This is a genomic window from Pseudoalteromonas sp. SS15 (assembly GCF_049257195.1).
GTDB lineage: Bacteria > Pseudomonadota > Gammaproteobacteria > Enterobacterales > Alteromonadaceae > Pseudoalteromonas.
In genome coordinates this window covers 115344-173014 of the sequence record NZ_JBMMUD010000004.1, presented here as the reverse complement: position 1 = coordinate 173014, position 57671 = coordinate 115344, and the positions used below count along the sequence as shown (strand labels likewise).

General features: G+C 41.1%; 48 protein-coding genes (2 of these 48 cut by a window edge). 26 read left to right on the top strand and 22 right to left on the bottom strand.

The window, feature by feature from the left end:
* A protein-coding gene (locus AAEU28_RS10090; RefSeq protein WP_421963997.1) for a response regulator crosses the window boundary here: on the top strand, window positions 1–598 show its 3' portion. Its footprint begins 92 nt before the window's first position; the window shows 598 of its 690 coding nt (coding positions 93–690); its start codon lies off the left edge, out of view; its stop codon occupies window positions 596–598.
* 6 nt (window positions 599–604) lie between these two features.
* A complete protein-coding gene (locus tag AAEU28_RS10085) occupies window positions 605–1825 on the top strand; it encodes an ATP-binding protein (RefSeq protein ID WP_421963996.1) in 1221 nt (406 codons plus the stop codon).
* Window positions 1826–1918: 93 nt separating this feature from the next.
* Here AAEU28_RS10085 and AAEU28_RS10080 read toward each other — a convergent pair whose 3' ends face one another.
* The 3 genes from AAEU28_RS10080 to AAEU28_RS10070 all read right to left on the bottom strand — a co-directional run bounded on the left by AAEU28_RS10080 (window position 1919) and on the right by AAEU28_RS10070 (window position 3648).
* Window positions 1919–2458, bottom strand: coding sequence for a hypothetical protein (locus tag AAEU28_RS10080; RefSeq protein ID WP_421963995.1), 540 nt, complete (start codon window positions 2456–2458; stop codon window positions 1919–1921).
* Between the two features lie 335 nt (window positions 2459–2793).
* Window positions 2794–3207: an alternative ribosome rescue aminoacyl-tRNA hydrolase ArfB gene (arfB, locus tag AAEU28_RS10075; protein ID WP_138479322.1), complete on the bottom strand. Its 414-nt coding sequence runs from the start codon at window positions 3205–3207 to the stop codon at window positions 2794–2796.
* 138 nt (window positions 3208–3345) lie between these two features.
* On the bottom strand, window positions 3346–3648 hold the full coding sequence (locus tag AAEU28_RS10070; RefSeq protein WP_421963994.1) for a hypothetical protein: 303 nt from the start codon (window positions 3646–3648) through the stop codon (window positions 3346–3348).
* Between the two features lie 123 nt (window positions 3649–3771).
* Between AAEU28_RS10070 and nhaR the strand changes: the two genes are divergently transcribed.
* The 4 genes from nhaR to AAEU28_RS10050 all read left to right on the top strand — a co-directional run bounded on the left by nhaR (window position 3772) and on the right by AAEU28_RS10050 (window position 7277).
* Complete coding sequence (gene nhaR, locus AAEU28_RS10065) at window positions 3772–4665, top strand: transcriptional activator NhaR (protein WP_421963993.1); 894 nt, start codon at window positions 3772–3774, stop codon at window positions 4663–4665.
* A gap of 83 nt (window positions 4666–4748) precedes the next feature.
* The gene (locus AAEU28_RS10060; protein WP_421963992.1) at window positions 4749–5693 is read left to right on the top strand and encodes a class I SAM-dependent methyltransferase; all 945 of its coding nucleotides are present in this window, start codon (window positions 4749–4751) and stop codon (window positions 5691–5693) included.
* A gap of 462 nt (window positions 5694–6155) precedes the next feature.
* Window positions 6156–6620: a GNAT family N-acetyltransferase gene (locus tag AAEU28_RS10055; protein WP_390443411.1), complete on the top strand. Its 465-nt coding sequence runs from the start codon at window positions 6156–6158 to the stop codon at window positions 6618–6620.
* 288 nt (window positions 6621–6908) lie between these two features.
* Window positions 6909–7277 carry a response regulator gene (locus AAEU28_RS10050; protein ID WP_421963991.1) on the top strand — a complete coding sequence of 123 codons (369 nt, stop codon included), beginning with the start codon at window positions 6909–6911 and terminating at the stop codon, window positions 7275–7277.
* A 68-nt stretch (window positions 7278–7345) separates the two neighbouring features.
* On the opposite strand, the gene AAEU28_RS10045 is transcribed toward AAEU28_RS10050, so the two are convergent.
* The 12 genes from AAEU28_RS10045 to AAEU28_RS09990 all read right to left on the bottom strand — a co-directional run bounded on the left by AAEU28_RS10045 (window position 7346) and on the right by AAEU28_RS09990 (window position 25733).
* On the bottom strand, window positions 7346–9493 hold the full coding sequence (locus tag AAEU28_RS10045; protein ID WP_421963990.1) for a prolyl oligopeptidase family serine peptidase: 2148 nt from the start codon (window positions 9491–9493) through the stop codon (window positions 7346–7348).
* A gap of 414 nt (window positions 9494–9907) precedes the next feature.
* The gene (locus tag AAEU28_RS10040) at window positions 9908–12184 is read right to left on the bottom strand and encodes an aminotransferase class V-fold PLP-dependent enzyme (RefSeq protein WP_421963989.1); all 2277 of its coding nucleotides are present in this window, start codon (window positions 12182–12184) and stop codon (window positions 9908–9910) included.
* A 279-nt stretch (window positions 12185–12463) separates the two neighbouring features.
* Window positions 12464–13231: a transporter substrate-binding domain-containing protein gene (locus tag AAEU28_RS10035; protein WP_421963988.1), complete on the bottom strand. Its 768-nt coding sequence runs from the start codon at window positions 13229–13231 to the stop codon at window positions 12464–12466.
* Between the two features lie 122 nt (window positions 13232–13353).
* Window positions 13354–15642, bottom strand: coding sequence for a catalase/peroxidase HPI (gene katG, locus AAEU28_RS10030; RefSeq protein ID WP_421963987.1), 2289 nt, complete (start codon window positions 15640–15642; stop codon window positions 13354–13356).
* Window positions 15643–15920: 278 nt separating this feature from the next.
* Window positions 15921–17828 carry a putative bifunctional diguanylate cyclase/phosphodiesterase gene (locus AAEU28_RS10025; RefSeq protein WP_421963986.1) on the bottom strand — a complete coding sequence of 636 codons (1908 nt, stop codon included), beginning with the start codon at window positions 17826–17828 and terminating at the stop codon, window positions 15921–15923.
* Window positions 17821–19416: a diguanylate cyclase domain-containing protein gene (locus AAEU28_RS10020; protein WP_421963985.1), complete on the bottom strand. Its 1596-nt coding sequence runs from the start codon at window positions 19414–19416 to the stop codon at window positions 17821–17823. The genes AAEU28_RS10025 and AAEU28_RS10020 overlap by 8 nt, the downstream gene beginning before the upstream one ends.
* Window positions 19409–19804 (bottom strand): hypothetical protein, encoded by a 396-nt coding sequence (locus AAEU28_RS10015; RefSeq protein ID WP_421963984.1) that lies wholly within the window; start codon window positions 19802–19804, stop codon window positions 19409–19411. The genes AAEU28_RS10020 and AAEU28_RS10015 overlap by 8 nt, the downstream gene beginning before the upstream one ends.
* A 50-nt stretch (window positions 19805–19854) precedes the next feature.
* Window positions 19855–21090 (bottom strand): hypothetical protein, encoded by a 1236-nt coding sequence (locus tag AAEU28_RS10010; RefSeq protein ID WP_421963983.1) that lies wholly within the window; start codon window positions 21088–21090, stop codon window positions 19855–19857.
* A 153-nt stretch (window positions 21091–21243) separates the two neighbouring features.
* Entirely contained in the window at window positions 21244–21969 is a 726-nt protein-coding gene (locus tag AAEU28_RS10005) for a YebC/PmpR family DNA-binding transcriptional regulator (protein ID WP_421963982.1), read from the bottom strand.
* Window positions 21970–22076: 107 nt separating this feature from the next.
* On the bottom strand, window positions 22077–22673 hold the full coding sequence (locus AAEU28_RS10000) for an HAD family hydrolase (protein WP_421963981.1): 597 nt from the start codon (window positions 22671–22673) through the stop codon (window positions 22077–22079).
* Window positions 22674–22802: 129 nt separating this feature from the next.
* Complete coding sequence (locus tag AAEU28_RS09995; RefSeq protein ID WP_421963980.1) at window positions 22803–23297, bottom strand: DUF6702 family protein; 495 nt, start codon at window positions 23295–23297, stop codon at window positions 22803–22805.
* 3 nt (window positions 23298–23300) lie between these two features.
* Entirely contained in the window at window positions 23301–25733 is a 2433-nt protein-coding gene (locus tag AAEU28_RS09990; RefSeq protein ID WP_421963979.1) for a M1 family metallopeptidase, read from the bottom strand.
* Window positions 25734–26183: 450 nt separating this feature from the next.
* On the opposite strand from AAEU28_RS09990, the gene AAEU28_RS09985 reads away from it, so the two are divergent.
* The 4 genes from AAEU28_RS09985 to AAEU28_RS09970 are packed head-to-tail and all read left to right on the top strand — an operon-like array spanning window position 26184 to window position 32015.
* On the top strand, window positions 26184–26423 hold the full coding sequence (locus tag AAEU28_RS09985) for a hypothetical protein (protein WP_138479289.1): 240 nt from the start codon (window positions 26184–26186) through the stop codon (window positions 26421–26423).
* Between the two features lie 54 nt (window positions 26424–26477).
* A complete protein-coding gene (gene sbcD / locus AAEU28_RS09980) occupies window positions 26478–27692 on the top strand; it encodes an exonuclease subunit SbcD (protein WP_421963978.1) in 1215 nt (404 codons plus the stop codon).
* Complete coding sequence (locus AAEU28_RS09975) at window positions 27689–31345, top strand: SbcC/MukB-like Walker B domain-containing protein (RefSeq protein ID WP_421963977.1); 3657 nt, start codon at window positions 27689–27691, stop codon at window positions 31343–31345. The genes sbcD and AAEU28_RS09975 overlap by 4 nt, the downstream gene beginning before the upstream one ends.
* 1 nt (window position 31346) lies before the next feature.
* Complete coding sequence (locus tag AAEU28_RS09970) at window positions 31347–32015, top strand: class I SAM-dependent methyltransferase (protein WP_421963976.1); 669 nt, start codon at window positions 31347–31349, stop codon at window positions 32013–32015.
* Between the two features lies 1 nt (window position 32016).
* On the opposite strand, the gene AAEU28_RS09965 is transcribed toward AAEU28_RS09970, so the two are convergent.
* Together AAEU28_RS09965 and AAEU28_RS09960 are read right to left on the bottom strand one after the other, a co-directional pair.
* Window positions 32017–32556, bottom strand: a complete 540-nt coding sequence (locus AAEU28_RS09965) for a DUF6942 family protein (RefSeq protein WP_421963975.1) — start codon at window positions 32554–32556, stop codon at window positions 32017–32019.
* Window positions 32553–33005, bottom strand: coding sequence for a YaiI/YqxD family protein (locus AAEU28_RS09960; RefSeq protein ID WP_390443362.1), 453 nt, complete (start codon window positions 33003–33005; stop codon window positions 32553–32555). Before AAEU28_RS09960 ends, AAEU28_RS09965 begins: the two co-directional genes overlap by 4 nt.
* A 768-nt stretch (window positions 33006–33773) precedes the next feature.
* On the opposite strand from AAEU28_RS09960, the gene AAEU28_RS09955 reads away from it, so the two are divergent.
* The 3 genes from AAEU28_RS09955 (at window position 33774) to yeiP (ending at window position 35515) form a co-directional block, all read left to right on the top strand.
* Complete coding sequence (locus AAEU28_RS09955; RefSeq protein ID WP_421963974.1) at window positions 33774–34340, top strand: uracil-DNA glycosylase family protein; 567 nt, start codon at window positions 33774–33776, stop codon at window positions 34338–34340.
* 106 nt (window positions 34341–34446) lie between these two features.
* The gene (locus AAEU28_RS09950; RefSeq protein ID WP_421963973.1) at window positions 34447–34800 is read left to right on the top strand and encodes a hypothetical protein; all 354 of its coding nucleotides are present in this window, start codon (window positions 34447–34449) and stop codon (window positions 34798–34800) included.
* A 142-nt stretch (window positions 34801–34942) separates the two neighbouring features.
* A complete protein-coding gene (gene yeiP, locus AAEU28_RS09945) occupies window positions 34943–35515 on the top strand; it encodes an elongation factor P-like protein YeiP (RefSeq protein ID WP_058031736.1) in 573 nt (190 codons plus the stop codon).
* Window positions 35516–35793: 278 nt separating this feature from the next.
* Here yeiP and AAEU28_RS09940 read toward each other — a convergent pair whose 3' ends face one another.
* Together AAEU28_RS09940 and AAEU28_RS09935 are read right to left on the bottom strand one after the other, a co-directional pair.
* Entirely contained in the window at window positions 35794–36534 is a 741-nt protein-coding gene (locus AAEU28_RS09940) for a 5-oxoprolinase subunit PxpA (protein WP_421963972.1), read from the bottom strand.
* 11 nt (window positions 36535–36545) lie between these two features.
* Window positions 36546–38342, bottom strand: coding sequence for a glycoside hydrolase family 3 protein (locus tag AAEU28_RS09935; RefSeq protein ID WP_421964194.1), 1797 nt, complete (start codon window positions 38340–38342; stop codon window positions 36546–36548).
* 227 nt (window positions 38343–38569) lie between these two features.
* On the opposite strand from AAEU28_RS09935, the gene AAEU28_RS09930 reads away from it, so the two are divergent.
* From AAEU28_RS09930 to AAEU28_RS09910, 5 genes are all read left to right on the top strand, one after another.
* Complete coding sequence (locus AAEU28_RS09930) at window positions 38570–38701, top strand: hypothetical protein (protein ID WP_421963971.1); 132 nt, start codon at window positions 38570–38572, stop codon at window positions 38699–38701.
* Window positions 38694–39644 carry an ABC transporter ATP-binding protein gene (locus AAEU28_RS09925; RefSeq protein WP_421963970.1) on the top strand — a complete coding sequence of 317 codons (951 nt, stop codon included), beginning with the start codon at window positions 38694–38696 and terminating at the stop codon, window positions 39642–39644. Before AAEU28_RS09930 ends, AAEU28_RS09925 begins: the two co-directional genes overlap by 8 nt.
* A complete protein-coding gene (locus AAEU28_RS09920) occupies window positions 39641–40378 on the top strand; it encodes an ABC transporter permease (protein ID WP_421963969.1) in 738 nt (245 codons plus the stop codon). Before AAEU28_RS09925 ends, AAEU28_RS09920 begins: the two co-directional genes overlap by 4 nt.
* 189 nt (window positions 40379–40567) lie before the next feature.
* Window positions 40568–41026 carry a winged helix-turn-helix domain-containing protein gene (locus tag AAEU28_RS09915; protein ID WP_421963968.1) on the top strand — a complete coding sequence of 153 codons (459 nt, stop codon included), beginning with the start codon at window positions 40568–40570 and terminating at the stop codon, window positions 41024–41026.
* Between the two features lie 313 nt (window positions 41027–41339).
* The gene (locus AAEU28_RS09910; RefSeq protein ID WP_421963967.1) at window positions 41340–42005 is read left to right on the top strand and encodes a DUF2987 domain-containing protein; all 666 of its coding nucleotides are present in this window, start codon (window positions 41340–41342) and stop codon (window positions 42003–42005) included.
* Between the two features lie 62 nt (window positions 42006–42067).
* Here AAEU28_RS09910 and AAEU28_RS09905 read toward each other — a convergent pair whose 3' ends face one another.
* On the bottom strand, window positions 42068–44635 hold the full coding sequence (locus AAEU28_RS09905) for a serine hydrolase (protein WP_421963966.1): 2568 nt from the start codon (window positions 44633–44635) through the stop codon (window positions 42068–42070).
* 168 nt (window positions 44636–44803) lie between these two features.
* Window positions 44804–45541 carry a helix-turn-helix transcriptional regulator gene (locus AAEU28_RS09900; protein ID WP_421963965.1) on the bottom strand — a complete coding sequence of 246 codons (738 nt, stop codon included), beginning with the start codon at window positions 45539–45541 and terminating at the stop codon, window positions 44804–44806.
* Window positions 45542–45550: 9 nt separating this feature from the next.
* Here AAEU28_RS09900 and AAEU28_RS09895 point away from each other — a divergent pair, with 9 nt between their 5' ends.
* On the top strand, window positions 45551–46168 hold the full coding sequence (locus AAEU28_RS09895) for a DUF1579 domain-containing protein (protein ID WP_421963964.1): 618 nt from the start codon (window positions 45551–45553) through the stop codon (window positions 46166–46168).
* A 98-nt stretch (window positions 46169–46266) separates the two neighbouring features.
* Here AAEU28_RS09895 and AAEU28_RS09890 read toward each other — a convergent pair whose 3' ends face one another.
* Window positions 46267–48351 (bottom strand): TonB-dependent receptor, encoded by a 2085-nt coding sequence (locus tag AAEU28_RS09890; RefSeq protein WP_421963963.1) that lies wholly within the window; start codon window positions 48349–48351, stop codon window positions 46267–46269.
* Window positions 48352–48601: 250 nt separating this feature from the next.
* Here AAEU28_RS09890 and AAEU28_RS09885 point away from each other — a divergent pair, with 250 nt between their 5' ends.
* The 7 genes from AAEU28_RS09885 to AAEU28_RS09855 all read left to right on the top strand — a co-directional run.
* Window positions 48602–50023, top strand: a complete 1422-nt coding sequence (locus AAEU28_RS09885) for a PQQ-dependent sugar dehydrogenase (protein ID WP_421963962.1) — start codon at window positions 48602–48604, stop codon at window positions 50021–50023.
* 336 nt (window positions 50024–50359) lie between these two features.
* On the top strand, window positions 50360–51223 hold the full coding sequence (locus tag AAEU28_RS09880; RefSeq protein WP_421963961.1) for an AraC family transcriptional regulator: 864 nt from the start codon (window positions 50360–50362) through the stop codon (window positions 51221–51223).
* 257 nt (window positions 51224–51480) lie between these two features.
* The gene (locus tag AAEU28_RS09875) at window positions 51481–54243 is read left to right on the top strand and encodes a tetratricopeptide repeat protein (RefSeq protein WP_421963960.1); all 2763 of its coding nucleotides are present in this window, start codon (window positions 51481–51483) and stop codon (window positions 54241–54243) included.
* Between the two features lie 131 nt (window positions 54244–54374).
* Window positions 54375–55277: a prenyltransferase gene (locus AAEU28_RS09870; protein WP_421963959.1), complete on the top strand. Its 903-nt coding sequence runs from the start codon at window positions 54375–54377 to the stop codon at window positions 55275–55277.
* Between the two features lie 28 nt (window positions 55278–55305).
* Window positions 55306–56025, top strand: a complete 720-nt coding sequence (locus AAEU28_RS09865; protein WP_421963958.1) for a substrate-binding periplasmic protein — start codon at window positions 55306–55308, stop codon at window positions 56023–56025.
* Window positions 56026–56102: 77 nt separating this feature from the next.
* Window positions 56103–57521 (top strand): mannose-1-phosphate guanylyltransferase/mannose-6-phosphate isomerase, encoded by a 1419-nt coding sequence (locus tag AAEU28_RS09860; protein ID WP_421963957.1) that lies wholly within the window; start codon window positions 56103–56105, stop codon window positions 57519–57521.
* A 45-nt stretch (window positions 57522–57566) separates the two neighbouring features.
* Window positions 57567–57671 carry the start of a phosphomannomutase gene (locus AAEU28_RS09855; RefSeq protein ID WP_421963956.1) on the top strand. 1344 nt of this gene lie beyond the right edge of the window, so 105 of the gene's 1449 nt are visible here — the first part of the coding sequence; it begins with the start codon at window positions 57567–57569; its stop codon lies off the right edge, out of view.

Genomic DNA, 57671 nt, shown 5'->3' with positions numbered 1-57671 from the left:
CCATGATGGGGCTGACGCCGCTAAGCAGATCATTGCTATGCAACCTGATATCGTAATTTTAGATATTATGCTACCGAATCAAGATGGGTTCAGTATTTGCCGTGCCATTAAAGACGAATATTCTGGGCCTGTATTGTTTTTAAGTGCCAAAGACAGCGACTTTGATCAAGTAAAAGGGCTCGAGATTGGGGCTGACGATTATGTTATTAAGCCTGTTGAACCCTTTGTCTTATTGGCGCGTTTGAATGCCCTACTCCGTCGTTGTCAGAATAAGCCTGTAAATCAAGATTCTCTAACTCTAGGTGCATTACAAATAGATAAAGCCGATCGTCGAGTGTACCTTGATAGCGAAGAGGTTGAGCTAACCAGTTATGAGTTTGATTTATTGTGGACACTAGCAAGCAATGCCGGCGAAACTCAAAGCAGAGAGTTTATCTATAAACATGTTGTAGGCAGAGAATATGATGGACTTGATCGCAGTGTCGATGTGCGTATTTCACGTCTTCGCAAGAAGCTAGGAGATAACTTAGAGCAACCATTTAGACTCATTACAGTGTGGGGAAAAGGCTACTTATGCTCTAAGTCGGCTTGGGAATAAGCAAGCGTGGTTCGTCTTCTAATTAGTCTTTATTTGGTGGTCATCACCAGTATTATTGTTATTAATCAAGCCAGTGATTATGTTTGGCAAAATTGGGTGACACACGCGCCAGATGAACTTCGTCATGCCAAACAAGTAGCGCATGTGATGCAAGCACACATTACAGCGCCTGAACAGCTTCAGGTGAGTTATCAAGGACTAGATATTGATAGCATTGCATGGTTAGAGGAGCAACGCACTCAATTATTAAATGGCGAAGTGCTGACAACCTATAATGCACAGGGTCAGGCATTATTGAGTTTTTTATTAATCGACAACTTCACTTTAGTACAGCTCGGTCCTTTCTTACCCTCAGAACCAGCGTCGAATAAGCTATATCTTTTCAAGTTCATCTCTTTTTTGGTATTAGGGTTATTGTTGATTGTTTGGTTAAGACCTTTATGGCTAGACCTGATGCAATTTAAGCGAGTTACAGAACAATTAGCGCAAGGCAACTTAAATGTAGAACGTAAGACTTCTCGCTTTTCTGCCATTTCTGATCTCACCGAGCAATTTCATATTATGGCGCAAAAAGTTGCTAACTTGATGACTGATCAAAAGCAGCTCGTCAATGCGGTTTCTCATGAACTTCGTACTCCGCTTGCGAGATTAAAATTTGCGTTGGCTATGCTACAAAGTGCACAGCCTGAGCAAGTTTCTGGTATGCAACAAGATGTTCAAGAGATGGAGTCATTAATCGATGAAATGCTCAGTTACGCACGCTTAGAAATCGCGGGTGAGCAGTTAAGTCGTGAAGAGTTTGACCTATCAGAGTTAATGCAGGCGCAACTTGATAAGTTGCGAGGACTCGGTAGTAAAGAAATTACCACGTTTATTGCATCGGGTATTACAGTCAATGCCAATGCGCACTATCTTGCCCGCGTAATACAAAACTTACTGCAAAATGCCGATAAATATGGTGCTAGCCAAATTGATGTGTCTCTAACTGAGGTTGAACAGCAGGTGATTATTGTGGTTGAAGATGATGGCGAAGGGATAGCTGAAGACCAATACGAGAGCGTGTTTATGCCGTTTGTTCGATTAGAAAAGAGCCGCAACAAGCACCTTGGCGGTTATGGACTAGGTTTGGCCATAGTGAAAAAAATTGTAAGCTGGCATAAAGGACAATGTGTGGTCGCAAAAAGTAAACTTGGCGGTGCGAGTTTTGTGATCACGCTGCCAAAATGAGTTTTATTAGGATAGAAAAAATTTAAGTCTAAAGATTTAGAAACTGTTCAAAATAACAAAGGCCTTAATTAAGGCCTTTGTTATTAGTAAAACTTATTCAAACTCTAAGGTGATGTAATTTGAGACGAACGGGTCAATGGTAATCGTACCTGTTGCATAGGATTTTCTATCAACACCTCTGGTTTGCGCTTTAATGTAATACTTACCAGCTGGCAGTGTAATATTCTCATTAAAGGTAGTATCAAGTTTGGTTCTTGTATTTATTAACCAGCCTTCTGGTGAGTACTCATATAAGTAAGCTTCGAATGCGACATTACCGATACGAGGGTGAAAAGAGCGCTCTATTTTAAGGATTGTTTTATCGTTTGGATTACGCTCGGCTTTAGTTATGGTTGTTTGCCCATAATCTCGCGACGTTTTTTCAGCTGTGATAATGGAAATATTTTCACTGCGAACCGAATAATTACCTGATTGATTGGGTGTGTTTGTTACAGGAGATGATGGGCTTGTAGAACCAAGGATACCGTTTATTGCACCGTTGACGCCGTCTTTAACTGTACGTTCAACGGTCGTTGTTGAACAGCCTGATAGTACTGTCATTGCGGTGAATAATAACACGAGTTGAGTTTTCATATTTCTTCCTAGTCGTTTTGGCTTACCTTAAAGTTCAAAAGTACACACTTTTGAATGCGTTATTATTAAACAATTTACCCATTATCTGCAATAAATAATATCTAAAATAGGGGCAAGGAGTGTTTTTATACCAATCCACTTAATTAAGTGAGCTATTTTGAGGGTAGGAAAGTTTGTCGATAACAAGGCAAAAATTTTGCTATTTAGTTTTTCTCGGCAATTGCTCCTGCATTGCTCTACCTTCTGCATCCATGCAGTCGTAAATAAGAAATTTTTAACGCCGTTAGCGGCAACTTTAGTCCCTAAAAATGATTAAGTATTATTGAGGATTGGTATTAGTAATCAACGCGCTTGCGAAGTTGTTTTGTTTGGCCTTTTTTGACTTTGCTATCGACGCGTTTACGTTGTGAGCTACGTGTCGGTTTTGTGTCTCTGCGTGCCTTTTGAACTTTGATCGCATCTAAAATAAGGGCTTTTAAGCGCTCTAATGATTCTTCTTTATTCATTTCTTGACTACGGTGAGACTGCGCTTTTATGACGATGACGCCCTCTTTGGTGATCCTAGAATCTTTTAGCGCAAGTAGCCTTTCTTTGTAAAATTGTGGCAGCGATGAACGCTTTATATCGAACTTTAAATGAATGGCGGTTGATACTTTATTGACGTTTTGCCCGCCAGCGCCTTGGGCACGGATCGCACTGAATTCTAATTGCCAAGCTGGAATTTCAACATTGTTGGATAAAACTAACATGTCACATCTCTTGGTTTTTGCTTAATAGTGAGAGTTTAACATGTTGGCGGTAGATGTTTGCAGTTTTGAAGATATGTCGTGTCCAAGCAACTGTTCAAGAAAAATCACGGCATCCTTGCCATGGCAAGTGCTTGGGAATTAGTGGCCTAGTTGGTACTTATGTGCTAATCGTTGCTGTGAATACTGAAGTGCGCGTTTTGTTGCTTGTAATAAGTCTTTACCCTTGGCTTTTATCTGCATACTAGGCAAGCCTGGCAATAATAATTCAATGTTGCATTGCTTCATGCTGGTGGCTTGATCTTGAGATATATCTTTTACATTGATAGTAATTTTACGAATGTTTTTACTGTACTTAGACAGTTGGCTATTCACCAGTCGTGAAATTTGCATTTTTGTCGCGGCATTTTGTAATTTGTCTTGTAGCGTCAAAATCAGTTTCATCGTGTAAATTCCAATCAGTTTATAAAGTTTTATCGCGATATATTGCAGCGATGGAATTAATCTACTAATGTAATAGAAAAGAAAAAAGCTGATTAAATCTTACTTAGGGTTCGGTGAAATCGAATGATTACCAACATAAATTACAACCACCTCTACTACTTTTGGCAAGTAAGCCGCCATGGCAGCATCGCGGCAGCCAGTAAAGTGTTACATCTGACACCACAAACGGTCAGTGCGCAAATTACCAGTCTTGAACATCGACTCGGTAAACCGTTATTTTTACGTGAGGGGCGAGGTTTACGACTCACTGAGTTTGGCCAAGTGACCAAACAGTATGCCGATGATATGTTTGCCATTGCCGAAGAATGGCTGGAGACGACTCAGGGTGATATGAGCAATGTCTCTAAAACGCTTAGGGTGGGTATTTCCGACTCTTTGCCAAAGTCTTTGGTGTCTAAATGGTTAGCACCTTTGATTGAAAATGAACGCATTTCGAATCTACATTGTATTGATGGCCAACAAGCTGAGCTACTGGCGCAAATGGCTACGCACAAGCTTGATCTGGTTTTGGCTGATAAGCCATTAGATAGCAGTTTACCGTTTAAGGCTTTTTGCCATGAGATAGGTAAGAGCCAACTGGGCTTTTTTGGTAAAGCCAGCTTACAAAGCAGTGTGCAAACCCAATTCCCTAACTTACTGAGTGAGCTACCTGTCATTTTACCAGCTAAAACCAGTCCGGTGACAAGCGCGATTAAGTTTTGGTTAGAAGATCTAGAGTTAGAGGTATCTGTAGCGGGTCACGTTGATGACAGTGCATTAATGAAAGCATTAGGCGAGCAAGGGTTTGGTATTTTCCCTGCGCCATTGTCAATTAAGCAGGAAATTGAAAAAGCGCTCGATGTGACTTATTTGGGTTCAATTGAAAATGTTTATCAGCATTATTATGCATTTACACCTGATAGACTCATTAAAGATTCAATTTATTCAGAGTTTGTGAAAAACGCACAAAGTTGCTGATCAAATAAGCTTAGGTTAAAGAAATTAGGGGCTTTGTGCTTTTGTGAGTACAATACGTCCCTATTTACTTTTTTGAGCCCGTTATGCAGTCCTCAGCAATCTCATTCCTTGATTCTCATCTTGCTAATCTTTCTCCTTTGCCTAATGAAGTAAGGCGTTTATTTCACGGTCGAGGCAAAGCGTTTGAAGGGCTCGAACAATTAACAATTGACTGGCTTGATGGACAGATTTTGATTTCAATTTTCAAAGAAGTCGATGAAGACTTTCTGTCTGTGTTAAAGCAGCATATTACTACATGGTTGCAGATGGATGCATGGCAGGCGGAAGTCAAAAATGTATTGTTGCAGTATCGATTTAAAATGAACTCACCGATAGAAGTGGTTTTTGGTGAATTAACAGAACAGCAAAATGTCATTGAAAACGGATTGAAGTTTCAGCTCGATTTGGGTCAAAAGCAAAATAACGGCTTGTTTTTAGATATGCGCTATGGTCGTAAGTGGGTATTAGAAAACAGTAAAAATAAGCGTGTTTTAAACCTTTTTGCGTACACCTGTGGCTTTTCAGTTGCAGCCATTGCAGGTGATGCTCAAAGTGTTGTGAACCTTGATATGGCCAAAGCGGCATTGTCAAAAGGCAGGGTGAACCACCAATTAAATGGGCATGATTTGAGACAAGTCCGATTCCTAGGGTATGACTTATTTAAATCTTGGGGGAAAGTCAAAAAGTTCGGCCCTTACGATTTAATTATTATTGACCCGCCTAGTTTCCAAAAAGGCAGTTTTGCACTGACCAAAGATTATAAAAAGATTTTACGCCGTTTACATGAGTTACTCAGCGAAAGCGGACAAGTACTAGCTTGCGTGAATGACCCTGATCTGACTTCTCAATTTTTAATTGACGAAATGGCAGAGCATGCACCTTCAATGCGTTATCAGCACCGTTTAGAAAACCCGCCTGAGTTCATTGATAGTGACCCAGAAGCCAGTTTAAAAAGCTTATTATTTGTTTTAGATGGCAAATCAGAGTGAAGTTTAATGTAGGTGTAAAGCCCCTTTACACTTTAAATTTGATGATTAGATCAAGATTATTCTAACTCAGGTTATGGATATTAAATGGGTCGATTTTTCAGTCTTATTTGAAGTTATTCAATGTGATTTCTAGGTACTGACTCTCAATTTTTTCTGAGAAAAGAAAATTCACAATATTTTTTTAGAATTAAATTGAATTTATTTAAACAATCGAGGGTCAAACCTCAGCTATAAACCGAAATTTTACTAACTTTAACGACCTTATTTTATTAATAGATCAAATTTTTACTAACTGTAGCGTCGTTTTGAGATACAGTTAACTGGCTTAAGCGTCTTGCTTTCTGATCTACATTAACTTTTAAGTTAAATAGTTGTTTATATCGGTTAAATTAACTTGTTCATTTTAATCAAGCAGGTATAGTTTATGGCTGCTTTTAGATATCAAATAGGATTTGACGTAATATGCAATTAGTCGATTTAAACCCAGAAGATCCCAATGTCATTGAGTTATTTGCGGAGATCGATCGGCTGATGAATACGCTCTATCCTATAGCCAGTGATCAGTCTCTTGCGCTTTCTGAATTACGCCAACCCAATGTGCGTGCTATCGGTTTATTAAATGAAGATGGCATTGTTGCTTGTGGTGCGATTGTGAAGCAATTTGATAAAACATTATATGGTGAACTGAAGCGTTTATATGTAAAACCCGCTTATCGAGGTAAGGGGTTATCTAAACGCATTATGCAAACCCTGCTTCATTATGCCGGAGAAGCGCAAATCCCTCTTATGCGCCTTGAAACAGGTAGTAAGCAGGCTGAAGCAATCAGCTTATACGAAAGTTTAGGTTTTAAGCGATGCGAGCGTTTTGGTCTTTATCGAGATAATCCGCTGAGTGTATTTATGGAGCTACCACTCAGTAAAGCTTAAGTTGTACAGTGCCATTACCTGTAAGCAACTGTAATGGCTTTATCGCACTTTTTGCAGTAATTTCCTTCCTTGTGTTTTATATTTATACCAATGCGCAATAACACTTAATCATTTTAAGAGATTAAACCTGATGATAGCTGCGTTAAAGATTTCTCATTTAGAACAACTAAATAACGAAATCTTTGCCTTGCTACCAACCTGGTTTTCTTGCCTCAAAATAGACTACTTAGTTAAGCGGATTGGTATTATTTTTTGATTGTTTGACTCTAAGTAGGGAGACTTTTGGCGATGAAAGTACTCGTTGTTGATGACATGGCCGCGATGCGACATGTAATGATGAATATGTTGAGACATGTCGGTTTCGAACATTTAGATGAAGCTGTCGATGGTTTCCAAGCGCTAGGGATGTTAAAAAATGCCTCTTACGATCTTGTGATCACCGATCTTAATATGCCCAAAATGGATGGTCAGCAATTACTTAAATCGATCCGCAATGATCAAAAATTAAAGGACATGCCAGTGATCATGGTGACTTGTGAAAGCGATAAGCAAAAAGTACAGCAAGCATTACTAGAAAAAGTCAGCGGTTTTATTTTGAAGCCTTTCAACTTACAGACTCTTGAAAAGCAGCTATCAAGATTAAGAGCTGCTGTTTAATTCCATATTTGAGAAAATAAAAAAGAGCACCATCTGGTGCTCTCAATTTCTTTGTGTTTAAGCAAGCATTAAAGCTTAGTTACACCCATATTATGTAATGTGAATCCAAAGATATCGGCGTATTGGTCGATGATCTTGCTCGTCGGTGTACCTGCACCGTGACCTGCGTTCGTTTCAATACGAATAAGCGTTGGATTTGAACCCGTTTGCTTGTCTTGCAGTTCTGCTACAAACTTGTAAGAGTGAGCAGGTACAACACGGTCATCATGATCGCCTGTCGTTACAAGTGTCGCAGGGTACTGCACACCCGCTTTTACATTATGAACTGGCGAGTAGTTTTTAAGGTACTTGAACATTTCTTTGCTTTGATCTGCTGTACCGTAGTCATATGCCCAACCTGCACCTGCTGTGAAAGTGTGATATCTCAACATATCAAGTACACCAACTGCTGGCAGTGCAACTTTAAATAGCTCTGGACGCTGCGTCATTACAGCACCGACTAATAGGCCACCATTTGAACCGCCATTCAGAGCAAGCTTCTTACTTGACGTATAATCTTTGTCGATTAGGTATTCAGCTGCAGCAATAAAGTCATCAAATACATTTTGCTTCTGAAGCTGTGTACCTGCTTTGTGCCAGTTTTTACCATATTCACCACCACCACGAATATTTGCTACCGCGTAAACACCACCCATTTTCAACCATGCAGCACGAGAAGAGCTGAATGAAGGCGTAAGACTGACGTTAAAACCACCGTAACCATACAGAATCGTTGGGTTTGAACCATCAAGTTCTAAGCCCTTCTTGTAGGTGATGATCATAGGTACTTTAGTGCCATCTTTTGAGGTGTAGAATACTTGTTTTGACTCGTAGTTGTCAGGGTTAAAGTTAATCTCAGGCTTTTGATAAACTTCAGACTTACCAGATTTGATATCAAACTTATAAGACGTGGTTGGTGTTTTATAGTTACTGAAAGCATAATATAAAACTTCGTCATCTTTTTCACCACCAAAGCCGTAAGCTGTGCCCACACCAGGTAGTTCAATCGTACGAACTAAATTACCCTTCTTATCAAACTGCTTTACTTTAGATACGGCATCAACCATGTATCTTGCAAAGATATAGCCACCACCCATACTCGGGCTTAGCACATTTTCAGTTTCTGGAATAAGGTCTTGCCAGTTAGCTGGTGCAGGATTGCTCGCATCAACAGTAACAATGCGCTTATTCGGTGCGTTAAGGTTAGTTACTAAGGTTAGTTTACTGCCTTCGCTATCCATCACATACGTATCTGAATTGGTGTGATCAAGGATAGTAACGAGTTTGCTATTAGGCTTAGTTAAATCTTTGATAAATAGCTTGTTGCCAGAAGTCGAAACACTGGCAGAAATAATAAGGTAATGTTTATCTTTGGTAACGCTCGCGCCAACATAACGATGTTTTTCGCTTGCTGTTGCACCATAAATTACTTTATCTGCTGACTGAGGCGTGTTTAGTTGGTGGTAATATACTTTGTGCTGATCAGTTTTTGCTGATAACTCACTGCCTTTTGGTTTGTCGTAGCTTGAGTAATAAAAACCTTCATTACCGTACCAAGAAATGCCACTGAACTTCACATCAACTAAAGTTTCACCAATTTGTTTTTTGGTTTCAGTGTCTAATACAATGACCTTACGCCAGTCACTACCACCTTCAGAAATTTGGTAAGCAACCAGTGATCCGTCCTCTGTAAAGCTAATGCCCGCTAAAGACGTTGTACCATCTTCACTGAAAGTATTTGGATCTAAAAATACTTCAGGCTCGCCATCTTCAAGTTGGCGATAAAGTACATATTGATTTTGTAGGCCATCATTTTTGTAGAAATAAGTATATTTGCCTTTTTTAAATGGTGTGCCGATTTTTTCGAAATCCATTAACTCGGTTAAGGTTTCTTTGATTTGGTCGCGGTAAGGGATATTCGCTAGGTAATCAAACGTTGTGTTATTTTGCGCTTTTACCCACTCTGCTGTTTCTTCACTCATATCATCTTCTAACCAACGGTATGGATCAGCAACTTGTTGGCCAAAATAGGTATCTACCACGTTATCTTTACGTGTATCAGGGTAAGAAACTTGTGTTTTATTTTGAACTGCCACGTTTGAATCAACTTGTTCGTTTGAGCTATTACAGCCTGTCAGTGCGATTGCCACAGACAGTGCTAGTGCTTGCTTTAGCATAGTGTATCCCTTATTTATTTTATAATTCATCTCGATATTTCATCTTTGGCTGCAAGTATTCATTTGAGCGATAAGCAAAGGTATTGGCTTTGCTATTATGGAAACTAAACCAGTGTTTTAACCTCTCATCAGCGAATGTCTTTTAATAACACGATGAATAATGCAAAGGTTTGAAAAATCGAAATCTTCATCTTCGCCAGACTAGTAATTACTCTAAAGAGCGCTAGAAGGCTAGATTTAAGTGATATTATCACTAGGAATAAATACTGAGAAGTAAGATGAGATGAAATTATTTCTTATAAATCAATAGTATATTTTTCTATTAACATTGATTTACGAATACACAGGAACTGTAAAGGGGGTTAACAAAGTGATGAGCGCTTTACAACTCATCACTTTAGGGGAATATGGGTGTTATTGCGCTAAAGCGTAGCCACCTTTTAAATGAGCAACATGTTCAAAACCAAGCCGGACTAGTGCTTGCGCAGCAACAGAAGAGCGACTACCACTACGACATACAAGTACCAAAGGTTGGTTTTTGTTTAGTCGTTGTAGGCCAATAAAGTTTGCAAGTCTGGTTAATGGCACGTTTTTATCAAAGTGTTGCGCATGGTTGAGTGCATATTCATGTGGTTCACGAATATCAATCAGTTGTACGTCTTTAGTGCTGTCTAAATGAGCTTGCAAGGCGTCAGTATTTAACTCTATGAAGCTATGCTTTTGCGAGCAAGTAGTCAGCGCTCCACACATAATTTCTTGGTTGGCTTGGTCGTGAATATGGCTATCGAGCTCAGTTTTTTTACTCAGAAACTCTGTAACTGATATACGCTGACTCACAACGTCTGCTAATAACTGATTGCGCTGCGTTTCTGCATCTAGAGTTGTGACAAACTCATTGTTATAGTCATGGCTAGGGCAAAGCAGGCTATCTTGTTCTAATAAGCCACTTAGTAACTGTAGTGATTGATACATTTGAGACGCATCACTGCTTTCAAAGTTTGTTCTACCTAGTGTGCCCATTAAAATTAAATCGCCGCAGAAGGTATAAAGACTATTGAATTTACCCGCCTTTAACTCAGCTTTGTGGCAAAGCGCCAAGGAGATACTGTCTTGTGTATGGCCTGGCGTGGCAATTTTGACTAAAGCGAATTTCCCTACATCGATAAATGGTAAAGTAAGGGCATCGACAGTTACAACGTGACACTGGGTAGGCCAGCCTAGGTGATCAGTCACTTGGTCTTTTAATTCATTGCTTAACAGTTGCGTTCTGGCTGAAGCATGATCAGCATGACCATGTGTGTCTATTACCGCTTTTAAAGTAAGGCCTTGGCATTCTAAAACGGTTAATAAACGCTGAGTGAGTTCTTCTAGTGGCTCTATAATGATTGCCTCTTGGCTCTCACCATCGACAAATAACCAACAGCAACTACCGCCCGCTTTGAGCTGCACTAATCCATCGAGTTTTGACTTATTGTCTAATTCACCCATGTTTACTAAGCAACTATGACCAAGCGCTTTTGCACAATATGCAATGCGTTCACAGGCTGCATCTATCTCAGCCTGTGTGGCTGCAGGACCAAAAGATAGACGAATAGCGGCTTCACTTTGTGCTTGGGGCAGCCCCATTGCATCAAGCACAAAACTACCAGTTACTTTCGAACTACACGCAGACCCAGAGCTGACACGAATATTAGCAGCATCAAATAAATCTAAGATCTCTTTGGCACTAAACCCTGGGATAGCGAAGTTCAATGTAGTTGGGACACTACAAGCAAAGTTATTATTAAATACAATGGTAGGGAATGCTGTTGTTAACGCTTTAGCAAGTTGGTCGCGGTAACCGCATAGTGTTTCTTTAGTGGCAAATACACCCCTACCCTGCCCAAGTAATTCATCAAAAATCACATTAAGAGAAGCTAAGCCAGGCAAGTTTTCAGTACCTGAGCGTAAACCACTCTCTTGCCCACCCCCTGCGATAAATGGCGTAAAAGGGGCCTGCTCACGAATATAGACAAAGCCGATGCCTTTCATTGCATAGAGTTTATGACCACTAAATGGCGCGTAATCGATACTGGTATTGGCAATATCAAGTTCAACTTTACCGAGTGCTTGAACACAGTCAACCACCCAGAAAGTATTTGGGTTGTTGCTGCGGATCACATGTTCTAGTTTAGCTAAGTCTTGTTCTGCACCAGTTTCGTTGTTAACCGCCATCGTACAGATCATCAATGCGTTGGGCACTTCTTTTGCAATAAAGTCCATATCTAACATGCCATCTTTATTAACTGGGATGGCTTTAATTTCAGCATGAATATCAAGAATATGATTCCAGTGTTTTAAAGATTCAGGTACAGCTTTATGTTCAGTTGCACCATATAAAATACAAGGCTTATTTTCAGAGTTGTAATTCTGCTTCGCTTGATAAAGAGCAGACAATATCGCTGTTTGAATACCTTCTGTTGCGCCACTGGTAAAAATAACCTGCCCACTTGTTGCACCAATTACTTTGCGTGCTTTACCGCGGGTTTGTTCCATAATTTGCTTCGCTTGCAAGCCCGTAATATGGCTACTACTTGGGTTACCAAATTGAGTTTGCATGGTTGCGAGCGCAGCTTGCGCGGCGGCGGGTAATACAGGGGTGGTTGCGTTGGCATCAAGGTAAATTTGACTCAATTGCTGCTGCTCAGTCATGACATAGCCTTTATTTATATAAAAATGCACCTATATTGCATTTTGTTATATCTAATTACTTAAAGGAATATTAAGGGGTTTTTGATGCTTATTCAACCATAAAATTTTTAAGGATTTGCTGTTATTCCGCAGCTGTGTAGCGAGTTTGTATTTTTAGTAGAGCTACACGTCAATGTTTTTGTTGGTGGACGAATATGAAAAAGATATAGATGAGATAGTTGAGTTTTAAGAAATGGCAGTTTTTCAATATATTGAAGTATGGCTGCAATTAAGACAGGACTAAGGTTTATTGTATTTGCTTTTAAGCTGCTCTCTTACGCTGTCTATTTCTTGCCAAATTTGCTGAACAAGATGGGGGTTTTGTTTATAAAAATGTTTGTTAAATGGTAAATACCAAACAGTATCCAATAATTGTGCTTTGGAGGGTTTAATAACATCAGAGAGTTGATTTTCATAAAGTAGATGAAGGCCAATTAAGCGTTCTACTACATACCCATCTAATTTGTCTTGTGCCACCATTTTGAGACCTAGCTCAGGGTCATATTGAAATGGGCTCAACCATTTTCTTTGATTCAATTCTTGCCAAACAACATACCCTAATGGCGCACCAAGTCCTTTATTTGGTAAATAGTCAGTCAGCGAAAATGTTGACGTTTGTTTTATAAAAACAGGATAAGTTGCCGTCCAGAGGTGACCATTTTTGTAATTCGGAAAAGCGTACTCTTGGTCTCTTTGCGGAGTTTTTATCATGGCAAATAAAGCGTGACTGTTACCTGCTTTGACATCTTTTTGACAGCGATTCCAAGGTTTGGCATCGAATTGCACGTTCACTTTAGCATTTTCAGCAGCTGTTTTTATGATATCGGTTAATAGTCCTTTAGCTTGGTTGTCTTGTTGATAAATGTATGGCGGGTAATTGCTGGCTTCATGACAAACTTTAAGCGTTGCACGTGCATAACTGTATGGCGAAGTAAAACATATGTAAATGACTGCACTAAAGTACAAGGCATGTTTTAAGTTTATTCTGGAAAAGCCAGTCGCTATCATCAACAAGGTGTTTTTTGTGGTTATTTTATACAGACTATAGTTAATTTTGTATATTAACTCTACAAGATAGCGGCTTTTTGATGAAGAAAGAGCAAGAGTGAATCTCTTGCTCTGTGAGAGTCTTATAGGTTGTGTCTTAAATCAAAGCGGTCAAGTTGCATGACTTTGTGCCAAGCTTTGGCAAAATCATCTGCAAACTTTTGCTTTGCATTATCATAGGCATAAACTTCCGCAATGGCTCTGAGCTCAGAGTTTGAACCGAAAACAAGATCTACCGTAGTCGCAGTATATTGTTTCTGGCCACTCGTACGGTTAAAGCCTTCATATAAGCCTTCTTGAGCTGACTTTTTCCAAACCGTCGACATATCCAATAGATTAACGAAGAAGTCGTTGCTCAAAGCGCCTACATTATTAGTGAATACGCCATGGCTACTACCATTACTGTTTGCACCTAAGACACGCAAGCCACCTACAAGTGCTGTCATCTCTGGCACGGTTAAATTAAGCTGATCTGCTTTATCGACTAGCATTTCGGCTGGAGAGCGGTAGCTTTCTGTAGCATTGAAATAGTTCCTAAAGGCATCTGCTTTTGGCTCAAGTAGCGAGAATGAGTTTACATCTGTTTGTGCTTGTGTGGCATCAGTTCTTCCAGGTGTAAAGGGGATTGACACTTTTACGCCAGCATTGTCAGCTGCCTTTTCAACAGCAGCTGCACCACCTAGTACGATGATGTCTGCCATAGACACTTTTTTATTGCCAGATGCTTTTCTGTTGAAATTGCTTTGCACAGTTTTAAGTTTACTTAACACCATGCTCAGTTCATCTGGGTTATTTACTGCCCAGTCTTTTTGTGGTGCTAACATAATGCGCGCACCATTTGCCCCACCTCTCATATCTGACGCTCTAAAGCTTGCAGCTGAGCCCCATGCCGTTCTTATAAGCTGAGGGATGGTTAAATCTGTACGCAGAATATCGCGCTTTAAGTTGGCAATATCGTTTGCATTGACAAGCGTATGGTCGACAGCTGGTACAGGGTCTTGCCAAATTAACGCTTCACTCGGCACATTATCACCAAGGTAGCGAGCTTTTGGACCCATATCTCTATGTGTTAACTTATACCAAGCTTTTGCAAATGCGAGGCGATATTCTTCTGGATTTGCTAAGAAACGCTCTGCTATTTTGCGATATTCAGGATCGTACTTAAGGGCTAAATCAGCGGTAGTCATAACCGGTGAATTAAACTTACCTTTCACATGTGCGTCTGGGACTGAAGTATGTAGGGATTCATCGGTTGGGATCCATTGAATTGCACCTGCAGGGCTTCGTGTTTGTTGCCATTCAAAGTTAAGTAAGTTTTGTAAATAAAGTGTCGTCCAACGGGTCGGCGCTTGCGTCCACGCGCCTTCTAAGCCACTGGTAACTGTGTCTTCTGAATGACCTTTACCACATTTATTTTTCCAGCCTAACCCTTGCTCTTCAATAGCCGCACCACCGGGTTCTTTACCTACACATTGGCCTGCTTTGTGCGCACCGTGCATTTTACCAAAGGTGTGACCGCCAGCGATAAGTGCGACGGTTTCTTCATCGCTCATTGCCATACGCCCGAAAGCAATGCGAATATTTTTAGCTGAACCAAGTGGATCAGGCTTTCCTTTTGGACCTTCAGGATTAACATAAATTAGACCCATATGTGTTGCCCCAAGAGGACGTTGTAGCTTACCGTCACGCTCCTCACGGTCACTGGCAAGCATTTCAACTTCAGGGCCCCAATAAACCAGATCTGGCTCCCAGTCATCAGTACGGCCGCCCGCAAATCCAAAGGTCTTAAAGCCCATGTTTTCAAGACCAACCGTACCAGCCAGTATCATTAAGTCACCCCAAGAGATGCTTTCGCCGTACTTTTGCTTTAATGGCCACAGTAATCTTTTTGCTTTATCTAGATTGCCGTTGTCAGGCCAGCTATTCAGAGGGTCAAAACGCATTTGACCACCATCACCACCGCCACGGCCGTCTAATGTGCGGTATGTTCCTGCGCTATGCCACGCTAAGCGAATGAACAATGGACCGTAGTTACCCCAGTCTGCAGGCCACCAATCTTGAGATGTGGTAAGCAACTCATTCATGTCTTTTTTGAGTGCCGCCATGTCGAGTTTATTGAATGCGTCTGCATAGTTGAAGTCACTACCAAGTGGATTTGAACGGCTGTCATGATCTCTTAGTGGCGATAAATCTAATTGTTCAGGCCACCAAAATTGATTTGATTTAGGCGTACCAGCTGCAACATTACCAGTCCCTGTCGCCCCTTTTGGTTTACTCATTTGTGGCGAGCTGGCGCATGCGCCTAAACTTAAAATACCGAGACCAACAAAGGTAGCAAGTACCGACTTACGAAACTGAGTGTGGATCTTCATTCTGTTCATCCTGTGCGTTAAATTACGTTCAACTTGATTGGCGTTCAGTGACAACATGAATAAAACGTAAAACCTTTTTAATATCTAACTAAATGGGTATGTTTTTAAATCACGTTTTGTTCTTTCACGTATCAAAAATTTGCACTAAAGCGTTCGACTTGTTTACATCAGAATTGAGTATAGAAGGTGATTGAATTTTTTATAAATTGATTAATTAGATTCATATGTTCAAAAAAAACAATGAAGAGATGATGTCATATTTTGCATAATAAATACGCTCAACTGGCTTTACTGTGTTTAGGCCAATTTATCAAAAATTGGCAAAAAGCTTGTTGAGGAATAGGCTTTGACCAGTAGTAGCCTTGACCATATCGACAGCCTAATTGCATTAAAATATTGGCAGTGCTCTTATCTTCGATACCCTCAGCAATATTCTCAATACCAATTGCATGGCTCATTTTCAATATGGCATCAACTAAGTGGTATTGATTGCGTTCATGCATCATATTTTTGATAAAGGATCGATCAATTTTTAGAGTCGAAGCATTGAACTTGGTTAAGTAATTTAAGTTCGAGTAACCAGTACCAAAATCATCAATAGAAATCGAAATACCCTGAGAAACCATTTGGTGAATTTGTGCCTGTATGTTTTTCTCGTCTTCAATGAATAGTGACTCAGTGATTTCAATGTCGAGGTAAGAGGGGTCGAGTTTTTGCTGTTTTAAGGTTTTTAATACTAAACTGCCAAAATTGCCTTTTTTAAACTGTTCCGCTGAGGCATTGACCGATACCCCAAGCTGATTAAAACCGAGCTGATGCCAAGTAAGGCAATCTTTAGCGGCTTGTTTGACTACCCAGATCCCTATTTCATTAATCAATCCTGAGGCCTCTGCAACAGGAATAAAAACAGAAGAAGGCATTAGTGTGTTATCTGGTAGGCGCCAGCGGATCAGCGCTTCTACCCCTGCAATGGTATTGCTACTCAGTTCAATCTTGGGTTGATAGTAAAGCTCAAACTCTTGCTGTTCAATGGCTCGTTTTAATCCTACCAGCATAGCCAGTCTCGCTTTACTTTGTTGTTCCATCTCTAAATCAAAAAACGCGAACTGATTATGGCCCATTTGCACCGCTTTGGTTAATGCTGTGTGTGCTCTGCGTAAAAGTGCATCATAGTGATTACCATCATGAGGGGCTATTGCTATGCCAATACAGGCCGAGACTTCAACCTCGTATTGCTCTACGTAATTGCTAAAAAAAGTGGTTTGCAACGCTTGGTGAGCAAAAGCTTCGATATCGTGGTAATCGGTTTCATCAATAAAAATAAAAAATTGATTGTTGGAACTGTGAAAAATTTTGGCGTTATCTTCCGACAATGTATGTAGTCGTTGTGCAATCATGTTGATTAACTTGTCACCAATATCAAACCCCAAAGAGGCATTAATGGAGTTTAAGTTATTTAAGGTGAGCACCATTAACGCACTAAGTTGTTCTGCCTGATGGTGACGGTAGATGCGCCCTTGGACATATTGTGCACAGGCTATCTCATTGGGTAACAGGGTCAATCTATTGGTGAGTGCTTTTCGCTGAGTTCGAGTTTTATTTCGAAGTGAATTAACATGCATTTTGACGAGCCTTTCGAGCAACCTATCAATGTCTTTCGTTAATAAGTAAACCACAGAAGCGAACACAAGCAGCACTAGGGCCATGTTGTGCGCTTTACGCCAATCGGCGAACTCAGCCAGTGGAGAGGCTAATAACCCTATGTACTCTGCATAGGCTAAACAATATATGCTGAGCACCATAAATGTGGTTGTAGAGATGATAAGTAGGCGGCTGTTAAGCATGGCACAAAATACAAGAATACATGGATAAGCAAGTAAACTGGTGTCGTAGAGCCCCTCAATATTCCACGCAAAAAAGAATGCCAGCAAGGTCAAAGTCCATATAAAAATTCCAGACACTACAGGCAAGGTATCTTCACAGACAAACCAGTGTAAAAATAGAAAGATCCCGAGTGCGACGACAAGGGTGTAAGCGTAGCCTTGTTGATAAATTAATATGTTGAGGATAAAGAACAGTGCCAAAGAAAGACTGATCAGAAGAATAAATGACTTTAAACGCTTCACCTTATCCGTCGCAATTTGACCAAGAATACTGCTGTAGTCAACACTTTCTCGCCTATTCATACTTGCGCTCTAAAGTTTTAGTGGGAGTCGCAAAAGCCAGCGTTCTTCCTCCCCTTGTTTTAGACTCAGGTTTAATGGCATACATGGCTTTATCGGCTAAATGGATGAGCTCCGGCTTGTGGCTTGTGTCATATGGGTAAAAAGCAGCACCAATACAAAGGCCTACCTGTACATTAGCTTGGTGCGAGATAAGTGTGTAAGGCTTAACGATCCGTGTCGTGAGTTGTTCACAGAACACTTCAAAATCAGCTTTGTTGGTGTTTTCTAATACGACTACAAACTCATCGCCTCCCCATCGACACGCTATACCATTACTCGGGGTGAGCTGTTTTAACTGATTCGCCACGAATATCAGCACTTCGTCACCGGCATCATGACCATAGATATCATTCACCTGTTTAAAGCCATTGAGATCCATCAAGGCAAAGACGAAAGGTGTTTTATCTTTTATGAGTTGATCAATTCTTTTCTCACCAGCATGGCGGTTAGTCATATTGGTTAGGGCGTCATAATCGGCTCGTCGACTTAATTTATCGAGCTCGTCACGTTTTTTAGATACATCATTGAGTGTGATTTGATAATACGATTTTAAATCATCTGTAATGATGCTAGAAACAACCACTTGTAACCAGATGGTTTTATCTTGCTCTTTAAATTTTAGTCGATGCTCACCTATGGCGATTTCATCATTCAAAAATGCACTATTAACAGAGCGGGTCACTAATTCAGGCGCTTCAAATAGCTCACTGAGTATCGGCCCATAGTTTTTCTTTATGGGTTGCTCTATCCGTTCCATTAAAGACTTAAAAGCTTTGTTGGTGAGAAGAATATTACCTCTTGGTTCCATTAAAATGATGGGGGCGACAGAGTTTTCGAATAACAACCTGAAACGTTTTTCTAAAAGCTCAATTTCAGAGCGTAATAATCGCTCTTGAGAGATTTGCTCTTCTGCCTTTTCTAAAAGTAGGTTGATGTCTTCAACTAAATTACCTAGCTCGCTTTTGTCGTGAAAAACAGGCTTTTTTAAACGTCTTGCTGTACCAGGGTTCAGTGAGTGAAGACTATTTGCAATAATTAGAATGGGCTTAGTGATGAAGTAAAATGCAATAAAAATAGCAATGGCAGTAACTACGAGTGCTTGTATTAGCAAAGAGTTGGATAAGAAGCTTGCCGCATTTTGTGAGTCTTCTTCTATGTAGGCTAAATTGTGCTGAACTTTAATCGTACCTAAAGGCTCTGAAGGTACAAAAGGTGAATAAACCATGAACTCCGTTTGTTTCGCAGGTTCAGATTTAAAAGTCTCACTCTGAATTGAAAATAGCTCAGATTCAAACGACGCAGCTAAGATAACTTGGTTGTTACTAAGGCCATTAATCACTTCTTTTGCAAGTTCTTGATCACCTAAATAGGCCGCAATATTGGCCGTAGGCGCAACGACCTCATAAAGCTGCTCAATGCTGGCCTGAGTTTTATCTAGATTTTTTTGATACGCCAGTTTAAAAAATACCTGCGATGAAATAAAACCGACAAACACGGCTGCAAAGCTAATTGATATTGCGAGCCTGAGTAATAAGCCACTCTTATTCATACAACTCCAAGATGACTTTTACTTTTTGTTTTTGTTGTTTAGTTAAAGCGTCGCTAAATACATAACCAATGGCATTGGGGTTTTCGGCTATAAAGTTTAAAACCATTTGCTCGTCAGCATATGTTTCTGGAGGGGTCGCTCTACCAGTAAAACGAACTCTAGACCAATACGCATTTACTCTCGATAAAGGCATATTCACGAGTCTTTTGTAGAAAGTTGATTTCAATCCCTCTGGTGTAAGTGTATCTAATGGTTGAGCGGATTGATTGTCAGGGAAAGCAACATATCGGCCCATATATAAATCAATTAACTGCTTTTTTGACAGGGAGTCTGTAGCATTGTCGGCATGCACAACGATAGAAATTGGCTTAGCCGCTACTGTATTCATTATGCAGCAAGCGAGTATTAGGGTGAGGAAGATAATTAACTTGTTCATAGCTAAAAAGTAAAACTCACACTAAAAAATAGGGTGGTAAAAGACTCTTTTGGTGCCAAGGTATTCATACCCTGATATGACCACAGCGCCCCCCCTTGAGCATCAATATTAGTGTGATCAATTTGTAACTTGAGGGCAATATTGTCTTTCAAGTCGTATCTGACACCGAGAGAATGGGTTTGTTGATTAGGGCTGAATACACGAAATGATTCATTAACCGCTAGAATAATCTCCTCAACTTGGTTAGGTAAAAATCGCTGAATATTGACTGCATCGTTAAACTCACTGGGATCGGACTCTGCGATCGCAAAGGTATAAAATACTTGTCCTTTATCAAAATTGTAGGTTGTACTGATATAGCCGCTACTGACAGCTGAAACCACTGACGAATCGCTGTGAAGGTGGGCAAACTCGGTTAAAAAAGTCAGTGGGCCTACGTTATATTTGAGTCCTGCAGAGCTAAAATATGCTTTTTTATTGATTAACGAAAAGTCGTTAATAAAAGCAGCTTTATCGGGCCAAATCACGTCAGGTATCTGTTGTAAGCCACCAATAATGCTTGCCATGGTAGAGATATTGTTTTTGGTGCGAGCTTGGGTGTGCTTAAGAGACAGTGTCCAGTCGAATTGACTGAGTTCGAAGGACACGCCTAAAACATCATCAATTTTTAGTTCTACATTTTCATTATCAAGGGCAATGTGACTCGAAGATTGACCGCCAAACAGCTTGACACGGTAATCTAAATCATTATGGCTTTTAAAATAGGTAAAATCTGCCCCGTCTAAATAGCGGTATGGTAGTAAACCATAGACTTCCGTGGGGACTTTTGCCCACGGATAAGCAAAGCCAATATCTCTGTATTCTGTGAGTAAGTAAAGATCGAGTTGTGTGCGGCCGACTCTTAACTCCCAATCAGGAGCTGGTTTGTATCTCAAAAAAGCCAAGCTAAGCGCGTTGTCTAAAGTGACCTTTTTTTGCCCGCGATAAATTAACTGGGTGACGAGGTCGAAATCACGAAATAAAGATATGTCAGCTTGAATGCCTAAAGAACTAATAGCACTAAAATCTAAACTATCTTCAAAGTTGTCATTATCTCGTGAGATATCAGTTCTAAAGCGATAGGTGTCAGAATTAGAATGGACGGCTCCTATGTTGCCAAAGCCACTGATGGTTGCACGCTCAGCACAAATGCCAAAAAAGCTTGATAGACATAATAAAGCGTACAGAAATCGCAACATCTAACATCTCACCGATAATTTATATAAACGCAGTAAATAAATTATAGCGGATGTTTGGCTTTTCGAAATGAAATGAGTAAGTTTTCAGCGCCTTGTGTGGCATAAATCAAAAAAGGAGCCAATTGGCTCCTTTTTAAATACATTTTGCGATGATTATTTGTTCACAATCGCATTGTGATAGATGTTTTGCACATCATCACAATCTTCTAGCATGGTCATGAATTTTTCAAAGTTAGCTAGGTCGTCTTCGTCTGTGATCTCAACATGTGTTTGTGGCACAAAAGTGATTTCGTCTACTTCAAAATTGATGCCTTCGAATGCTTCTGTTAATGCTGTTTTCGCTTTGAAGTATTCTGTGTGTGGCGCGAATACAGATACTTTGCCATCTTCAACTTCAACGTCAGTGACATCAACATCAGCCATCATTAATGCTTCAAGTACCACTTCATCATCGTCGCCATCAAAGCCTAAAATAGCTAAGTGATCGAACATGTGAGCTACACAACCCGGGCTGCCGATTTTCGAATCTGTTTTTGTGAATGGTAGGCGTACATCTTTGATAGTACGATTCGGGTTATCTGTTAAACAGTCAACGATAACCATACAGTTACCCGGGCCGTAACCTTCGTAGCGTGCTGGAGAATAGTCTTCACCTGCACCACCCGCTGCTTTCTCAACGGCTTTGTCGATAACGTGTGCTGGTACTTGGTCTTTTTTCGCTTTTTCGATTAGACGACGTAAAGATAGGTTTGTTTCAGGATCTGCACCGCCGTTTTTAGCTACAACGTAGATTTCCTTACCGTATTTAGAGTTAACTTTGGTTTTTGCCGCCGCCGTTTTTGCCATGGCGTTTTTGCGGACTTCAAATGCTCTGCCCATCTTAATTCTCGTATTATGAATTTAAAAAATTGCCAAGATTCTAGCAAGACTCAAGGCTTTGAGCTAGAGGGCAGCGAGAATAGCGGCATATTTTTAAAAACCAAACGTTACGAGAGGACTAATTTAGTCAACTGCGAAAAGTGCTCGATTGTATGCGTCGCTCTATCTGCGTAGTCAGGGCGCACATCAATAATATACAAACAGCTGTCCATTTGCGCATTGTCTGCAGCCTGAATATCAAACAAAAAATCGCCAACATAAATACACTGCGAAGGGTTTACTTGCCAGCTGTCAGCAACTTGCAGTAAAGCGGTTGGATCTGGTTTTGCGGGGGCATCGTCTCGTGTGAGTACAATATCGAATTTAAGACCGGTTTTTGCTAGCTTTAATTGTGCCGCGTGTTGGCAGTTACGCGTTACAACCGCCATTTTGATGTTTTGCTCTGCCAGCGCTGCAAGACACTCTACAACACCCGGCATTAGTACTGCTGATTCAGCATCTTGGTATTCATGGCTTAAGACAATATCCATGGCAGCTTGAGCTTCAACCTCTGGCAGCTGTTCAATATAGGTCAATAAATCGGTATGTTCAGTACATCCGATTTCAGCGCGAATATGTTTAAAGTTTAAAGAGGAGCTTACTAAAGTGTTGTCTAAATCAAAGATAACACCTTGGTAGTTAGCATTTACTGCAGTTTGAGTCATAAAAGAGAGTGGTCTTAGTGAGCGTATTTTGAGTATATACGAAAAGACTAAAAGGTTGGATTAGGGCTGAAAGATAAGGGCTAATAAAAAGCAGAGCCTGAGCTCTGCTTCTGATAAAAGTAAAAGCGGTTACTTATCAAAATGAACGGTGAGCCAATTATCTTCACCATCAAAGTGTAAGGTTTTTACTTTGCCTTTACCTTCGAAGTTGACCATGTTGACTTGATCTGCCCAAACATCCCTGAGCGCACCATGTTGCATTCGTAATTCACTAAAATTTGCAGGGATCTGCGTTTCTTGGTAAACCCAAAAAAACTTTCCATCAACTTCCTGACCGACCAATGAAAGCTTGAGAGGTGTCTTGTCTGCTAACTGTAAAGCCACTTTACGATTTACATATTGTGCAAATTCGGCTCTATCTTTAGCGTGCTTAAACAGATCGGCGTGACCGCCTATCAAGGTCTCTACAGCGTGTTCTGTATCGTGCAGATAAAAGCGATGCATGAGCTCAAGATTACCCGTACGCTCATTGATCAATACGGTTGTCATCGCAGCTTTTAACTGGTGAGCGGCGACTTGACCGCTCAACAGTAAAAGCAAGCTGGCAGTAAGCCAAGCTCTCATGGATTAATCCTTCTTCTCTTTTTCGTCTTTGTCATCTTTTTTCAACTCAGTTTTGATGTCATGCATGATATCACGACGCACTTTGGCTGAGCTCTTCTTACGTTTATACACTTCTAAGCGTGAAGGAATGATTTGACGCGGGTAATGGTTATTTTCAATGTCGACATCGGCAGTTTCCCAGCGAGGGTCAACTACAATAGACTTTAACGGCTTGTCTTTGTCTGTGATGATTAACTTACTCACTTTGTTCGGGCTACGACGCCAAATCTCAGCCGGTAGCATACGCTCTTCAGTCGAACCGTCTTGATACGTCAGCTCTAGAATGATTGGCATCACTAAGCCACCTAGGTTGCTAAACTCCATGACATAATAGTTTTTGTCTTCTTCAACCGCTCTATCTAGGGCTTTACGCTCCCAAGGTTTAAGCTTTTTCAAGAAGCTCTGATACGCATTTCGCTCTTTGTTCGTTACCGTAAAGCGATCATTGTCATCGTAGAAGTCTGACACGTCTTTGTTTTTATCAATCCAAAGCTCGCGGCCTTCTTCTTGGTTACGCTTGTTGAACAGTGACATAGGCTTGCTCTGCTCGAACTCACGTAAACGTGCATAGTCAATGTCTGGGTTCTTAGTATCAATACGTAACTGATAAACCTTGTCTAGCGAGATATCAACATGGTCAGTAGTATAGAACCAGCCACGCCAGAACCAGTCTAAATCGACACCTGATGCTTCTTCCATGGTTCTAAAGAAATCAGCAGGGGTTGGACGTTTGTATTTCCAACGCTGCGCATACTCTTTAAAAGCAAAGTCGAACAATTCACGGCCTAGAATCACCTCACGCAGAATATTCAGTGCCGCTGCTGGTTTAGTATATGCATTTGGACCTAAATTCAATACGCTGTCTGACTGCGTCATAATCGGCACTTGGTTTTGAGACTTCATGTAAGGCACGATGTCACGCGGCTCTACGCCCCAAGGAATGTTTGGATCCCATTCACGGCCAGCGACACCATCTAAGAAGCTGTTAAGGCCTTCATCCATCCAAGTCCATTGACGCTCATCTGAGTTAACGATCATTGGGAAGTAAATATGACCAATTTCGTGGATCACAACGCCAATCAAGAAACGCTTCTCGGCTTGTGAGTAAGTGCGTGAGCCATCATCTCTTAGTTCTGTACGCGGACCATTGAAGGTGATCATTGGGTATTCCATACCGCCTACAGGGCCGTTCACTGACTGAGCAACAGGATATGGGTAATCAAATGAGAAGCGAGAGTACACTTCCATGGTGTGGATCACAGACTCAGTTGAGTATTTTTTCCAAAGATCACCGCCCTCTTTCGGGAAGAAAGACATCGCCATCACAAGTGGCTGCTCTTTACCGCCTTGTTGATAGCCTTTGGCATCCCACATAAACTTACGAGAGGATGCCCATGCAAAATCGCGTACATTTTCAGCTTTGAAATGCCAAGTTTTGGTTTTGTCTGTGCCTGCTTTTTCGTTTTCAATCGCTTCTTCTTCAGTCACAACAAACACAGGGCGTTTTGCAGTTTCTGCTTCTTTCAAACGCTTTAGTTGTGTTTTTGTCAGAACTTTTTTAGCGTTCTTCAGCTCACCTGTCGATGAAACAATGTGGTCTGCTGGTACGGTGATCTCTACATCATAATCACCAAACTCTAGTGTAAACTCACCACGACCTAAAAATGCTTTGTTTGTCCAAGCTTCATAGTCAGTAAAAGCGGTAAGACGCGGGAACCACTGCGCCAGTAAGAAAATATCGTTGCCATCTTCTTCGAAGTGTTCATAGCCCGAGCGCGCGCCAACCGCATCTTCTTCAACAATGTTAAAGGCAAAATCAAGGCTGAATTCTGTCGACTTGCCTGGTTTTAATGGCTCGTTTAAGTCGATACGCATCATAGTATCGACAATCGTGACTTTAAGTGGCTTGCCGTCTTCGTCTTTGACATCACTGATCACAAAGCCCAGTTCAGTGTCATCCATGAATTGTTGGCGACGAAGCTGGTTTAAGCTAATTTTTGCCGGTTTTGCTGCGGGGTTACTTTGCAGGCTATTTTTAAACGTAGCGCTTCGCTCAGCAAGTGAGTCTTGCTTAAAAATATTTTGGTCTAGTTGCATCCAAAGATATTTAAGCGTGTAAGGTGAGTTGTTTTTGTATTCGATACTCTGCTCAGCGGTTAAACGGCGCTGTTTTTCGTCTAATACAACGTCAATGTCGTAATCGACTTTTTGTTGCCAGTAACGCTCACCAGGTTCACCTGCTGCGTTACGGTAGACGTTTGGTGTTGGCAGTACTTCGTCCAGTTGACGAAATTTATCTACAAAGTTGCCTTTGGTTTGCTCAACAGCACTGGCAACCGCCAAGCTCGATGCCATAAGCGGTATACACAGTGACAAGGCACTGGTTATTTTTTTCATTATGTTTTCCTACACTACCCAAGATGTGGTTGTTCAGCACTTATTCTATGTAAGTTTGTGAACGAAAGAATGTTTTGCATTTGCATCACAAATTGAGCGTCGCAAAAGCATAAAGAAAATGCAATTAAATTGAGATAAAGTAACGTTTTAATGTTTTTTAGTGACTTTTTGTGCGGTTTGTTCCACTAAAGTACAAGTTCGAAATTCATCGATATCAACGAAAATATAAGCAGAAAACAACAGCAGCTAATTCATCTTACGTTTATTTTGGTGGTTTATGCTGAGTATTAACAAATTTGATCAAAAAACCTTAGTTTGACTGTTGATATTTACTGCGAATTGTCTTTAAATTCGCGCTCTTTGATTTTTGAGCAAATAGTTACGTTAAAAAGTTGGCGTTAGTTTTGCTCTGTATAGTGTACCCGTTTACAGTAAAATGTGGTGAGCAATATGGATTTCTACATCCTGAAAAAGCAAGACAAGCTGGTGGCTATTCCAGCTGATGAACAAAATTGCAAACAGTATTTAGAAGATGGCTACTTTTATGTTGATAAAGTTGCCGCTTGTAACGAAAAATCAGCACTAGAAGTGTTGCAAAGCAAACAAACAAAAGTGTTTAAAACACCGGTTTTGTTGTTTTTACTGGCTTTGCCTGTTATTGCCTTTATTTGGTGGCAAATTACCCGTTAAACAAATACTTAAAGCAGTGGTATAGTAGCGCTTCAATGCGAAAGGGAGCGCTACATGAAAGTATTACACACCTCTGATTGGCACTTAGGTCAACAGTTTTACGAACATCACCGAGTTCAAGAGCATCAGCATTTTCTTGATTGGTTGGTGACAACATTACAACAACAGGCGATTGACTTATTGCTTGTTGCCGGTGATATCTATCATACAGCAACCCCTCCCTCTTCTGCTGAGCAACAGCTTTACCAATTTATAAAGCAAGCCAAACAGGCATGTCCTGAATTACATATTGTTATTATTGCCGGTAACCATGATTCAGCGAATCGCATTGAGACTGCAAAACCTCTTTTAAAGCAATTTGACACCCATGTTATTGGCCGATATGACAAAGCAGATCCTGCAACTTGCTTAGTGAATATTGAAACTGAAAAGGGTCAGGCGCAAGTGGTTGCTATGCCCTTTTTACGCCCTGCTGATGTCACGCTCGATACACAAAATGATAAAGCCTATCAGCAAGGTGTGGTGCAGGCTTACCAGTCAGTGGTTGAACTGTGTGAAGAGAGCACCGCACCTATTATTGTTATGGGCCACCTGCACGCCAAAGGCGGTACCATTAGTGAAGACTCTGAGCGAAATATAAGCATCGGCGGTTTTGATGCGGTAACAGCTGAGGTGTTTACCGACAAGGCTGATTATGTTGCGCTCGGTCATCTTCACAAAGCCCAAGTGGTAGCAAAATGCGACGCAAAGCGATATTGCGGTACGCCTATGCCGATGTCATTTTCAGAAAGAAATTATCAACACCAAGTACTCGTGTGTGAATTTAATGGAAAAGCATGCGTGAGCGTAAACCCCCTTTACACACCAAGGCTTAGAGAGCTGATAGTACTTCCTGAAAAAGGAGGGGCGGATATTGATTCACTTTGTAATGAAATCGAACAACTAGATTTAACGTCGCACGAAGCAAGCCCTTATCTTCGCTTACGACTCAATGCCAGCGAGACCGATAGTCAGTTTAGGGAGAAGATTTCATTAAGCCTAAAAGACAAAGACGTTTTGTTTTGTGGTATTGAACGCGTTCAAGATGTGCAAAAGCATGACGATGAAGTGATTTTTCAAGATTTAGGTCAAGTCGAGAAATTAAACCCACTCGATTTGCTAGATATGGTTTTTAAGCAGCAGGTCGATTCAGAGCAGGACTTACCCACAAATTTAGCTGATTGTTTAGCTGAGGTATTAAATGACATGGAAGAGGAACAAAACGCGTGAAATTACTTAAAATAACAATCACAAATTTAGCTTCCATTACCCACGCTGATATTGATTTTGAAAAAGCGCCCTTAGAGCAAGCTGGATTATTTGCTATCACGGGTGACACAGGCGCAGGTAAAAGTACTTTATTAGATGCCATTTGTTTAGCCCTCTATGCAAAAACAGCACGTTTAAAAAATGATTTAAAAAACACAGTGTCGTTCAATGGTGACGACATTAAATTAAACGACCCAAGAAACTTACTTCGTAGAGGCTGTGCTGAAGGCTCTGCAGAGGTGACTTTTTTAGGTCAAGATGGTGAGCGTTATTTAGCAAAATGGTCTGTTGCCCGAGCGCGTAAAAAAGTCACAGGTAAACTCAAGACACCAGAGCACGAGATTATTCGCCTCAGTGATGAAACCTTATTGGCCCATAAAAGCGCGGCGGTTAAAACCGTCGAGCAATTAATCGGTCTTAGCTTTGATCAATTTACCCGGACCGTCTTACTTGCTCAGCATGAGTTTGCCGCATTTTTAAAAGCAAGTAGTGATGAACGCGCGCAACTTTTAGAGTGTTTGACTGCGACCGATAAATTCAGTCGTATTGGTCAGCTGATCTTTGAAAAACATAAAGAGAAGAAAGCAGAGCTAGAGCGGTTAAAAGATAGCTTAAGTGCCTATGTGTTATTAACCGATGAGCAACTTGAGCAATTAACCCTTGAGGCACAAAATCACCAACAGCAGTTAGATGAATTAAGAGCGCAGCAAGCTCAGCACAAGTCGTCATTGCAATGGCTAGCAGAGTCAGCCCAATTGCGAACTCAATTAGTGCAAACAGAGCAGGCTATTCAAGAAACAGAAGCGAAACTGACAGAAAAAGCACATAGTTATAATGAAGCAGAGCAAGCACAAGCCGCTTTTGAGATTGCCGATAATCGTCAGCAATGGACGGTGACAAAAAACAATTTAAGTGCATTAGAGTTAAAGCAAAGCGAGCTTAAAACAAAAGACTTTGCTGAGCAAATCCAGCAAGCACAAGACGCGTCGAATAAGGCGTCTGATGCGTTACAACAAACCGAAGTCTATGTTTCAGAGCAGCAAAGTGTTCTGCTTGAGGTCAGGCAACTTGATACTAAAATCGCGAATGCTGACTCAGTATTACAGCAGGTCTTAAAGCAACAGAGTGAGGTTAAGCAACAGCAGGCTAAGCTTTCAATAGAACAGCAAAATACCAATACGCAATTACAGCAAGTACAACAACAGAGCAATGAGCTAGAGTCGTTATTAACCGCAAATAACAGCTTACAAAACACAACTGAAAACTGGTCCCACCTCAAAGGCTTGTTAGATGACATCATAGATAAACAGTCTCAGTCTCAGCGTGCGAGCGCTTCATTGCAACATGCGCAAAAGCAGCATCAAGAAAACGCCCAACAAGCAGAGCCGCTCAAGTCTGGGTTATCACAATTACAATCACAATTGATTTCGGGGCAAGCGTCAATTGATGTACTCCAGCAGCAAGTTGAACAGTTAAACATCGATGATTTGCAATCAGCGGCTCAGCGGCTGCAACACGTGATTGCTTTGATGAAGAATATTTCAGACATCAGTGCGGAGCAGTTACAACAACAATCTTCAATGGCAAGTAACTTCCAAAAGAAACAAGCCATTGAAGTGCAAATGGCAGATACAGAGCAGCAAAAAGAGCTAAGTAAGCAACGGGTACAAGTGACTCGGGATAGCTTAACGCAAGTTCAACTTCGTGCTAGCGAGCGCATCAGCGCATTACGTGCAGAACTAAAGCCAGGTCATGAATGTATGGTCTGTGGCTCAAAAGAGCATCCCTACGCGGTTGACCATATTGATAGCCATTGGGCAAACTTACTAAATGACTTTGCCACTCAACATAAACAGGCTGAGCAAGCTTACGAACAAGCGATGCAACGTAGCCAAGTTCATTTAACTGAATTTGAAAAAGTGAACGCAAGATATCAAGAAAGCAAACTGCAACATCAGCGTTTAATGAGCAAAGCATCTGACCTGCAAGGGCAACTTGAAGAATTTAGCGAATACCAAGGTTGGTCGCTGCAGCAATGTTTAGATCATCAACAAACGCTTCTACAGCAGCAACAGCACTTCACAGGTCTTCAGTCGCAATTGCAAAAAGCGTGGCACACTCAACAAGAACAGCAAAAGTTGTTTGAGCAACAACAAGCGCAGTTAAATGCCATCACACAGCAAGCCACTGAGCTTTCTCATCAGATTGAACAACAGCAAAATATACTTACTCAACTTTCGCAAGAAATAAACCGTGCGCAACAACAAGCGTGTGATTATTATGCCGATGAAACATGGTGGGCGCAGTTTGAAAATGCCCCACAAGATGCTTTGGCCTCTTTAACAAAAGCGGTTGATGAGTTTAAAAATAATAAAGAGAAACTCGCTCAGCTTCAGCAGTCTCAACAAGCATTAACGCTGCAGCTGAATCATTTACAAGAATCAGCTGTGAATGTTTCAGAGCAGTTAAGAGGCATTAACAGCACAGTTGAAAATGCGCGCTCAGAGAAGTTGAGCTTTGAGCAAGCAAGATTTGAGCGTTTACCACAAGAGATCAGCGCTGATGAATGGCAAGAAAAGTGTCAGGCACAATTAAAAGCAAGGCAACATGATTTAAATGCTTGCTCTGAACAATTGAAGCAGATCTTGCAAGCTGAAAAAGATAAAGAAAAAGATCTGACCAATATAGCTGAGCAGATCGAGATTTTACTAACTCAAAAAGCCGCACTTGAGTCGCGCTTTGAACAATGGCTTAATGAAAAGTCACAGATCTATGCTGACTTGAATGAAGAGCGAGTTTCTTACTTACTGGCGCTTCCAAAAGCGGACATTCAGCAAACCTTGACTGAGTTTAAACAGTTGTCGCACGGCAAAGTAGAGCTATCAGGCAAGTTAAGTCATTTAAAAGAGAGCTTGAATACGCATTTAGCGAAAGCGCTGACCGAGCTAACTGAGCAACAAATTAATGAGCAGTTAGTAATTTTAGAGTCTAAGTTTCAACAAACGCAACAATACTGGCTGAGTGTGAACACGCAGCTTGAACAACATCACAAAAATGTCGAAAAACTGGCAACTGAACAGCAAAAGCTCAATACGCTTCAGGCTAAGTATGAACATTGGCACTTGCTTGATAAATTACTCGGTGATGCCACGGGTAAAAAGCTGCGTAATATTGCGCAAACTCAGACATTAAAGATTTTACTGCAATATGCCAACCAACATTTAGCGAGTTTGTCTAAGCGATATCGCCTGACTGTGATTGGTCACTCTTTGAATATTGCTATCATTGATAAAGATATGGCCGATGAGCAGCGCTCCGTGAATACGCTTTCTGGTGGTGAATCTTTCTTAGTTTCTCTGGCTTTGGCGCTAGGGCTGGCTTCACTTTCTTCTAACAAAGTAAATATTGGTTCGCTATTCATTGATGAAGGCTTTGGCACGTTAGATCCTGAAACCTTGAGTGTGGCGCTAGATGCTTTAGATGCTCTGCAAGCACAGGGTAGAAAAGTGGGCGTGATCTCACATGTAAGTGAAATGTCAGAACGCGTTGCCACGCAAGTACAAGTTAAAAAACAGCCCGGCGGTTATTCGAACGTATTAATAAAAGGTGCTTAATATGCCTGATTTTAAAGGTGAGCAAGCCACTCATTATGACGAAAGGATCATTCGGCTCGTACCCGGCTACGAGCTACTGCATGGTTTGACGGCTGCACAATTAAAAGTGCTGTTTCCTGATGAAGCGACAATCCTAATTGTCGGAGCGGGCACAGGTAAAGAGGTTATAGAATTAGCTAAGCTCAATTCTACATGGTCTTTTATTGTGCAAGATGTTTCTGCTGACATGCTCGCAATCGCAGATCAAAATTTTACTAACTTGGGCCTAAGTCACAGGGTAAAAATACAATGTGGTGAGTTAACGTCTCTAACTGAGCGTGTTGATTGTGCCCTATGTTTGCTAGTTCTACATTTCTTAGAAGATAACGGTGCAAAGAAAACGCTTTTAAATCAAATTAATAGTGTTTTAAAACCAAGATCGCCTTTATTTCTTGTTGACCTTATGAAGCCAGAAACCCAGTTTGAACGAGAGGCGCAGTTAGTATTTTGTCGTACTCTGGGCTTAACAGAAATAGGCGAGACTCGTATGCGGCACAACTTAGAACATGAGTTTTATCCACTTGATCGAATGCGTTTAAGTGAACTACTCGATGAATGTGGGTTCAACGCCCCCCACCCTTTCTTTAAGGCGCTTGGTTTTACTGGGGTAAGTTGCAATAAGCGCACTTAGTTTAAGCACTCGTGCGTTCTAACTCAGTTAAGAGCTCTACCAGCCGAGTTATCTTTATATTACTTAATTGCCTGTAGTCTAAATACGGACAGATCACTAAATTACTAACTTTGTCGATAGCGAACTCCTCATCTATCCATACCAAAGAGTTAGTAAAAATGTGATCTCTGAGTAATTTCTTGGCATATGTTCTGCCTGCAATAACATGAAATTTATAATTTTTTTCAGAGAAGTTTGGTGGACTAAAGAGCAGTGCCTCTTGGCTATGCCTTTGTAGCAGTACTTTATCTCGGTAGTCTTGCCAACGCTTAAAGTTAGTAAAATGATGATCTCGGTGCTGCCACTCAGCCAAGATTTTTGCATAAACATTGAAAACTTTACGCCAGCCATTACCACATGCTTGGTTTATAGCATTGATCTCACCTGTGCTAAGTTCTTGTACTGATTGAAGATTGTGGTATTCAGATATGCTGGGCGGGTTTTCAACATAGATTGCGATTAAGCCCTCTTCTACTCCTAATCCTTGAGTTGATAATTTCATGATCTGTGTTGTGCTAGCAGGCTATCAAGTGCGTTGGCGAAGGTTTGCTTATCGGTGCTGTTTAATTTTGCTGGTCCCCCTGACATTTCTACACCACTGCTTCGCATAGTATCCATAAAATCCCGCATATTAAGGATTTGCTTGATATTGTTCTCAGTAAACTTTTCGCCTCTTGGGCTCAATGCAAAAGCGCCCTCCTCTAGTACTTCCGCAGCAAGTGGAATATCAGAAGTGATAACCAAATCGTCCTTCTTAACTCTTTTTACAATCTCATTATCAGCAATATCAAAGCCTTTGCTCACTTGGAGCAAGTTCACATATTGTGTGACAGGGACGCGCATACTATGATTTGCGACCAATGTTGTGTGTGTTTTAGTGCGCTCAGCTGCGCGGAAAAGTATTTCTTTGATAACTGCTGGACATGCGTCCGCATCGACCCAAATATGCATAAATAAACTCTGAGTTAGTAAAAATTTGGTGTGAGTGATGATGATACCAATAAAACCTAAATCAGCAAGTGTAAACCCCCTTTACACTTAGATTGAATATAGCTTATGAGCCTCAATGTCATCGTACTTTCATAGAAACTCTTAAAATAGCAAAGGGTTTTTCTGCCCATGAAAGTTATTGAGATCATATTTTTACTAACTAAAATGGCGTTAAGCTAAATGATACTTTATAAAGATCAGTTTTTTACCAACTGGTTTTGTGACAGATCACGATTTTACTTACTGAGCCCCTTTAATTAATTCCAAGATCATATTTTTACTAACTAAAAGTCTTTTTAATTATTCATTTAAGACTTCTAGATCATGTTTATACTAACTTGATGACTTATTAGTTTTAGAAAGATCATAATTTTACTAACTAGCTTAGTAAAATTATGATCCAAAAAGAGTTATCAATGCCTAAATGTTAATAACTTTTTCATATAGAAGATGTTTTGTCAGAAAGTGGTAGGCGTTGTCGTATAGCTAACGCTTAAGTTGATAAAATCGTGATCTGTATGGCCCAATAAAATAGCGGGTTGTTATAAATAGGATTAAAGTAACTAGATTGGTAAGGGAAAGAGTTGAAGGTATTTAGCAAATATCCATTTAAAATATTTCTTTATTACTGTTAGCTCATGAGCCTGCGTTTTTAAAAAAATTTATTGCCCTTAATTCAGATTTACTTAGTAAAATAATGATCTGAACATAAATTACCAGCATGAGAATATGAATTTAATTGACCAAATTACGGCGTGTCGACTTTGCGACGAAGCACTTCCCTTTGGTGCTCGACCTGTCATTCAAGCTTCACCAGTTGCTAAAATTCTGATCTCAGGGCAAGCCCCAAGTCTGAGAGTTCATCAAACGGGTAAGCTGTTTAACGATCAAAGTGGCGAAACCCTTAGAGATTGGCTGGGAGTAACCGAAGCACAGTTTTATGATCCGGACTTATTTGCCATTGTGCCGATGGCGTTTTGTTATCCTGGTAAAGGAAAAAGTGGTGATCTACCCCCTCCGAAGCTATGTGCACAAACTTGGCGCCAGCCACTAAAGGGTTACTTTAAGCAGATACAATTACACATATTAGTTGGTCAGTATTCACAGCGTTATTATTGTAACAATTTTAAGTCAGTGACCCAGCTGGTGCAGCAATGGCCCTCTATGCTACCAAAGCGAATTGCTTTGCCTCATCCAAGCCCAAGGAATCAGCCATGGCGTGCTAAAAACCCTTGGTTCGAACAAGCGTTAATACCTGAGTTAAAAGCACAAATAAAAAAGTTAATCGCTGGTTAAAGTTATTTTAACGAAAAGGCGTTGTTTTTTTAGATAAGTCAATACATACTTACTTGGCATTACGCATGATTACAAATATTAACAAGTACATTCTCAAGGATAGAATATGCTCAACAAGGTTACTGGCTGGTGTGCTGTTTTATTATCACTGATGGCCTTTTACCCTAGCAATATGACAGGTGGTTTGTCGTGTATTGGCTTCTATATAAGCTTGTTCGCAATGTTTATAGGGGCTTATGCAAGCAGTTCAGGCAAATATGTCTACTTCAATTTAGTATTTCTTTTTTCACTGATCAATATTTTCGTTATCAATGACGGTACGAATGTATTTTTGTTCTCACAGCAAAATGACTGGATTTATGTGTTATCTATGTACGGTATTTTTGCAGTCGTGAGTGTTGTTTGTTTTGGTCTACTCAGAAAAGAAACACTGCTAGCGCAATTAGACGCAGTTAATTAGCCTACTTTAATAAGTTGGTTATTCAATTAGCCAACTTACTTCCCTCGTTTCTTCCTTTTACATATCTCTTGCCTTCTGTACTTGGCGTTTTAATGACTTCATGGTAGTTTTTGGCAAATTTATTTTCAAAGAGATAAAAGTCATGCCTAAGGCAAGTGAAATAAAAAAACATAATGCCATTGATTACAACGGTCGCGTAATGATTGTACGTGATATCGAGCGTTCGGTACCTCAAGGTCGTGCTGGCGGTAGTTTATACCGTATGCGTATGTACGATGTTGTAACAGGCGGCAAAGTTGACGAAACGTTCAAAGCTGAAGAAATGTTAAATCTGGCTGATTTAGTACGTCGCCCGGTTATGCTGTCTTATATCGACGGTGAAGAACACGTGTTTATGGATGAAGAAGATTACACGCCATATAACATCAATACGTCTTCAATTGCTGAGCAAGTACTATTTATTAACGAAGAAACAAAAGGCTTACAGGCAGTTTTAGTTGAAGGCTCGCCGGTTTCTATCGACTTACCATCAAGCGTAGAACTAGTAATTGAAGACACATCACCTTCAATTAAAGGCGCTTCAGCAAGTGCACGTACAAAGCCTGCCACGCTAACGACTGGTTTAATTGTTCAAGTACCAGAGCATATTTCTACAGGTGATAAAATCAAAATTAACACTGATGAGAAAAAATTCATGGGTCGTGCTGATAGCTAACCTATGTTCAAGCTGTGGTTTTGAGTTTTAAACCGCGGCTTTTATCCTTCCTACTTTTTAACCTTTCTCTTTCTTGATTAAAAACGTTCATAATATTGATCGATATTGCTAGGCTGCTGACATTAAGCCAATTGGTTGTAGACTATCCGGTATTTTATGCTTCTAGAGTCGAGCTAGCAATCACAACACGCAGCGCTTAAAGCTTTAGCTTAATTGAAAAAGTCAGATCATATTTTTACTAGGTAAAATTTTGATCTGGCTTTTTTGTGTCTGAACAGTTATTTCAGCATCTCTTTATCAATCAATTGCTTAATTTCTTTCACTAAGGCAATACTGGCTTCGTTATCTCCATGTACACATAAAGTATCTGCTTTTAGTGCGAGCGTGCTTCCTGAGCCCGTTGTGACTGTGCCTTGAGTCAACAACTGCTGGACTTGTGCCATTAAGGCAGGCTTGTCATGTACCGCATTCGGCTCAGTTCTAGGGGTTAAACGCCCTTCGTTGGTATATAAGCGATCCGCAAATGCTTCAAACAACAATGGTAGGTTATATTTTTCAGCCATAGCCAAGTGCGACGCTTGCTCGTTGGTCGCCAGTAGCATTAACTTTAGCGGCTTGGCATAGCTACCTACAGCCTGCATAACAGTCTCTAAAATGCTGTTATCGGCCATCATATCGTTATACAGTGCACCATGTGGCTTTACATAGCTAATTGATAAACCATGAACTTGTGACATGCCATCTAAAGCTGCAATTTGATAGTGCAAACAATTTACTAACTCATCATGACTGAGCTTCATAGAGCGGCGACCAAAACCTTGTTTGTCGGGATAGCTTGGGTGAGCACCAATTTGAACATTATGTTGTTTAGCAAGCGTGAGGGTTTGAGCCATCACATCCGGGTCGCCAGCGTGGAAGCCACAAGCAATATTTGCTAAATCAATTACTTGCATGGCGTGGCTATCTAACCCCATTTGCCATGCGCCAAAGCTTTCACCTAAATCGCAATTTAATAACATGTTTGCTTCCTTTAAATACTAACAGGGAGTTGGCCTTCAGGCTTTTCTAAGCCCAAAATCACTTTAGCGAGCGCAGTAAACGCAGGGCCAGAGATCACATTTTTACTAACTACATCGACATTGTAGGCATAACTGGCCAAAACTGCTTGTGCGTATGGTGCATAAGCCGGGATCTCATAGGGCGCGCGAAGGCTAATAAATAGCGTTGGCTTTTCAGCAAGTTTTGCCTGCTTAAGCAGCGCTAGTAATGCTTTTGGCTGTTCATTACGTTTGAGCTTAAAACTGTCAAGGGCCTTTACATCATCCATACCACCAATCTCCACTGCACTTTGTTGTGGGCTGGCATGGGCGGCGATGATCAGGTCTGAGTTAGTAATATTTTGATCTGCTTGTTTTGGATCAAATCCTTGCAAGCTACTGCACGTAATATGTAACACTCGCTTGCTTAAAGAAAGTAAGGCTTGCTCAAGAGCATGGCATTTTTGCGTATCAGGCATGACCAAATGAATGTGTTTATGTTTGGCTTGAATAGGCAGCAGGCCTTGGTTTTTTACTTGAGTAATAGCTGCAACAGCGAGTTCACTTTCAAGTTGTCGGTGACTTGGGTTCCCTAATGTCGCTTTAGCAATGGCGGCAGAGCGGGGCGCTTGGTTTGCTAAAAATTGTTGTTTGAGTGAAATAATACGCTGTGCCGATTGTGCTATTTCAGATTTATTTAACTCACCTAAGGCGACCGCCGCATTCAGTGCACTCATTAGTTCATCGAGCTTTTGAATATCGTCAGGGGTACGAATGGCAATCGGCATTAGGGCAATATCAACCCCTGCTTTAAAAGTTTCAATCACCGCGGATGTTGGGGAAAAAAAGTGGCTGATCCCCGCCATATCGAGTGCATCGGTCACCGTCACACCTTGGTAGTTGAGCTTTTCTCGTAGCAAGTCATGCATAATTTTACGCGACAATGTAGCCGGTTTAACCATGACCTCACCTTGTTTATTCACAAAGGTGCTGTTATCGAGCGCAGGATATTGAATATGCGCCGTCATGATCATGCCCGGTTCGTGTTTATCAATAATGTATTTAAAAGGCGCCAGCTCAACTTGTTCAATACGTTTTAAATCATGTTTAACAAGTGGCAAACCTGTGTGGCTATCGACCGACGTATCACCGTGACCCGGAAAATGTTTAAGCGCTGAAATAACATTTTGCGCTTCAAATGCTTCTACCTGCGCGGCGCCCATTTTGGCAACTTCGAGTGGGTTCTCTGAGAAAGAACGAACGTTGATCACTGGATTATCTGCGTTGTTATTCACATCAACGGTTGGCGCAAAGTTTACATTAATACCAAGGCTGTTTAGCTCTTTACCAATGGCGGTGGCAACTAACTTTGCATAGTGCGTACCGTGTTTATGGTAAGTGGCTCCTATGCTCATATTACCCGTAAAAGAAGTTGCCTCAGCGCGGTTGATACGGGCTACACGGCCACCTTCTTGGTCAATCGATATAAACAACGGCTGTGGATGTTTAGCTTGTTTTGCTGCAGTCTGTAAATCATTAGTGAGTGTTACGATCTGCGTAGTGTCAGGCACGTTCTCGGCAAATAAGATCACGCCACCAATGTGGTGTTTAGCAATCAAATCGGCAAGTGCTGTAGGCAACTCGGTCATGCCTTGTCTACAGGCTTTTGACTCGCCATTTTCGCAGTAATAACGAAAATCTAGCATCAACTTTTGACCAAGTTGTGCTTCTAAAGGTAGTTCAGAGGCATGATTGAGCGTTTTCGTTGCACCGCTGGCGCTGATTGTCATGGCGATCACCATCCCGATATGTTTAAAAAATTGCGTCACAGGCTACCTAAATTATCTGGCCTTAAACTGAATGAGCTAATTTAGCATTTGCAGCACTGAATTAATAACCTACGTCGATAAAAACATGACACTTGTCATATCGATCAATGACAAAGCTCACTGAAACCCTATGATGCCTTTAGTCATACTAAACCCATCAAAGTTAATCTCGCACTGAGGAATTGGTTATGGAAAGCATGATGTGGGCAGTATTAGGTATGGCATATAGCTTAATTGCCGCAGCATTAAGCACTTATAAATATAATCGTGGTAAGCCATTTTATAGCAAATCAAAGAATACCGAGGTGAACTATGACTAATTCAGCAGTGGTTTCGGTTAACAACTTACACCATAGATATGGTGACAAAGCTGTTCTGAATGGCTTAGATTTCTCGCTACAAGCAGGTCGCGTTTACGGATTTTTAGGAGCCAATGGTGCAGGTAAAACAACCTTAATTAACCTGTTGCTTGGGCGTTTAAAAGCGTCACAGGGCAGCATAGAAGTGCTGGGTAATAAAGCAGGCTCCGCTGCTGCGAAGGCCAAAGTAGGCGCTATGCTACAAATAGGTAGTTTACCCGCGAATTTGACTGTACTTGAGCAATTAAACTTATTCGCAAGCTACTATAAATCGCCGATGTCTGTTTCTAAAGCGTTGCGTTTGAGTGATTTAAATGCCCATGAAAACACGCAATTTAGTAAGTTATCAGGGGGCTTAAAGCAGCGCTTATTGTTTGCCATTGCCATTATTGGCGATCCACAACTGGTGTTTTTAGATGAGCCGAGTTTGGCAATGGACGTGAATGCACGCCAGCAAATGTGGCAAACCATTCGACAATTAAAAGCACAGGGCAAAACAGTCGTGTTAACTACCCACTATATGGAAGAAGCTGAAGCCCTAAGCGATGAGTTATTCATTTTAAATGAGGGAAAGATCATTGCACAGGGCTCGCCAAGTGAGTTAAGTCACAATATGCAGTTAAGTGAAGTGAGCTTTGCTTGTGAACTGAATGAGTCTGAAATCTCAGCTTTATTACCTGAGTGGTCGTGGCAGGTAAATGAGGGTAAAGCTGCAACCCGCTGTAAATCACCAAACACACTGTTAAAGCAAGCATTTGCGAAGGGGTTAAACTGCGACTTACTCAGTATTAAACCTTCATCGTTAGAGCAAACCTTTATTTCACTGACAGAAACCGCTGTACACGAAAATAAAACATCGACAAATTCAGCTTCAGACAAATCAGCCAAGGAGCAAGCAGCATGAGTAGCATAAGTTTATATAGTCTCAAACAAGAAGCGTGGTGCGATTCTAAAAGTGTATTTAGAAACTTAGGCTTTGTGATCCCGACCTTAGCGTTTCCATGTGCCTTTTACCTGTTTTTTGGTGTCGCTATGGGAGATGAAAAAACCAGCAGCTATTTGCTAATAAACTACATCATTTTTGGGGTGATGGGCCCCGCTTTATTCAATTTTGGGGTCAATATCGCAACCGATAGGGAGCAAGGTTTATTGGCGTTGAAACAACTATCGCCCATGCCTGCTAGTCAGTACTTAATGGGTAAAGCTTTTACCGCTTTAGTGTTCTCGACCTTGATATTTATATTTCTCTCTAGTTTAGCTGTGCTGTTTGCAGGCGTGAGTATGTCGCTACTTAAATGGGGTCAGGTATATGCGTTAGCGCTGGTAGGCACTTTACCATTTTGCATGCTTGGCTTAGTGATGGGCTTAAGTTTTTCAGCCAAATCGGCCCCTGCGCTTGTTAATCTGATTTACTTACCCATTTCGATGCTGTCAGGCTTATGGCTACCTATTACTATGTTTCCTGAAGCACTACAGTGGTTTGCATGGGCATTACCAAGCTATCACTTATCTCAATTAGGGCTGAGCATTTTAGAGATGCACCAAGGCTTTAATTTAGCGTGGCATTTATTAGGCGTTGCATTATTTACATTGCCGTGTGGCTATCTAGCAACAAAAAAGTACAACGCCATGAAATAAAATCATATTGTAACGCCCCTTTACAGACAGGGGCTTTACCTCTGGGCTTCATTCCTTTACTCTTAACCTGTTGTTAATTATTTCTTAAAAAACATGAAGTTTAGTTTTCAGATTTTCCAGTTCGATTGTGAACACAAAATCCTTACCCGCCACGGAAAGGTTATTAAGCTAAAAGACAGAGCTGCGAATATGCTCAAGTTCTTTATTTTGAATAACGATAGAATTCTGTCTAAAGCAGAGCTATTAGAAACGGTTTGGCCAGACAAAACCGTGTCTGAACAAGTCGTCTTTCAGAACATCAGTCACTTACGTGCCATTTTTGGTAACGATGCGATTAAAACCTTTTCAAAAAGAGGCTATCAATGGCAATTAGAGCTTACTGAAGTCACAGAGCAAGCTGAAGAAGTAGCAGTGGCCCCAGAGTCACAAGTGGCTACTAGCACAGCGCCTGTTGCAGAAGAAAGTAAAGCTGAGAGTGAGTCAAAAAATAATGAAAGCTCAGACAGTGCTCTGCAAAATGATGCGCCAGCTTCTGACAGTTCACCTGAGCAGCCTGCAAAAGAGAGCAAGTCGACAGCTTGGCTCGGCATTTTGGGCGCTGCAGCCTTAGTTGTAGCAACAGCGATTTGGATGGCTGTTAAGTCTTAATTTACTTCTCTCTTTCTTTTAATAAAGCGATGGCAAACATCGCTTTATTGCCCTCTACTTTCCTATAAAAATCAGAATCTTTAAAAATCCTTTTGAACTTTCCTGTATGCATCTAAGTCAGTTATACCAATCCTCTTAATTAAGCGAGCTATTTTGAGGCAAGAAAAACTTGTCGATAGTGAGGCGAAAATTTTGATGTTTAGTTGTTCTAAATGAAAAGTTTTTAACGAAGCTAGCGTCAGTTTTAGTCCCTCAAAATGATTGAGTATTATTGAGGGTTGGTATTTCACACAACTACCAAGGAAGCATAATAATGAAATTATCAACAGTATTTGCAGCAAGTGTATTAATTAGCAGCTCTCTTTTTAGTCACTTTAGTTACGCCGAAGGGCGCAGTATTGAATATGGAAAAATGAATCAATATCGCGATATGGCGACTAATCAAGCAAAGTCGCAATACTTTAGCTCTCTATTTAAGCTTAAAATTAACAACCCAGACATTCAACAGAGTGATGTGAAAGTTTGGTTAGAGCAAGAAGGTAAAGTGCTCGCTGAAGCGACCTTTGATGAAGAAGGAAATATTGGCCTGCCCATTTTGTCACAGGCAGATGCAGATAAAACTTTGCTCCATTCAAATTACAGTAAAGACGATGTTGGTATAGCCATCACGATGAGCTTAAAGCCGATAGAAAGCAAAGAGCTTAAATACTCAGAGGTGTTTTTGCTACTTGATGACGTGAATAACTTTGCTGAACAAATGGCAGGCGGATTCTCTATGTTCGTTCCGAGTATGGATGAAATAAAGTTCACATTCGATGCTCCTTCGACCATTTCTGTAAAAGACAGCAAAGGCAAAACTAAAACATACAAAACAGACGACGAATTTGTGATCGAAATTCCGAAAAAGAAACGTTGGATGCAAAGCGACACTTGGCTGCAATTTAGTGCTTTACCGACTAGGTACGAGCCGATTAATTAACTTTTACATTAAGTATAAAGAGCGTAAAGGGGCTTTACGCTCTATTTAGGTAGTATTTCTATCTACTCCTCATAACCATTAGCAAAGGTTCTTACTAACGCTTCTATTTCAGTGAATGTTTGTTCACTGTTTTCGTTAAACGCATCGGCGTTGGTCAATAAAACAAAGCCGTTTTTACGTTTTAGGTCGGCAAATATTTTATTGCGTACGCCAAAGTCGGTGCCGCCATGAGAAATAAACTGCTGGTCGATATTCCAAAAGTAGCCATGGTGTAGCACGGTTTGTGCAGGCTCATATTGTATCGATAACATGTTTTTAACTGCGTTTTGGTCAAGTACTTGTTCTTCACCGATTTTGCCTTCATGGATACTGGCAAGCAAAAATTGACTCAAGTCTTTCACGTTAGAGACGGCATTACCATCGCTGTATGTGACAGAGCCGTAATCGGGCAGAGTAAATAATTCGCCGGTTTGTGGTTTAAATCCAGCTCGCTGAACAATGGGCTTTTGAGGTTTGTCGATGGCCCATTCTGTGTTGTGCATATTAAGTGGGCCAAACACCGTTTTTTGGCTCAAGCTAGGTAGGCTTTGCTGACTATCTTGTTCAAGTATATAGCCCGCCAATGCTGCGCCAACATTAGAATAAATAGAGGCATCACCCGGCTTGAGTCCAAATTGGCTGCTAAAGTTTTCATTAAAATAATAGTCGCCTTGCGCTGATAAATAGTTTTCGAAAAAGCGTGGCATATCTGGGTCAATTTCTTGCGGGCACTTATTATTTTGTGCCAATAAGTTCATTAAACTGCTGTGGTTGTCACGTAAATAGTAGCTACACAAATAGACGGCGTTATTGTCGAGAATACCACTGCTGTGGGTGATCAAATGTCTTAGGGTAATGGGTTTATCAGAAGTCGGGTTATCAATTGAAAACGGCAGCAGTGGTGCGATGTTCTTATCTAATTTAATCTGCCCTTGACCTTCTGCATGAGCCAGTGTGGCACCCAGTAGTGTTTTACTGACTGACGCGAGGTAAAAGCGACTGTCTGCTGTCACTGGGGTACCGCTTTCATCTGCGATCCCAAAACCATTTTGATAAACCACTTTGCCGTCATGAATTACGCCCACTGCGATGCTAGGAATATTGCCTTTGGTTTGTAATTGCTCAAGTGCGGTTTCGAATTCGTCTACTGCGAGTGTTGGGTGAGTGTGTTTGTTCAGTTGCTCAAGCGCAAAGTCATAACTTGAAAAGCGTGCTTCGTCGAATGAATGAACTGAGAAGGCGCTCTGTGCATGCTTAGGCTCAATACCTGTTAATTCAAATGCTTTGCCTTGAGCGTTGCGATACACTTCGTTTGAAAGGCCGATCTCCCAGCCATTTGGCAGCGTAAACGTTAATATGTCAGACAGTGCGCCTGAGGTTGGTTCGCCAACAGTATGAACATGGTCGAACTGTTCTAAAGTCATAGCCAGCACTTCACCTGCACTTACAGTCATTTGACTGGTTAGCAAGTAAACTGGGTTCGTATAAGCGCTGTCATTTTTAAGCACTTGATATCTAACTGGTACGCCCATGCCAGCAGGTGTCACTGCTTGTTTATTAACTGCGAGTACGGTTTTATCTGCAAAATAGTTGGCAACTTCTAAGGCGATGGCATCGTGTCCACCTTGATTATTACGTATATCTAAAATGAGGCCATCAGTGTCTTTTAATTGCGCCATTACTTTATCGAGTAATGTTTCTGCAGCTGTCAGTTGCACTTCGGCGGTGGCATCTTCGGTTTCGCTAAAGCTCTCTAAGTTATTGAGTACAATAACCCCGACATTGTCAGCGGTTTTGCCCCAAAGTAAGGTCGGAAAATCACTCTGCGCAGGAAATTGCGACATGCTGTCAGGTTGTAAGTAAGCTTTGCTAATTTCAGTATAATGGCCAAGCATGGTATTAAATACGTCATCTAAACTGGTTTGCTCGCCTGCTCTTAAAAAGTTACCTCGAATACCGACTGCGGCTTTCATAAAAGGGCTGTCTTTACCGACATAAAAGTTGGCATCTTTGGCCCAGATATTCACGTGTCCGTCTTTTAATGGGGCAACCATCGCCGCGAGTGTGCTAAATAGTGCGTCGTCAGTCATGTCGTCACTAATTTGCGGTTTAAATTTTACATATTGTTGTGACCAATCAACGCCTCTTAACTCAAAGAAGGCATAGTAGTCGTTAAAAGCATGCCAAAAATACTCAAAAACTTGGTTTGGAGTTGCGTTCTCAGTGACATTAATCGGTGTATTACATAGGGCTGGTAAGGCTTTGTTTGTGGTATAGGTTTGCGCATGAATTTCGCCTTTCTCTCGCAAACTTAATGCGGTATCGGTCGATTTAAGTTCAGCGATGAATTCTTTATTGGCTTGTTCATGACTTAATTGGTTCACTTTAATACAACCAAATGTATTGTATTCATATGCACTTACCTTGTTATCTTGAATGTCTAACACGGCGCCGTAAGCGGTTTTATTCCATACGCCTTCGGCTTTTTGCAGTTCGGTGCGCGTATCTTTGTCACTAGAACATCCGCTGAGTACTAGGGTAGCGAAAAGTGCGGTTGCAATGGGTGTACGAGAAAACAATTTGACTGACATTTTTTATATCCCTTGATGAAATGAGCGTTTAGCTTAAAAGTATGAGGGGTAATAAACTGTTGTTAAGTTGCGCGAAAATGTATATTTAAAGGTACACCTTTAAACACTTTTCAACACTCTTTGTGAGTATTTCGACTAGCGGTGCAAAGGCTAAGTAAAGCCCGATGTTTACAGTAATATTGGGCTGTCGGTTGCGATTAGGTGTGAAAACTCAGTAAAAGGCCGCAAAACAAATGTTTCTTCTATGACGTTTGAATCTTGAATGCGGTCAATTCGAAAAGTGCGATAATCTTGCCTTAAATGATCCCAAGCAAATACATACCACACCGGGTAGTTAAAGTATAAATAGTGAGGTTCTATTAGTCGCTCGGTGACCGTCTTTTTTTCATCTATGTAGCTGATGTTGATTGGTTGCTGATATAAAAATGCAGCACTTAACGCATGACATTCAGGAAACTGTGATTGTTCATAAGAGGCATGAACTTGCGGTGAGGCTGAACTACCAATGAGCACGCGATTTCTCAGAGCTTTAATATTGGCTTTTTGATCTGGAGACAACAAAGCCAATAATTTGTAGCGAATAGAGTGCAGGCTTTTCATAAACAAGGGCGAGTTCATCTTTTCGCAAATGGCGATACTGATCAGTAAATCTATCGTTTCACTCGTGGTGAGATTAATTTTGCCAAGTCCCCATTGCCGATGAAGCCTCACACCTCCGCCTCTGCCTTTGTCAGTATCAATTGGCATACCACGCGCTTTGAGAATATTGAGATCGCGAAATAGCGTACGTGTCGATACATTCAAAGCGTCTGATAAATCTTTCGAGGTCAGAAAGTCTTCGGACTTTAGCATGCTTGCTAATTTGTCTAGCCTTTCAAGGTGGCTTTGGGCCTTTGCTCTTTTCATATATTAAATATGACACAAAATGTCACTCAAGTTAATAAGCTACTCATTATTGGTGCTTTTATCAGTTTACAAAGTGCCAACTTGCAATTTAATTATTTGATGGAGCAACAAATGACAGAGCAACAAGCGAGAAAAAATGATTCAGTCGCGCAAGCAGATGTAGCAGGGGCGCAGGATTTTGATTTTGTTATAGGCAACTGGCGTGTGCATCATAAGCGCCTAGATAATATGTTTAGCGAAGACAAGCGTTGGGTTGAATTTGAAGGGCTTTCTTCAACTTCACACATTTTAGGTGGAGCAGGGAACGTTGAAGATAACCTTTTGTACTTTCCTGATGGTGCCTTTCGTGCTGTGGCAATGAGGGCATTTAATGCTCAAACTGGCCGTTGGTCTATTTGGTGGTTAGATGGTCGCTTCCCAGATAAGGTGGATACGCCTGTGGTTGGTTCGTTTAAAAATAACATTGGCCTTTTCTATGCCGATGAAGTCATCAAGGGTAGAAAAACCAAATTAAGATTTCAGTGGGACGCTAGCACACCAAATAACCCTAAATGGGCGCAGGCATTTTCATTTGACGAGGGGAAAAGTTGGGAAACAAATTGGACTATGAGTTTTATTCCTCAATAGTCAGAATAGATTTCAACTATCAATGCCTTTTAGAAAGTGGACTCACACGAAAACGCTTTGCTTGAGTCCACCGTTGAACTTAGGGCTAAATCATCGCTTTAAAAAGCGTATTTTAATTTTAAGCTCATATTTCTTGGCTCACCAACAAAGTAGCGATGATTGCCAAAGGCAAAATCGGCACGCTCTGCGTAGCGCTCGTCAGTGAGGTTCATCATCGCAAATGACGCGCTTAACTGTGGGTTAATTTGCCAGTCGGCTCGCAGATTATAAATTTTATGGCCTGCATAGCTTTGTGTATTGGCAGCATCTAAAAAGTAGTCGTCTATTTGCTGGCGTTCTAACTGAGCCATGATAGTTCGTGTAACTTGCCAATTGATCTGCAGGTTAAGGAGTAATTTTGGCGCGGTATCTATGTCGTTGCCCTTGATTTGCGCACCATTAGTTGGGTTATTTAAATAAGTGTGTTCGCTGTAGCTAAAGGCCAACTTTGTACTAATAGTACGCGTTACTTGGCGGTTAAGTGCAAACTCAATGCCCTGGTGTTTGGTATCTAGGCCATTTAAATATTGGCGGTCGGCGTCTTGGTAAATGCCGTCTTTTTTCTTTAAATGATAAACTGAGAGCTCAGCAAAGAGGTCTCTATCTACATATCGAACACCAACTTCGGTTTGTCTGGCTTTGACACTTTTTACATCGCTGGCGAGCTGACCGTTCTGTAGGCGGTATAATTCGCTGGTATGGGGGGCTCTGAAGCTTTGATCATGTTTGGCGAATAGTCGTGTTTGTTTATCAATTTTGTAGCTGTAGCCAAGTGCATAACTGATATCGTCAAATTGATTACTTTGACTCGCAGGGCGAGTATAACGACACCCCCCGAAGCCACAGGCTGTGCCATCGTCTTTTAAATTACCTGTGCTTAAATTGTTTTGATAATCGTAGTCGGTGTTATCGTAACGCAGTGCGGCAAAGGCATTATGTTCGTCTGTGATTTTGGCGTCGATCTGAGCGTAAGTGGCAAGACTTAGCGCATCAACGTCATAATCATAATGCCTTCCTTGCGGTAATACGCCGCGTAAAAATGCAGAGTTTGATTCGGTGTCGTTGGCTTGGTTTTGTTTTAAAAATCCGCGAGTGATGTCGATGTCAGAACCAAGCGTTAAACTGAACATATCAGACAGCTGACTTGCGCGACGTACTTGTAAACCAATACTCGAATGGCCATTTTCTTCGACAGGCGTGCCCGGTAAAAAGTGCATTAAAAAGTCCATATCTGTATGGCGTAAATATGGATTAACCTGCCAGGCTGCATTTGGCGTACTTAATGTGTTAAACATGGCGTAGCGCATCGACAAACTGTTTCGATATGCATCTGGAAAGTCATTAATACGCAGTAATGATTTATCTTGATAGGCGTTTTCGCCACGCTGCAAATAGCCCGCTGTATCCTGCTCTAAATTGGTTAGCGTCACTCTGTGGGTAGTTTGCCAATCACCTAAACTGTGCGAAGCCGCCAATGAGAGTTTTTGTTGCTCGTAGCCTGAACTATCTTGAAAGCCGCCATCTGAAGTAAGTGTTAAGCCCACTAGGGTATCGAGGGCTTCAGTTTGCTGGCTGTAAAGGCCATTTACACGATAAAAGCTATCTTCACCTAATTCTACGCTCACCATGGGTGTTGCATATAAACTTGGGCTAAACACATTGATAGTGCCATGAATGGCATTTGAGCCGTAGCGAGATGAATTCGCGCCTTTTACCACTTCGATGTTATCTGCAAGTTCAAAGTGAGTGTCGAATAATTGGTTTACGTTACAAAAGCCTGGCGCGCGTAGGCTAATACCATTTTCAAGCGTTAAAAACTCAGCACACGAACCTGCGCCGGTTAAAACAGGTGAACGCACCGATAACAATGATTCTTGGCCGTTACCACGACTTAACCAAGTGCTAGATGCTTGGCTTAGCAATTGGTTTAAATGCTCGGCATTGCTTTGCTCAATGCTTTGTTTGGTAATTTTATTGGTGTTACCTATCAAGTCTAAATGCTGAGTTTGTGTGCGGTTGGCGGTGGTGACTAGGGTTTCGATGTCTTTATCATTGGCGCTTGATAAGGCTTGAAAACTGATGCTCGCGTAACCTAAAAGAGCCAAAGACAAAATAGAAAATTTAAACGTTTCTCGCACAGACATGTTCCTTTATCGCAACTTGACGGTATTTTACCAATCCTCAATAATACTTGAATCATTTTGAGGGATTAAAACTAACGCTAGCGTCGTTAAAAATTTCTTATTTAGAATAACTAAACAGCAAAATTTTCGCCTAGCTATCGATAAGTTTTCCTTGCCTCAAAATAGATCACTTAATTAAGAGTATTGGTATTACAAAAGTGCCTCATTATACTCAACTAATTCAAAACACGATCTACCGTCGAGCAAAATTATGTATCAAAAAGTGTTTAAAACCACGCTGTTAAGTGCAGCTTGTATGTTGAGCATGGCTTCGCATGCTAATAACCAGAACGTTGAACAGCTATTTAAAACAACCTGTGCATCGTGCCATGGTCAAGAATTAACAGGTGGCATGGCTGGTTCTTTAATTGATAACCAGTGGATGACAGAAGGCACTGATACTGCGCTGGCGAATGCCATTAAAAACGGTATTGTTTCGGCGGGTATGCCTGCATTTGGCGCGACGTTAAATGAAGAACAAATTCGTACTCTGGTTGTATACATTCGTGAAGCAGGTGCAAGAGCAAAGCAAGCGAAACAGCCAGAATCGCAAATGGGCAAGTCGTTTAATACGGATTACCACAAGGTGACAACCAAAGAAGTGACCAAAAGTGATGGCATCATTTGGGCAATGGATTTTTTACCTGACGGCAGTTTGCTTTATACCTTACGCGAAGGCGAGCTTTGGCACATGACCAAAGGCGGTAAAAAAACACATATTAAGGGCACGCCTAAAGTATGGCATAAACGTCAAGGTGGGCTGTTAGATGTGTATCCTGATCCAGATTACAAAAACAATGGCTGGATTTATTTGTCGTATAGTAAAGATGCAGGTAAAAACAGCCAAGGCCAAGAGGTGGCGTTTACAGCCATTGTGCGCGGAAAAATTAAAAATGGTGAGTGGGTAGATCAGCAAACCTTATTTGAAGCCAAACCAGAAAATCATCAAAATCGCGGTTGGCACTTTGGATCCCGTTTTGCCATTAAAGGTGATTACTTATTCTTTACCAATGGTGACGAAGGGCTTCAATATGGCGCGCAAGACATCACCACGCAAAACGGTAAAGTACACCGAATTTTTAAAGATGGTCGCGTGCCAAAAGATAACCCGTTTTATAACGAGAAAGGCGCACAGCAAACCATCTGGACTTACGGTAACCGTAACCCGCAAGGCTTAACGTTACACCCTAAAACTGGAGCACTGTGGTCTACAGAGCACGGTCCGCGTGGTGGTGACGAATTAAACCTGATCACCAAAGGCACTAACTATGGCTGGCCAAAAGTGACATATGGTATGAACTATAATGGTACGCCTATCACGCCACATACTGATTTACCTGGTATGCAATTACCTGTGCACCAATGGACGCCTTCTATTGCTGTTGCGGGTATGAATTTTTATACGGGCAATAAGTTTAAACACTGGCAGGGCGACTTATTTGTCGGCAGTTTGGCGAAGAAGCAACTACACCGCTTGCGAATTGAAAACGGCCAAGTCACAGAGGATGAAATCATCTTAAAAGGCCTAGGTCGTATTCGCGATGTCGTGACAGCACCCAATGGTGAGATTTATTTAACCATTAATGACCGTAATGCGAATCAAAGTAAGATCATTGCAATCGCGCCTAAATAAGTCTTCATAGGACGCGAAATAAATTCGCTGTTACCGTTGTTTTTGCGCGGTAGCACCTACTTGATGTCGGGTTAACCCTTCACAATGAAGACGCGAAATAAATTCGGTGTATTGGTATTTTTGCCCGGTAGCACCGACTTTATGTCGGGTTGCTCTCAACACGATCATCACCGTAAAGCCCCTTTACATACTCTTTGATTCAGATCTAAACCTCACGACATCATCTTTAATTTCTTGCTTTGATTTAAAACATTGAACATACAGCAATTTCGGTCAAGTAAAGCGTTTGCTGTATGATTAAGCTTGTCTGCAGTTTTACTAACACATAGGCGCTTTATGCAAAGCAATCTTTTACGGCAACGTATTTCTCTAGTTTGTGATTACATCAATCAACATTTAGATGATGAATTAACGGTGAGTGTGCTTAGTGATGTTGCTGCTTTATCTAAATTTCATTTTCATCGCGTATTTATGGCTTTTATGGGCGTAAATGTGGGCAAGTATATTTTGCTGGCGCGATTAAAGCGGGCATCTTTTCGCTTGGCGTTTGAGCGTGATATCAAAATTATTGATATTGCACTAGAAGCGAAGTTTGACAGTGCTGAAGCGTTTTCTCGCGCCTTTAAGCGTACGTTTGAGCAAAGTCCTTCAAAATTTAGACAAGCTGCAAATTGGCCTAGTTGGTATGACGTATTTGATTTTTCACCGCAACCAATAGAGCAACAAATCATGCAAGTAGACATTATCAACTTTGAGCAAATTAACATCGCGTTTTTAGAGCATAAAGGCGCAGCAAATCGCATCTTCGAAACAGCAGGGCAATTCATTGCGTGGCGACAAAGTAGCGGACTTTCGCCAATTAATGCGAGTCGCACATTTGGCATGCCAAATGGTGCCCCTGAAACTATGGCTGAAGATGCATTTCGATTTAAGCTGTGTGGTTCAGTAAACGCTGTCGTACCTGATAACGCGTTTGCTGTCGAAAATGGGGTTATTCCACACATGCGCTGCGCTAAAGTCAGGCATTTTGGCAGTCACGATAACATGGAGCAAACGATACGCTGGCTTTACCAACAGTGGCTTCCTCAAAGTGGTGAACTACCGAGCGATCATTGCTGTTTTTTCGAATATCATAATTTTGTGCACCAAGTTGATGAGTGCGAACTCATCACTGATATCTATTTGCCGCTTCAGGGGTAAAAGATGACTTTATTTGAGTTATAGCTATGGATAGCTGATATTTCAGGCAGTTTAACCTTGAGCTTTGGGTATTTAATATTATCGTCATGCCTACTTTTTTATCTGAGTTATACATTGATAAAACATGTATTGATGAGCAACAACACGCCTTAATGTGTTGTTGCTGATTTTGCATTACTAATTAATGGTTATAGATTCGCGAACCTAGCAATTAGGCTCTACACTTTGACTATGTTCATGGTTTAAAGAGTCAATCAATGCGCTATTGTTTACTCGCCTTTTTCTGTGCGATGAGCTTTTTTCTAAGGGCTGATGTGCCCAGCGCTGAGGACATTAAAGCTGCAAAAGGACATGAGCAATTAGTGCTTTTAAATCAATATATGCGCTCACAAGCTTTTATTGATGCGAGAATGGCACTTTCTCTTGTTGAGTCACTTAAGCCTAATTTACCCCTTAATCAATTTCCGAAAGAAAAGCTATACCTGCATTTATGGCAAGGGGTTGCGCTTAACTTTATTGGTAATCGTCGAGATGCTTTGATCTTGCTTGATACTGTGATCAATGAATCGACCAGTGCAGGTTTATCGGATGTGACTGTTGAAGCGCTTTTGCAACGTGCAACCATCTATGAAGAGCAGTCGAATAGCGATTTGGCGTTAACCGACCGCTTTAATGTCTTGTCTATGATTGAACATAAAGGCGATTACAAGTTGCTGGCAGATACACAAAGCGCCATAGGCATGACTTATTTCTCTCAGGCAAAGTTTACCCGTGCATTTGAATGGTTATTAAATGCCAAAGAAAACTATAAAGCGATCGATCTCGAAAGGGGGATTGTTCACACTTTAGGGCGAATTGGCTCAATTTATCGTTCGATAGGGGATTTAGATAACGCGTTAAGTTATCAATTACAAACGATTGAAGGACAAAGAAAAGTAGGCAATAAGAAAAGTTTAGCCATTGCTTTTAATAACACCGCCATTGTTTACAAAGACCTCGGAAAGTACCAAGAAGCCATTGAGATGCATACTAAATCACTTGAGCTCAAGCGCGAAATTGGCTACGAGCGCGGTATGGTGTATTCATTTAATAATTTGGGTGAAACCCACCGATTAGCTGGAGATTTAGCAACAGCAAAATCGTACTTAGTAAAAGCAGAGGAGTTGGCGAATAAATTAAACAATCGAATGCTACTTGGCTCAACCAATTTGTACTTAGGACGGATAGCGATCACCGAGAAGCGTTATGAAGATGCTGAACGCATTTTAGCGATGGCCATGGAAACCTACCGAAAACGAAACTCTGCATCTCGCATTGCTGAAGGATTAGTGGAGCAAGCTAACCTAGCGATACAAACTCAACAGCATCAGTCGGCGGTATCTTTGTTAAAAGAAGCGATTGAGTACGCGCAAAAAGCGCAAAAAAATGTGGTGTTGTTTAAAGCCTATGAGTTGTTATCTCAAGTGTATGCCAATATTGGGGACTTTCGCTCGGCGTATGATATGCAAGTTACCTTTAGAGAGAGCAAAGACAAGCTATTTGATTTAAATAGTCAGCAGCGGGTCGAAATGCTTGTTGTAAAGAATCAAATAGAAGAAACCAAGCGCAACTTAGAATTTGTGAAGCAGCAAGCCAAACTAACCGAATCAGAGCTCAATCATGAAATTGCCAATCGAAATTTACTAATGCTGGGAGGTTTGAGTTTTGTGTTGTTGCTTTGGTACTTATATAGTCAAAGGGTAAATAAAAGAGAGCTGAAATTAGTTAAACAAAGCCAATCAGAAATAGCCGAAAAAGAGCAAAAGTTAAGCTTAGCACTGTGGGCGAGTGGTGATGTGTTATGGAGCTGGGACTTAAAAGCTCAAACCGTATCGAGAGAGAATGCTGACGACTTGAGTGCATTACCCGATGGAAAAGTAGATCCAACCTGGCAAAACTTAAAGGCTCACGTACATCAAGATGATTTTCACCGTTTAACAACGCATTTGGAGTCAATAAAAAATCAGCAAGAAGAGGCTTTTGAAGTTGCATATCGTGTAAAAAATAAAGCCGGTGAGTGGGCATGGGTGCAAGATAAAGGCAAAGTCGTAGAGACTGACTCTGAAGGGCGACCTTTAAGAGTGGCAGGGATCCAACATGATATCACCATTTTGAAGCAACAAGAGGCTGACTTAGTTGTGTTAAATACGGAGTTAGAGCAAAGAGTACAGCAAAGAACCAAAGACTTGGTGGCTGCACTGAATGACTTAAAAGCAACGCAACAAAGTTTGGTTGAAGCTGAAAAAATGGCCGCATTAGGCTCTTTAGTCGCAGGGCTTGCACATGAGCTCAATACACCACTTGGTACCGCAATGATGGCAGTGACTCATTTACATGCTGAATTACAGCAACTTGATGCCAAGGTTCAAGAAAATAAGATTACTAAAGCAGAACTAACCGAAGGCTTTAAGGTTCTGGCTGAAAGTGGGGACCTAATTTTTAGCGGTGTTAATCGCACCTCCGCTTTGGTTGAACAATTTAAGCGAGTCTCTGTCTCAGAGCGAGGTGAAGGACGGGCAAGCGAAAGCTTTGCGGCTTTGGTTAATGCTGCCTTTAAAACTGCTTGGCAAGCATCTGGAGCCCCCAAGCATGTCGAGCTTCTAGATGTATCTGGCGGGAACATTACTACTTATAGTGACCCGTTAATGCAAGTCTTGGAGTTGTTGATTAGTAACGCCATCAATCATGCTGAACCGAATGGTCAGTTGAGTATTAAAGTGTCTTGTTATGAACGTAACAATTTTTATGAGGTGCTGGTTGAAGATAACGGTATTGGTGTGGCTGAAAACGAATTAACTAAGATATTCAACCCATTCTACACATTAGCGCGTCACAGAGGTCATGTTGGTCTTGGGCTTAATATTGTGTTTAACCTTGTATCACAGGTTTTGGGTGGTGAAATCAATTGTGAGCGCTCTGAACTTGGCGGGGCAAAGTTTAGATTCACAGTCGAAAAAGTGCATGAGAAATTACTTGTGTAAATGTTTAAATAGGATGCTATTTGGCTTTGACTATTTCATTGTACCTCAGCTATTACTTACCTTGTGCTAAATCAATGTTCACAAAAAGATACTTGCTAATCTAAGTACTCTAGTTCTTAACTGGACAAGTCATGAAAAACTTTATTTTAGTATTACCAAGTACACGGCCACCTTTTTTGATCTTAGCACCGCTGTGTGTGCTGTTAGGTAATGCGATTGCGCAATATCATGGTGCAGAGTTTAATGGCTGGCATTTTCTTTTAGCCTGTATAGGGTCTGTGTTGTCTGCGGTCGCAGTGAATACATTAAACGAGTATCAAGATTTTCATAGTGGCTTAGATTTAATCACTGAGCGAACACAATTTAGTGGCGGTAGTGGCTTACTTAAGCAAAATAGTGCATTGGAAAAGTCAGTTTTAAGTCTTTACCAACTGGCATTAGGTAGTTTGTTTCTTATTGGTATTTATTTTGTATATCGCTTTGGTTTACCTATGTTGACGATAGGATTGCTGGGGCTTGCGGTTATAATTACTTATACAAACACCTTAAACCGACACCCTTGGTTATGTTTAATATCACCGGGCTTAGGGTTTGCACTACTGATGGTATTGGGCAGCTACATTACACAAGGGTTAACACTGAACTGGCAAGTGTTGCTGATAGCGCTTATCCCTTTTTTCACCATTAATAACCTGCTGCTAGTGAATCAATTACCTGATATTAAAGCTGATCAACAAGTAGGTCGTAAGCATTTTGCAATTTCTTACTCAGTGAGTGCGGCTATTATCTGTTTTTCGGTATCAGCAGTTTTGGCATTGCTTCTTCTGGCCTTAGCATTGTATTTGTCAGTCTTGCCCTTTAATGCCACCTGGCTGACGCCTATTTTACTATTAAACTTTTTGGCTATTCCTAAATTAGCAAAGTTGAAACATGATATTGCAAAGCATCCCCAAAGTATGGTGTTAAATGTTGTTGCAGCGAACTTATTGCCTCTTGTTTTGTCGATCATACTCCTTTTAAACGGGCCTATCTGATTTGTATATTCGAGTACTTGTTGTTTTATTGAGCGTTTCATTTTCTTTATGGGCCGAGCCTGAAAAGCAGGTAGATTTACCTACATCTTTAACCTACTACGCTGAAGATTATCCGCCATCGGTATTTTATGAAGGCGAGGTTTTGCGAGGGATCTCTGTGAGGATGCTACGGGTAATATGGCAAGAATTAGGAATGAAAGCACAGCCCATAAAAGTAGTGCCGTGGGCACGCGGTTATAAAGAAATCATCAGCAAGCCAAGCACCGTCTTATTTGCCATGTCGAAAACAGCTCAAAGAGCTGATAAATTTAAGTGGGTCGGTCCCATCTATTCTGTTGATTACATATTAATTGCTAAAAGAGGCAAAATACTCAAAGCTAAGCAGCTATCTGAGCTACATAGCCATTCAGTTGCGGTGATACGCCATGATGCTACTGAGCAAATTGTGTTAGATGCTCACTTTGGCGAACAGCAAATAGTAGAAACAAACAATATGTATCAAGCTCTAGCAATGTTTAAGGCTGATCGTGTTGAGTTAATGACAATCTCTCGAGCTGGGTTGCGTAAAGCCATCAATGAAAATATGTTACAAGTCGATGATTTTGAAGAGGTGTTTCTACTAGACACAGTTGAAGACTATTTTGCATTTAGTAAAGACGTTCCCGATGTGGTCATCAACGCATTTCAGCGGGCTTTCGATAAACATAAGCGATTAAACTTGGCCCTCATCGATGAATTTAAACTTTAATAGCTAAGATTTTGCGATTAATCACAAAGGCTTTTAAAATGGCGAGGTGAATCTCATCTAAAAGCCAAATCCATACTATGATCGTACCCGTTGTTATTGCTGGTGGCTCAGGCACCCGTTTGTGGCCTTTGTCTCGCACTCATTATCCAAAGCAATTTCTTCCTCTGACTGGCGAGCGGTCTTTATTGCAACAAACTTTGCTGAGATTAAAAGGCCTCGAACATGACCCCGCGATTATTATTTGTAACGAAGCACATAGATTTTTAACCGCTGAGCAAGTTCGATTAAGTGAGATACCACACTTTCCTATTATCTTAGAGCCTGAGGGGCGCAATACAGCGCCCGCGATTGCATTGGCAGCATTTAAAGCATTAGAGACAAATCCTGATGCGACTTTATTAGTGATGCCTGCCGATCATGATATTGGCGATGTTGAACTGTTTTTAAATTCGATAACACTGGCCACAGAGAGTGCGGGAGAGGGGAAGTTAGTCACCTTTGGTATCGAACCTACCTCTGCGCATACTGGCTATGGTTACATCCAGAAAGGCCAGCCTTTGGAAAGGGGCTTTACAGTTAACCAATTTACGGAAAAGCCCGATGAAGTAACCGCAAAGGGGTATGTTGAATCAGGCCAGTTTGTATGGAATAGCGGTATTTTCATGTTTAAAGCTCATGTATATTTAGACACTCTAAAGCGTTTTAACCATGACATATTTGAAGCTTGTTTTAACGCCATGCAAAAGCAACAAGATGATTTAGATTTTACGCGTGTAGATGCCTCAGCCTTTCTAGCTTGCCCAAGTAATTCAATAGATTATGCGATCATGGAGCCTTTAACTGCACAACAAAATGATGCTGTGGTGATGATCCCCATGGCAGCTAAATGGAGCGATGTAGGGAGTTTCGATGCGCTTTGGCAGTTACTTGATAAAGATGATGAGCAAAATGCAATTGCTGGTGATGTGATCGCAATTGACACGCAAGGCAGCCTGTTACTGAGTGAAAGTAAACTATTAGCCACGGTTGGTGTAAAAGACGTGGTGGTAGTACAAACCAAAGATGCAGTGTTAATAGCAGATAAGAATAATACTCAAGCGATAAAACAAGTGGTTGCTCAGCTAGAACAAAAATCTCGAGCTGAGATTCATCAACACCGTGAAGTCTTCCGTCCTTGGGGAAAGTTTGATGCCATTGACGAAGGTGAGCGCTTTTTAGTGAAGCGGATCACAGTAAATCCAGGTGCACGTTTATCAATGCAAATGCATCATCATAGGGCAGAGCATTGGGTGGTAGTAAGTGGCACAGCCAAAGTTACAATAGATAACAAAGTTCAGTATGTGACCGAAAACCAGTCTGTATATATACCTATTACAGCCGTTCATAGCCTTGAAAACCCAGGTAAAACAGCTTTAGAGCTGATAGAAGTTCAGTCGGGTAGCTATTTAGATGAGAGTGATATTGTTCGTTTTGAAGATGATTATGGGCGTGAGTAAGGCGCGATTTCTCAATAGAAAAATTATTAATAGGCACCATAAAAAGTGAATGTCTCAAAGCTAATTCAAAATACTTCCATTAAGTTTGGCACCAGTGGGGCGCGTGGTTTAGTTGAAGATTTTTCGCAAAATGTGTGTGTTGCGTTCGCA

Excerpts from the sequence above, each read along its gene's own strand:
- AAEU28_RS10010 (WP_421963983.1), bottom strand. The coding sequence starts at position 21,090 with ATGTTGCGATTTCTGTACGCTTTATTATGTCTATCAAGCTTTTTTGGC.
- AAEU28_RS09970 (WP_421963976.1), top strand. The coding sequence starts at position 31,347 with ATGCCTGATTTTAAAGGTGAGCAAGCCACTCATTATGACGAAAGGATC.
- AAEU28_RS09995 (WP_421963980.1), bottom strand. The coding sequence starts at position 23,297 with ATGAGAGCTTGGCTTACTGCCAGCTTGCTTTTACTGTTGAGCGGTCAA.
- AAEU28_RS10000 (WP_421963981.1), bottom strand. The coding sequence starts at position 22,673 with ATGACTCAAACTGCAGTAAATGCTAACTACCAAGGTGTTATCTTTGAT.
- AAEU28_RS09950 (WP_421963973.1), top strand. The coding sequence starts at position 34,447 with ATGCTCAACAAGGTTACTGGCTGGTGTGCTGTTTTATTATCACTGATG.
- AAEU28_RS10020 (WP_421963985.1), bottom strand. The coding sequence starts at position 19,416 with ATGAATAAGAGTGGCTTATTACTCAGGCTCGCAATATCAATTAGCTTT.
- AAEU28_RS10050 (WP_421963991.1), top strand. The coding sequence starts at position 6,909 with ATGAAAGTACTCGTTGTTGATGACATGGCCGCGATGCGACATGTAATG.
- AAEU28_RS09940 (WP_421963972.1), bottom strand. The coding sequence starts at position 36,534 with ATGTTATTAAATTGCGATTTAGGTGAAAGCTTTGGCGCATGGCAAATG.
- AAEU28_RS09930 (WP_421963971.1), top strand. The coding sequence starts at position 38,570 with ATGGAAAGCATGATGTGGGCAGTATTAGGTATGGCATATAGCTTAATT.
- AAEU28_RS10015 (WP_421963984.1), bottom strand. The coding sequence starts at position 19,804 with ATGAATACAGTAGCGGCTAAGCCAATTTCTATCGTTGTGCATGCCGAC.
- AAEU28_RS09955 (WP_421963974.1), top strand. The coding sequence starts at position 33,774 with ATGAATTTAATTGACCAAATTACGGCGTGTCGACTTTGCGACGAAGCA.
- AAEU28_RS10035 (WP_421963988.1), bottom strand. The coding sequence starts at position 13,231 with ATGATAGCGACTGGCTTTTCCAGAATAAACTTAAAACATGCCTTGTAC.
- yeiP (WP_058031736.1), top strand. The coding sequence starts at position 34,943 with ATGCCTAAGGCAAGTGAAATAAAAAAACATAATGCCATTGATTACAAC.
- katG (WP_421963987.1), bottom strand. The coding sequence starts at position 15,642 with ATGAAGATCCACACTCAGTTTCGTAAGTCGGTACTTGCTACCTTTGTT.
- AAEU28_RS09860 (WP_421963957.1), top strand. The coding sequence starts at position 56,103 with ATGATCGTACCCGTTGTTATTGCTGGTGGCTCAGGCACCCGTTTGTGG.
- AAEU28_RS09915 (WP_421963968.1), top strand. The coding sequence starts at position 40,568 with ATGCTCAAGTTCTTTATTTTGAATAACGATAGAATTCTGTCTAAAGCA.
- AAEU28_RS09920 (WP_421963969.1), top strand. The coding sequence starts at position 39,641 with ATGAGTAGCATAAGTTTATATAGTCTCAAACAAGAAGCGTGGTGCGAT.
- AAEU28_RS09990 (WP_421963979.1), bottom strand. The coding sequence starts at position 25,733 with ATGAAAAAAATAACCAGTGCCTTGTCACTGTGTATACCGCTTATGGCA.
- AAEU28_RS09935 (WP_421964194.1), bottom strand. The coding sequence starts at position 38,342 with ATGACAATCAGCGCCAGCGGTGCAACGAAAACGCTCAATCATGCCTCT.
- AAEU28_RS09895 (WP_421963964.1), top strand. The coding sequence starts at position 45,551 with ATGACACAAAATGTCACTCAAGTTAATAAGCTACTCATTATTGGTGCT.
- AAEU28_RS09910 (WP_421963967.1), top strand. The coding sequence starts at position 41,340 with ATGAAATTATCAACAGTATTTGCAGCAAGTGTATTAATTAGCAGCTCT.
- AAEU28_RS09960 (WP_390443362.1), bottom strand. The coding sequence starts at position 33,005 with ATGCATATTTGGGTCGATGCGGACGCATGTCCAGCAGTTATCAAAGAA.
- AAEU28_RS09885 (WP_421963962.1), top strand. The coding sequence starts at position 48,602 with ATGTATCAAAAAGTGTTTAAAACCACGCTGTTAAGTGCAGCTTGTATG.
- AAEU28_RS10005 (WP_421963982.1), bottom strand. The coding sequence starts at position 21,969 with ATGGGCAGAGCATTTGAAGTCCGCAAAAACGCCATGGCAAAAACGGCG.
- arfB (WP_138479322.1), bottom strand. The coding sequence starts at position 3,207 with ATGTTAGTTTTATCCAACAATGTTGAAATTCCAGCTTGGCAATTAGAA.
- AAEU28_RS09985 (WP_138479289.1), top strand. The coding sequence starts at position 26,184 with ATGGATTTCTACATCCTGAAAAAGCAAGACAAGCTGGTGGCTATTCCA.
- AAEU28_RS09875 (WP_421963960.1), top strand. The coding sequence starts at position 51,481 with ATGCGCTATTGTTTACTCGCCTTTTTCTGTGCGATGAGCTTTTTTCTA.
- AAEU28_RS09965 (WP_421963975.1), bottom strand. The coding sequence starts at position 32,556 with ATGAAATTATCAACTCAAGGATTAGGAGTAGAAGAGGGCTTAATCGCA.
- AAEU28_RS10055 (WP_390443411.1), top strand. The coding sequence starts at position 6,156 with ATGCAATTAGTCGATTTAAACCCAGAAGATCCCAATGTCATTGAGTTA.
- AAEU28_RS10060 (WP_421963992.1), top strand. The coding sequence starts at position 4,749 with ATGCAGTCCTCAGCAATCTCATTCCTTGATTCTCATCTTGCTAATCTT.
- AAEU28_RS10070 (WP_421963994.1), bottom strand. The coding sequence starts at position 3,648 with ATGAAACTGATTTTGACGCTACAAGACAAATTACAAAATGCCGCGACA.
- sbcD (WP_421963978.1), top strand. The coding sequence starts at position 26,478 with ATGAAAGTATTACACACCTCTGATTGGCACTTAGGTCAACAGTTTTAC.
- AAEU28_RS10025 (WP_421963986.1), bottom strand. The coding sequence starts at position 17,828 with ATGAATAGGCGAGAAAGTGTTGACTACAGCAGTATTCTTGGTCAAATT.
- AAEU28_RS09880 (WP_421963961.1), top strand. The coding sequence starts at position 50,360 with ATGCAAAGCAATCTTTTACGGCAACGTATTTCTCTAGTTTGTGATTAC.
- AAEU28_RS09905 (WP_421963966.1), bottom strand. The coding sequence starts at position 44,635 with ATGTCAGTCAAATTGTTTTCTCGTACACCCATTGCAACCGCACTTTTC.
- AAEU28_RS09925 (WP_421963970.1), top strand. The coding sequence starts at position 38,694 with ATGACTAATTCAGCAGTGGTTTCGGTTAACAACTTACACCATAGATAT.
- AAEU28_RS09900 (WP_421963965.1), bottom strand. The coding sequence starts at position 45,541 with ATGAAAAGAGCAAAGGCCCAAAGCCACCTTGAAAGGCTAGACAAATTA.
- AAEU28_RS10040 (WP_421963989.1), bottom strand. The coding sequence starts at position 12,184 with ATGACTGAGCAGCAGCAATTGAGTCAAATTTACCTTGATGCCAACGCA.
- AAEU28_RS09870 (WP_421963959.1), top strand. The coding sequence starts at position 54,375 with ATGAAAAACTTTATTTTAGTATTACCAAGTACACGGCCACCTTTTTTG.
- AAEU28_RS09890 (WP_421963963.1), bottom strand. The coding sequence starts at position 48,351 with ATGTCTGTGCGAGAAACGTTTAAATTTTCTATTTTGTCTTTGGCTCTT.
- AAEU28_RS10045 (WP_421963990.1), bottom strand. The coding sequence starts at position 9,493 with ATGCTAAAGCAAGCACTAGCACTGTCTGTGGCAATCGCACTGACAGGC.
- AAEU28_RS10080 (WP_421963995.1), bottom strand. The coding sequence starts at position 2,458 with ATGAAAACTCAACTCGTGTTATTATTCACCGCAATGACAGTACTATCA.
- nhaR (WP_421963993.1), top strand. The coding sequence starts at position 3,772 with ATGATTACCAACATAAATTACAACCACCTCTACTACTTTTGGCAAGTA.